Here is a 52,134-nt window from a genome sequence, read left to right as displayed (position 1 = left end):
CCGCCGGCGCCCTGCCCACCCTGCACGACCGCTACGGCCTGTCCACCGACGCCATCGTCGCCAAGGTCAAGAGCGAGCTGGACGGCGCCGGCCGGCCCGGGCGGCCCGGCCGCGCAGCGTGGCCGGCCGACCCCGCGCCGGCCACCGTCTGACCCCGCACCGCCACCCCGACACCCCCCAGGAGAAGACATGTCCGTCCACGGCAAGACCGCCCTCGTCACCGGCGCCGGTTCCACGCGCGGCATCGGCCGGGCCACGGCCCACACCCTGGCCGCCGCCGGTTGGGACATCGCGATCCTCGACCTCGACGAGGCCAGCGCGAAGGAGGCCGCACACGAGATCGTGGAGCGGCACGGCGTGCAGGCCGTCGGCCTCGGCTGCGACGTCACCGACGAGGCCTCCGTCGACAACGCGCTCGCCGTCCTCGGCGAGTCCCTTCCTCCCGTCGGCGCGCTCGTCAACAACGCCGGCATCACCTCCCCCACCCCGTTCGTCGAGGTCACCGGGGAGGAGTGGGACCGCATCTTCGCGGTGAACGTCCGCGGCGCCTTCAACGTCACCCGCCGGATCGCCCCGGGCATGGCCGAGCGCGGCTTCGGGCGCATCGTGTTCCTGGCGTCGGTGTCGGCCGAGCGGGGCGGCGGCGTGTTCGGCGGTGTTGCCTACTCCGCGGCCAAGGCGGCCCAGCTCGGCTTCACCCGCGCGCTGGCCCGCGAGCTGGGTCCCGACGGCGTGACGGTCAACGCCGTCGCCCCGGGGCTGATCGACACCGACATCACCGGCGGGGCGCTCGAGGGGGAGCGCAAGGCGGCGCTCGTCGCCGGGATCCCCGTGGGACGCAACGGCACCGTCCACGACGTCGCCGACCTGATCACCTACCTGTGCCGGGAGGAGTCCGGGTACATCACGGGGGTCACCTACGACGTCAACGGCGGCTCGCACATCCACTGACCGGTCTGATCGGTGTGACCGGTCCGGGCGGGCCTCACGGTTCGATGAGGCCCGCCCGGATCGCGTACCGCGTGAGCTGGGTGCGGTCCCGCAGCTCCAGCTTCTGCAGGACGTTGGCCCGGTGACGCTCCACGGTCTTCACGCTGATCACCAGCAGCGCGGCGATGTCCTTGGACGACCGGCCCTCCGCGATCAGCTTGACGACCTCCTCCTCCCGCGGGGTGAGGACGTTGCCGGGCAGGCGTTCGCCGCGCCGCGCGCGCTGCAGGTGCTCCCGCATGAGGGCGGTGAGCGCGTCGGGGTAGATGAACGGCTCGCCCCGCATCACCGCCCGGCACGCCTCGACGAGGTCCCGGTCGGCCACGGACTTCAGCACGTAGCCGCAGGCGCCGGCCTTCAGCGCCTCGAAGAAGTACTGGTCGTTGTCGTACATCGACAGCAGCAGGATGCGCGGCGACGGCGAGCGCCGGGACATCTCGCGGGCGGCCTGCAGACCGGTCAGCCCCGGCATGGCGACGTCCAGCACCGCGAGGTCGACGTCGATCACCCGGGACAGGGCGAGCGCCTCCCGCCCGTCGCCGGCCTCGGCCACCACGGTCAGGTCCGGCTCGTTCTCCAGGATCAGCCGCACCCCCCGGCGGACCAGCGCGTGGTCGTCGGCCAGCAGGACCCGGGTGACCCCGGCCGGTCTCATGCCCGACCCCCTGTACGGGCACCGGGACGAAGAGGAGGAGCTCGGTCCCGCCGTCGGCGTGGGTGCCCACGGTGAGGGTGGCACCCACCAGCATCGCCCGCTCGCGCATCCCGCGGATCCCCGCCCCCTCCGGCGATCCGCGGCCGAGCCCCCGGCCGTCGTCGGTGATCCGCAGCAGGACGGCGTCGCCCGGCAGCGTCGCGGAGAGCTCCACGACGACCCGGCCGGCGCCCGCGTGCCGGGCCACGTTGGTCAGCGCCTCCTGCGCGACCCGGTAGACGACCAGCTCCGCCTGCGCGCCGAGCGGGGGCAGGTCCGAGCTGAACCGCCGGCACACCTCGGCGCCGGTGAACCGGGCGTGCTCGGTCACCAGCGAGGTCAGCGCGCTGACCAGGCCGAGGTCGTCCAGCACCCCCGGCCGGAGCCGGCGGGCCACCTGGCGGACCTCGTCGAGGCTGGCCCGCGCGGTCTCCTGGACCAGCAGCACCTCCGGCGCGAGGTCGGCGGGCACCCGGTCGGCCACCCGGCGGAGCCCGAGGAGCACCGCGGTCAGGCTCTGCCCCACCTCGTCGTGCAGCTCCTGGGCGACCCGCTGCCGCTCGCCCTCCTGCGCCGCCAGCGCCAGCGCGCTGCTCGAGCTCCGCTCGGCCTCCAGCCGGGCCAGCATCGCGTTGAAGCTGTGGATGAGGTCGGACACCACCCCGTTGCCGGCCTCGGGCAGCCGCTGGCCCGGCTGCAGCAGGTCCACACCCTCCATCAGGTGCCGCAGGCGGTCCAGCGGGGCGAGCGTGGCCCGCAGCAGGGCACCGTTGGCGAACAGGATCACGGCCAGCCCGACGGCCAGGACGACGGCCTCGGTGGCGAGCACCGGGGTCGAGACGGTCGCCGGGGAGGCGGCGAGCACCGCCGTCCCGGCGGCGAAGACCACCCCGTTGATCAGGCACACCCGCCAGAACAGGGACCGGCCCCGGCCCCGGCCCACGGGCACCTCGGGTGCTTCGCTCATGGTCGCCGTCCCCACCGCCCGACCACTCCACCGGTGGCCGCTCAGCACCGAGACTCGGCCATCGGAGCGCGCGGGCCAAGGGGCCGGGCCAGAGATGGGGGGCAGCCCCCATCCCCGCCCGCAGCCGGGCCGGAGTGGGTGCTGCCACGGATACCGCAGCCGGGGTCGCGGCGGCGAGGATCGCTCCCATCCACTCCGCAGCGCCCGGGAGGAGGCGGCGTGCACCCTGGCGCGGACGCCCTGCTCGTCCTCGGCGGCGCGTTCCTCGTCTGCGGCCTCCTCGCCCGGACCGGCGTCCCCATCGGGTTGCCGACCATCCCGCTGTTCATGCTCGCCGGTGTCCTCCTGGGGCCGCACACCCCGGGGTTCGACCTCGTCGCCGACCCCGCCGAGCTCGAGCTCGTCGGCCGGCTGGGCCTCGTCTTCCTGCTGTTCTACCTCGGGCTGGAGTTCTCCCTCGACCAGCTGGCGTCCGGCGGCCGCCGGCTGGGCGCCGCGGCCGGCCTGTACCTCACGCTGAACATCGGCGCCGGGATCGCGCTGGGGCTGGGCCTCGGGTGGGGCGTGTCCGAGGCGTTCGTGTTCGCCGGCATCGTCGGCATCTCCTCCTCGGCGATCGTCACCAAGCTGCTCGTGGAGAACCGGCGGCTGGGGAACCCGGAGACCCGGGTCATCCTCGGCATCGTCGTGATCGAGGACCTGTTCCTCGCCCTGTACCTGGCGTTGCTGCAGCCGGCCCTGGGCGGGGCGACCGGGCCGCTGGAGGCCGGCGTCGGCATCGCCACGGCGTTCGCGTTCCTGCTGGTGCTGTCGGTCGTGGCCCGCCGCGGCACCCGCTGGGTGAGCCGGCTGGTGGGGACGAAGGACGAGGAGATCGTCGTCGTCCTGGCGCTCGGGCTCGCGATCAGCACCGCCGGTCTCGGCGAACGGCTCGGGGTGTCCGACGCGATCGGTGCCTTCATGATCGGCCTGATCCTCGCCGCGACGCCGACCGCCGCCCGCCTGCGCTCGCTGACCCATCCGCTCCGCGACGGGTTCGGCGCCATCTTCTTCTTCCACTTCGGGCTCACCATCGACATCGGCGACGTCGTCCCGGTGCTCCCGCAGGTCCTGCTCGCCGCCGCGACCACCGTCCTGGTCTGCGTCACCGCCGGGGTCCTCGCCGCCCGGCTGCACGGGTTCGGCCGGACGGAGGCGGCGAACATCGGGCTGACCGTCCTCACCCGCGGCGAGTTCTCGCTGGTCCTGGCCTCACTGGCGGTCGGCGCAGGGCTCGACCCGCGGATCGGCGTGTTCGCCGCCGGCTACGTGCTGGTGCTCGCCGTCCTGGGACCGGCCGCGGTCTCGGTCTCCGCCCGGCTGGCCCGGTTCCTCCCGCGCCGGTTGCTGCCGGCCACGGCCGGGCGGCCGGAGCGGCGCGGCGCAGTCCCCCTCGACATGGACGTCGGCACCTCGTCGTTGCACGAGCTCGGCACCGCGCTGCTGCACGTCAGGGTGCTGCCCGGCTCCAGGCTGCACGGTGTCTACATGAACGACCTGCGCCTACCGGAGGGGGCGACGCCGGGGCTGCTCGCCCGCGACGGCGCCACCTTCGCCGTCGCACCGAACACCCGGCTGCAGACCCACGACGTGCTGCTCGTCTTCACCGACCCGGCGCAGCAACCGGCCACCGAGAAGCGGATCCTCGCCGTGCACCGCAGCGGGCGGCTCGCCGCCTGGCTCGGGGACACCGGCAGCTGAGCCGCCGGGTGTCAGCCGCCGAAGGGGAGTCCGCGCCGGTCGCGGTCGCGGCCGCCGTCGTTGAACCGGCCACCCAGGGTCTGGGCCAGGAGCACCGCGCCCCACGGCCCGATCACCCAGATCGGCCAGAAGTACTGCCAGCCCGCGACGAGGGACGTGACCAGCCAGATCGTCAGCACGATGACGCCGGTGCCCGCCCAGCTGGCCCACGCGGCCCGGACGCCGTTGCTCCCGGCCCAGTGGCCGACACCCCACGCACCCCAGCCGGCGTGCCCGGGCAGGTGCGCGGAGGAGGAGCCGGCAGGCGCGGGTGCCGGCGCCGCGGCCGGGCGCTCGAGCGGGGGCAGGTCCTTCGTGAGGGGGTCGAGCTCGCCGTAGGTGCGGGCGGTGTAGGCGCGGGCCAGCCGGTCGTCGTACTCCTCGACGGTCAGCCGCCCCGCGGACAGGTGCTTCCCCAGCAGCTCGGCGACCCGCGCCCGGTCGGCATCGGCGGCGCGGAGGTGCGGGGCGTGGGATGCGGGGTCGGGCATCGCGTTCTCCTCGGGTCCGGTGTGATCAAGTCTCGGGTGGCAGGGACCCCGAGGTCCACTGACGTCTGTCACGACTTCCGGTTCCACGTGGAACCGTCCGCCCGCTGTGGTGAGCTGTCCCGAACGCCCGCGAGGAGGACCGCATGCCGCTCGACCCCGAGCCCGCCCCGTCCGACGACGACGTGACGGCCGGCCCGTGGCCGCCCACCGCGCCGCGGGACGCCCGGGTGCGCGCCGGCGCCGCCGAGCTCGCCGTCGACCTGCGCGGCGGTGCGCTGCGCCGGCTGCTGGTCGGGGACTGGGACGTGCTGGACGGCTATCCAGCCGGGACCGTGCCGGCCGGGCGCCGCGGCGGCGTGCTGGTGCCGTGGCCGAACCGGCTGCGCGGCGGGCAATGGTCCTGGCAGGCGCGGGACCTGCAGCTGGACGTGGTCAGCCCCGGTTCCCCTAACGCGGTGCACGGGCTGCTGACCGCCCAGCCCTGGACGGTGCTCACCCAGCAGGACGACGCGGTCTCGGTCGGCACGGTGCTGGAGCCGCGGTCGGGCTATCCGTTCCGGCTCGCGGTCGCGGTCGACCACGCGCTCGCCCCGGACCGGCTCACGGTGACCGTGCGGGTGCGCAACGCCGGGGACGCCGACGCCCCCTTCGGCGTCGGCATGCACCCCTACCTGCACGTCGGCGCCCCGGCGGAGGGCGGCCTGGCCGACGCGGAGCTCACCGTGCCGGCCCGGCGGGCGCTCGACGTCGAGGACGGGCTGCCCACCGGGAGCACCCGGCCCTTCGACGGGGCCGTCGGCCGGATCGGGGACCGGCAGCTCGACGACCCCGTCACCGACCTGGTGCGCGACGACGACGGCTGGGCCCGGGTGCGGCTGCGCGGGCCGGCAGGGGAGCTGGAGCTCGCCGTCGACCGGTCGTGGCCCTGGCTGCAGGTCTACTCCGGCGACACGCTGCCGGCCGGGCAGCGCCGCCGCAGCCTCGCCGTGGAGCCGATGACCTGCCCGCCCAACGCGCTGGCCGACGGCGTGGACCTCGTCGTCCTGCCGCCCGGGGGCACCTGGTCGGGCACCTGGACGCTGCGCTGGACCCCGGCGGCACCGTGAGCCTGCAGGTCGTGGAGGTGTGGCGCTTCCCGGTGAAATCGCTGCTGGGGGAGCGCCTCGACACCGCGGAGGTCGGCCCCCAGGGCGTCGCCGGAGACCGCGCCTGGGCCTTGTTCGACGTCGCGACCGGCCTGGGCCTGACCGCCCGGCGGGTGCCGGAGCTGCTGTTCGCCGCCGGCCGGCTGCGCGCCGGCGGCGGGGTCGAGGTGGTGCTGCCCGACGGCACGGTCACCGACGACGACGACGTCCTGTCCGGCTGGGCCGGGCGGCCGGTGACCCTCCGCGCGGCCGCGGACATGACCGGACCGCGCCGGTACGAGAGCCCGCAGGACGCCGAGGACGAGGAGCGCGGGCGCTGGAACCCCTTCTCCGGAGCCGACGGTGCCTTCCACGACAACGCCGACGCGCGGGTCACCCTGGTGTCCACGGAGACCCTCGGCTCCTGGGACCGCCGGCGCTTCCGGGCCAACGTGGTGCTCGCCGGCGGCGGCGAGGACGACCTGGTCGGCAGCCGGGTGCGGCTGGGCGGGGCGGAGCTCGACGTCGTCCGGTCCGTGCCGCGGTGCGTGATGACGACCCGGCCGCAGGCCGGCGGGATCGCTCGCGACACCGGGGTGCTGAAGACCATCCACCGGGAGCTCGGCGGAGCGCTCGCCGTGGGGGCGCTGGTCACCCGTCCCGGCCGGATCGAGGTGGGCGATGCGCTGGTCCGGCTCTGAGCGGGGCAGGATCGCGCCGTGCGCACCGTCGAGCTCCGTCCCGGGGACGAGTCCATCCGGCTGGGCCAGCTGTTGAAGCTGGTGGACGCCGTCCCCTCGGGCGCCCAGGTCAAGGACGTCCTCACCGCCGGCGACGTGCGGGTGAACGGCGAGCCGGAGGACCGGCGCGGCCGGCAGCTGCGCCGGGGTGACGTCGTGTCGGTGACCGGCCAGGAGGACGTGCGCATCGACTGAGCGTGAGCGGTGACTGCTCGTGCGTCACCCTATTTCGGCGTGTCCAAAGATTGACAGGAACGTCACAGGAGACAGGTGAATGCCGTGGGATCCGGGGCATGGGCGGTGCAGCCCCCGGGCGGTGGTGGTCGTGCGGACCCGCCGCCCGGGGCTGCAGCCTCTACCCCGGCTCCGCCGCGCTGAACCGCCGCGCTCCAGCCCGGAGGCGCTCGGCTCAGGCCGGGATGCGCAGGTCGGCGACCAGCGCCCGGTGATCCGAGCCCGGCAGCTGCACCACCCGAAGCTCGGCCACCCCCACCCGCGGGTCGACCAGCACGTGGTCCAGGGTCAGCCGCGGCTGCGGGAACCGGACCGGTGCCCAGGTGGCCCGCAGCCCCTGTCCCGCCGCACGCCCGGCGTCCACCCAGCCACGCCGCACCAGGCGGCGGAAGGCGGCGTGGTCGGCGGCGGCGTTGAAGTCACCGGCCAGCACCCGGACCACGTCCCCGCCGGGCGCCGGCAGCCCGGCCAGGTCCTCCTCCCAGGCCCGCACCCCGGCCGCGAACCGCAGCGGCGGGTGGACGTGCACGGCCGTGACCTCGACGTCCGGCCCGCCCGGCAGCGCGAGCAACAGTTGCGGCTGCTCGAAGTGCCCGGGCACCCGGCTCCGTGCGACGACCGGCAACCGGGTCCAGACCGAGCCCCCGGCCCCGAGCTGCGCCGGGTCGGCCGGGAGCAGGGTGTGCTCGGTCGGCAGCAGACCGGGGAGCCCGGCGGCGACCAGACGGTCCCGGCCGTCCCGGGTGACCTCCATCAGCGTCAGCACGTCGGCGTCGCAGCCGGCGACCAGGTCGACCAGCGCAGCGGCGTCCACCCGGGTGTGCAGCGTGTTGAGCGAGACGAGCCGCAGCCGCCGGCCCTCCGCGGGAGTGGGCTGCCGCCGGGCGCGGGCGAGCACCGGGACGGCCAGCGCCGCGGTCGCCCCCGCGGCCAGCGCGGTGGCGGCCGGTGACCGGGCCAGCAGTGCCGTGCCCAGCGGCAGGACGCCGGTGGCCGCTGCGTACGGGGTGAACGTGAGCGCCGGCACCAGCGGGAACCCGCGTTCGGCCCCGGCCAGCCGCAGCGCGGCCCACACCGCCCACGGCACGGGGAACAGCAGCGCCACGCGCTCGGGCACGGGCTGGTGCAGACGCACGCCGTCCATCGTGCCGGGGGCGCCCGCCGCGGCCGAACGCCTTGTCCGCTCCCCGCCTCCCGGTCATCCTCGGGACGCATGGACGTCGTCTGCGTCGGCGGTGGTCCGGCGGGCCTGTTCTTCGCGGTGTGCGCCCGGCGACGGGTCCCGGGGCTGTCGGTCCGGGTCGTGGAACGGAACCGGCCCGGGGCCACGTCGGGCTGGGGTGTCACCTACTCCGACCGGCTGATGGACCTGCTGCACGAGAACGACCCGGTGGCCGCCCGGGAGGTCCGGGCCCGCTCGGTCGCCTGGCACGAGCAGGAGTGGCGGCTGAACGGCTCCTCGGCCTACGTGTCGCACTTCCGGTCCGCCCTCGAGCGCTCCGCCCTGCTCGAGATCCTCACCCGGCGGGCCGTCGAGCTCGGCGCGGAGGTCGAGTTCGGCCAGGAGGTGGACGACGTGTCCGCGCTGCGGGGCGCGGACCTCGTCGTCGCGGCCGACGGCGTGGGCAGCCGGGTGCGACGGCAGTTCGGCGAGCACTTCGGGACGTCGACGGTGACCGGGCGCAACCGCTACCTGTGGCTGGGCACCGACCGGGTGTTCCCCCGGATGACCTTCCCCTTCGAGCGGACCGACGCCGGCTGGATCTGGATGCACGCCTACCCGTCGAGCCGGACGTCGAGCACCTGCGTGGTCGAGTGCCCACCGGAGACGTGGGAGGGCCTGGGCCTGGACACCATGCCGAGCGACCAGGGGCTGCGGCTGCTGGCGGAGGTCTTCGCGCAGCCGCTGCGCGGGCGGCCGCTCACCGGCCGGTCCGCGCACGGCCCGGGGTCCTGGCAGCGCTTCCAGCACCTGACCAACCGGACCTGGGCCCACGAGAACGTCGTCCTCATGGGCGACGCGGCGCACGCCGCGCACTTCACCTGGGCGTCGGGCACGCGGCTGGGCATGACCGACGCCGCGGCGCTGGCCGAGAGCCTGGCCGCGGAGCGCGACCTCCCCGCGGCGCTGGCGGCCTACGACCGGCGGCGCCGGGAGCGGGCCAACCGCACCGTGGAGTCCGCCCGGCGCCGCTCCGAGCGGTGGGAGCAGCTCGACGGGCAGCTGGAGAGGGACGCGCTGACGTTCGTGTACGGCAAGAGCGGGCGCCGCGACGAGGCCACGCTGCGCCGGCTGCGCCCGGTGTACCGGGTCGGGCAGCTGGGGGCCGTCCGGGCCGCCGGCCGCCGGGCCCGCGCGGCCTACCGCTGGTACCGGAACCGCGGGCGCTGGGCGAGCGAGGACGGGTCGCCGGTGGTGCGCGCCGGGGACCGGGTGCGGTCGGGCTGAGCGGCCCGGCAGGCCCTCGTCCGGTCGCCGTCGCCGATCTCGGCGAAGATGACCCGGACGGGCCGTCCGCGACGGGTCCGCCAGGGGCTGGTGGTCGCGGCGGCAGAGGAGAGTGGGCACCGATGGCGGTCGAGCACGTGGAGGTAGAGCGGAAGTTCGACGTCGAGGAGTCGTTCGTGCTGCCCGACCTCCGGGACGTCCCCGGAGTCACCGAGGTGTCCCCGCCGGTGGAGCACGTGCTGGAGGCCGCCTACTACGACACGGCCGACCTGCGGCTGGCGCGCGCCCGGGTGACCTTGCGCCGCCGGACCGGCGGGAGCGACGCCGGCTGGCACGTGAAGCTGCCGGCGGCGGCCGGGGCGCGCCGCGAGCTGCACTCGCCGGCCGGGCGGGCCGCCCGCACCCCACCGAAGGCGGTGCTGGAGCCGGTGCTGGGCATCGTGCGGTCCACGCCGGCCGAGCAGGTGGCCGAGCTGCGCACCCGGCGCGAGGTCACCGAGCTGCGGAACGCCGAGGGCCAGGTGCTCGCCGAGATCGCCGATGACCACGTGACGGGGACCGCGCTGTCCGCCGAGCCCGGCGGGGCCGCCGTCGTCACGGCGTGGCGCGAGCTGGAGGTCGAGCTCGTCGACGGCGACGAGGCGCTGCTCGCCGCGGTGGCCGAGGCGGTGGAGGGCGCGGGCGCGCGGCCGGCCGCCTCGCCGTCCAAGCTCGCCCGGGTGCTGGCCGACCGGCTGGCCGACCTGGACGGGGCGGCACCGGAGGCGGCCGCCCCCGAGCCGGCGCCCGGCAAGAAGGGCAGGAAGGGCAGGAAGAAGGCGGCGGACGGCGGGGACCCCGGCCGCCCCGCGGGTGAGGTCCTCCGCGCGGTGCTGCGCGACCAGGTCGCCGCGCTGCAGGACGCCGACCTGATGGTGCGCACCGGCCAGCCCGACGCGGTGCACCAGGTGCGGGTGGCCTGCCGCCGGCTGCGCAGCATCCTGGCCGCCTTCCGCCCGGTGCTCGACCGTGCGCAGACCGACCCGCTCCGGCAGGAGCTCGCCGACGTGGGGGCCGCGCTGTCCGGCGGTCGGGACGCCGAGGTGGCGCTGGGCCACCTGCGCGCCCTCGTCGCCGGGCAGCCGGAGGAGCTCGTGCTCGGCCCGGTGGCCGCGCGACTGCGGCAGGCCGAGATCAAGGAGCTGCAGGCGGCGGAGGGCAAGGCCCGCAAGGTGCTCTCCGGCGCGGCGTACCTCCAGCTGCGCGACGACCTGGACGCGCTCCTGGCCGATCCGCCGCTCACCGCGCACGCCGCGGCCGCGGCCGACGAGGTGGCGCGCGAGGTGCTGGGCCGGACGGCGAAGCGGCTGCGCCGGACCGTCCACGCGGCGATGGACACCGACGACCCGACCGCGTTGCACGAGGTCCGCAAGGCCGCCAAGCGGGTGCGGTACTCCGCGGAGGCGGTGGTCCCGGTGCTGGGGGAGCCGGTGGCCGAGCTGGTCGACGCGCTCAAGGACGTGCAGGACGTGCTCGGCGCCCGGCAGGACACCGTCGTCACCCGCGAGCTGTGCACCCGGATCGGGCGGCAGGCCTTCGGTGCGGGCGAGAACGCCTGGACGTACGGTCGGCTGCACGGCCTGGAGGAGGCCCGGGCGGAACGGGCCGAACAGGACTTCTGGGCCTGCTGGCCGGTGCTGGTCCCCGTGCTGAAGGCCGCCGTCCGGCCGTGAGGCGGTCGTCGCGGGGGGAGGAGCTGTCCTGATCGGCTTCGCGGTCGTCGTGCTGGTCGCGATGCTGCTGTTGCACGGGTACCTGTGGTGGCGGCTGGTGCGCGCGACGACGCGCCCGGGCAGTGTCCGCCGCGGGCTGACCCTGCTCGTCGTCGTCCTGGCGCTGCTGCCCACGCTGGCGGTGACGCTGCGGGGCAGCGTGCCGCTGGCGGCCTACACGCCGCTGGCCTGGGTCGGGTTCAGCTGGCTCGGGCTGGCGTTCTACGCGTTCCTGTCGCTGCTGGTCACCGAGCCGGTCCGGCTCGCAGCCCGGCTGCGCCGCCGCAGCCCGGCGCCGGCACGGCAGGAGGTCCTCGTCCCGTCCGGGCACGACACCCCCGCCCCGGCCCCGGCCGCGGAGACCCCGGAGCTCCCGCGGCGGCTGTTCCTGGCCCGCACCCTGGCCGCCGGGGCCGGCGCCGTGGCGCTGGGGACGGCGGGCACCGGCGCGGTGCTCGCCAACTCGGCGCCCGTCGTCCGCCGGGTGCCCGTGCGGATCCCGCGGCTGGACCCCGCGCTGGCCGGCCTGCGGATCGTCACGTTCTCCGACGGGCACCTGTCGGCCACCTACGGCGGGCGCCGGTTCGAGCGGGTCGTGGAGACGATCAACGCGCAGCGCCCCGACGTCGTGGCGATCGTCGGCGACCTGGTCGACGGCGAGGTCGACGAGCTGCGCGAGGACGTGGCCCCGCTCGCGGACCTGGTCAGCGAGCAGGGCGTCTACTTCGTGACCGGCAACCACGAGTACTTCGCCGACACCACGGCCTGGCTGCGTCACCTGCCCACGCTGGGCGTGCAGGTGCTGCGCAACGAGCGGGTGGAGGTCCGCCGCGGGGCGGCCGCGTTCGACCTGGCCGGCATCGACGACCGGACGGCGGTGATGTCGGGACTGCCCGGGCACGGCGCGGACCTCGACGCCGCGCTCGACGGCCGGGACGACGCGCGCCCGGTCGTGCTGATGGCCCACCAGCCGGTGCAGGTGGCGCAGGCCCGCGCGACGGGGGTGGACCTGCAGCTGTCCGGCCACACGCACGGCGGTCAGCTGTGGCCCTTCGACTACGGGGTCCTGCTCGACCAGCCCGCCGTGGAGGGCTGGTCGATGCAGGGGGAGACGCAGCTCTACATCACCGCGGGGGCGGGCTACTGGGGTCCGCCGATGCGGGTGGGCGCCCGCCCCGAGGTGACGGTGATCGAGCTGCACCCCGGGCAGCCGGTGGACCCCGGCCGGTGAGGGCGTCGACCGTCAGCCGGTGAAGGCCGCGGTCTCCTCGAGCCGGTCCGTGGGCACGGTCTTCAGCTGGGCGACCGCGTCGGCGAGCGGGAACAGCGTGATCCCGGTCCCGCGCAGGGCGACCATCTGCCCGAACTGCTCCTCGTGGGCGGCGATCGTGGCGTGCAGCCCGAAGCGGGTGGCCAGCACCCGGTCGAAGGAGGTCGGGGTCCCACCGCGCTGCACGTGGCCGAGCACCGTCGTCCGCACCTCCTTGCCGGTGCGCCGCTCGATCTCCTCCCCGAGCTGCTGCGCCACCCCGGTGAACCGCCGGTGGCCGAACTCGTCGACCCCGCCGTCGCGCAGCGGCATCGTCCCCGGCAGCGGCGTCGCGCCCTCGCTGACCACCCCGATCACGTGCCGGTGGCCGCGGTCGAACCGGGCGGTGACCAGCCGGCACACCTCGTCGATGTCGAACGGCTCCTCGGGGGTGATCGTCAGGTGCGCGCCGGCCGCGAGTCCGGCGTTGAGCGCGATCCAGCCGGCGTGCCGGCCCATCACCTCGACGAGCAGCACCCGCTGGTGCGACTCGGCGGTGGTGTGCAGCCGGTCGATCATGTCGGTGGCGATGCTGACCGCGGTGTCGAAGCCGAAGGTCAGGTCGGTGCCGTCGATGTCGTTGTCGATGGTCTTGGGCACCCCGACGACGGGCACGCCCTCCGAGGACAGCCAGGCTGCGGCGGTGAGCGTGCCCTCCCCGCCGATCGGGATCAGCACGTCCACGCCGTGCCCCTCGAGCACCTCGCGCATCCGGCCGAGACCGTCCCGCAGCCGCTGCGGAGCCACCCGGGCCGAGCCCAGGACCGTGCCGCCGCGGGTGAGCAGGCCGTTGACCAGCGGCCGGTCCAGCTTCATCGCGTCGTCCTCGAGCAGCCCGCGCCACCCGTTCCGGAAGCCGATGACGTCGCTGCCGTACTGCTTCTCCGCGGTCCGGACCACCGCCCGCAGGACGGCGTTGAGGCCGGGGCAGTCGCCGCCGCCGGTCAGGACCCCGATGCGCACCTGTGCTCCTCCGGACGAGGGGGATGATCGCGAGCACCGTACGTCATGACGTCTAGACGTCTCCTCGTGCAGTACTTTTCTCGGCGTGGCGAGTCTTGAGGCCGGACCCAAGTACCTCGCGGTCCGCGAGGCGCTCCGCCGCCGTGCCTCCGCCCTGCCGGAGCACACGCTGCTCCCGCCCGAGCCGGTGCTGTGCGCCGAGTACGGCGTCAGCCGGATCACCCTGCGCCGCGCGGTCGACGGGCTGGTGGCCGACGGGCACCTGGTGCGCGAGCAGGGGCGCGGCACCTTCGTGAGCCGGCCGGGCATCCGGCACGAGTACCGGGAGAGCTTCGTCCATCGCATCGCCGGGTTCCACTCGGTGATGACCGAGCAGGGTGCCCAGGTCGGCACCACGGTGCTCGCCCAGCGCATCGTGCCGGCCGCGCCGGCCATCGCCGCCGAGCTGTCGCTGGGCGCGGCCGAGGACGTGGTCGAGCTCGTCCGGCTGCGCAGCGTCGACGGGGCGCCGAACCACGTCGTCCGCAGCTTCCTGCCGGCCGACCGGTACCCGACGGCGGCCGTTCAGGACTTCGGGCACGGCTCGCTGTACGAGTTCCTGCGCCGGGAGTACCAGGCCGACCTCGCGCACGCCCGGATCGTCGTGGACGTCGGGACGGCGGCCGCCGACGAGGCCGAGTTGCTGGCGGTCGTCGCCGGCTCGCCGCTGCTGGTGGTCCGCACCACCGTCCGTGACACGAGCGGCCACCCGCTCGTGCACAGCTTCTCCCGGCTCCGCCCGGACGTCAGCCAGGTCGAGTTCGAGGTGTCGGTCGGCGGGCGCTGACCCGCCCGGTCCGGCGTTCCCGCCGTCCGGCCCGGGTAGGGCCGGCGCATGACCGTCAGCTTCTTCGCGCTCTACCGCACCCCGGACGACCCGGCCGCCTTTGACGAGAAGTACTTCGGGACCCACGTCCCGCTGGTCGAGAAGACCCCCGGCCTCGTGGAGAACCGCGTCCACCGGGTGCGGCGCCAGGTGGTCGGCAAGCCGAGCTACCACCTGCTCGCCGAGCTGGTCTTCGAGTCGAAGGAGGCGATGAAGGCCGCGTTCGACTCGCCGGAGTGGGCGGCCAGCGGCGCGAACCTGCAGGAGTGGGGCGGCATGGACCTGGTGACCATGTTCACCGCCGAGCCTCACGGACCCGGCACCGGCACCGGCACCGGCTCGGGCTGATCAGGCCGACAGCTCGAGCGGTGTGGCCTGCAGCCGCAGCCGCTGTGCGCGCAGCAGCACCCGGTCGACGGCGTGCTCGACGTGCCGGGCCAGCCCGGTGACCGCCGCGCGGACCGACTCGTCCAGCGGTCGTTCCTGGTCCCAGCCGACCATGAGGGCCCCGGTCGAGGAGTGCTGGCCGAGGACGAGCGGCACGGCCAGCCCGGCGGCGACGCCCCCGGCGGGGAGGCGGGCCAGCGCGGTGAACAGGCGCCCGCCCTCCTCCCGGCTGGGCACGGTCACCAGCCGCCGGTCGTGCGCCGCCGCGCCCATCGGGTGCTCGTTGCCGAGGCAGACCGTCGCCACCGGGCCCGCGGACGGCGGCGCCCCGGTGACCGCCGCCCACACCCGCAGGTCGGTGCTGCCGGCTTCGGCCAGGCCGAGCAGGGTGGCCGTGGCCCCCAGCGGTGACCGGACCAGGCGGTCGACGGTGCGCAGCACCTCGGCGAAGGTCTCGACCGGCAGCAGCGCCTGGCTGAGCCGGGCGACCAGGCGGGCCCGGTCGGCCTCCGCCTCCGCGGCCAGCAGCGCGACGCGGGACGCCTCGGCCGCCGCGGCCGCCGAGGCGTCCGCGCGCCGGGTGGCGGCCCGCGCCTCCTCCTCGGCCAGCTCGACGGCGCGCAGCTGCAGCAGCCGGGAGCACTCCCCGGCGAGCCGGTTCAGCACGGTCAGCTCCCGCGCCGTCCAGGTGCGCGGCCGCACGTCGATGACGCAGAGGACACCGATCGGGTGCCCGTGCGCGTCCACCAGGGGCGCGCCGGTGTAGGCGACCACGTTGAGCGCCTGCACGGCCTCCCTGTCCGGAGCGGCCGGGGAGGTGCGGATGTCCCGGATCACGAGTGGGTTGCCGGTGCGCACCACCGGCAGGCTCAACGACTCGCTCAACGGCGTGGAGCGCCGGCTGTTCCAGGGTTCCGGCAGACCGAACGCGCCCGGGAAGACCTGCCCGCCCTTGGACACCAGCACGACGAAGGCGCGCGGGGCGCACATCTGCTCGGCGAGGGCGGCCGCCAGCCGGTCGAACACCGGGTCCGGGCGGGCGGGCAGTACCGACCACGTGGGCAGGTCGTACAGCTCCTCTCCCGTGGTGACCACCCCCCGTCGTCCTCGTGCCCGCCGCTTCGCGGCGGGGCGCTCACCCCTTCGTGGCCCCCTGATGCTGTCAGACTCCAGGATCGGCTGTCCGGGTCCGATGGGGGACGACGTGCACCTGAATTCCCAGGCGGCGGCCGCGGCCGTCCGCGCAGTGCTCGCCGACGGCGCCGTGACCTGCCTGTTCCAGCCGATCGTGGACCTGGACGACGGGCGGGTCGTCGCCTACGAGGCGCTCGCGCGGGGCCCCGAGGGGCCGCTGCGGGCTCCCGACGCGCTCTTCGCCGCCGCGCGCGCCGCGGGCTGCCTCCCCGAGCTGGACCAGGCCTGCCGGTCGGCGGCGCTGCGCGGCGCGGTCGCCGCCGGCCTGCTCGCGCCGCTGACCGTGTTCGTCAACGTGGAGCCCGACGCGCTGGACGAGGCGCCGCTCGCCGCCCTCTTCCCGGGCGTCGACGAGCTGCCCGGCGACCTGCGCGTGGTCCTGGAGATCACCGAGCGGGCGCTCGCCGCCCGCCCCGCGGAGCTGCTGCGCACCGTGGCCCGGGTGCGTGAGCGCGGGTGGGCCGTCGCCCTGGACGACGTCGGCGCGGAGCAGCTGTCGCTGGCCTTCATGCCGCTGCTGCGCCCGGACGTGGTGAAGCTGGACCTGCGGCTGGTGCAGGAGCGCCCGGGCCCGGCGATCGCCGAGATCATGAACGCGGTGAACGCCTACGCCGAGGCCAGTGGCGCCGCGGTGCTCGCCGAGGGGATCGAGGACGCCACCCACCTGACCATGGCCCGCGCGCTGGGCGCGACCCTGGGGCAGGGCTGGCTGTTCGGCCGGCCGGGGCCGGGCGCCGTCCGCGGGCAGCGGACCGGGTCCCTGCGGCTGCCCACCGCGCAGCCGGCCGACGGCGCCGCCGGGGAGGTCTCCCCGTTCGCGTGCCTGCCGGAGACCGTCGTCGTCCGGGAGGCGCCCAAGACGCTGCTCATCGAGCTGAGCAAGCAGCTGGAGCGGCAGGCGATGCGGCTGGGGGAGACCTGCGTGGTCGCGGCCGCGTTCCAGGAGGCACGGCACGTCACGCCGTCCACCCGGCAGCGGTACCGCGACCTGGTGGAGCGGGTCGGCTTCGTCTGCGCGCTGGGGGAGGGTCTGCCGGTCGAGCCGCTGCCCGGCCTGCGCGGCGCGGACCTGGCGCCCGGGGACCCGGTCCGGGGCGAGTGGGACATCGTGGTGCTCAGCCCGCACTTCAGTGCGGCGCTGCTCGCGCGCGACCTCGGCGACGACGGCCCGGACCTGGAGCGACGGTTCGCCTTTGCGCTGACCTACGGGCGGGGCACCGTGGTGCGGGCCGCCCGGGCCCTGATGTCCCGGGTCGCGCCGTCCGGGGACGCCGCCCTCCCCACCGCCGCCCTGCCCACCGCTCCGCTGCCGGCGGCCACCCGGCTGCTCACCGGCGGCGGCAGCCCCGGTGACGCGGTGCTCGCGCGGGCCCTGGCGGCGGTCGACACCGGGGTGACGGTCGTCGACGTGCGGCTGCCCGACCAGCCGCTGGTGTACGTCAACCCGGCGTTCGAGCAGCTGACCGGGTTCCCGGCCGCGGAGACGCTCGGCCGGAACTGCCGCTTCCTGCAGTGCCCGGACACCGACCCCGCCGCGGTGGCGCGGCTGCGCGCGGCGGTCACGGCCGGCGAGGAGGTCCGCGAGGTGCTGCTCAACCGGCGGGCCGACGGCAGCACCTGGTGGAACGAGTGCCACCTGACCCCGGTGACCGACGGCACGGGCACGGTGGTGCAGTACATCGGCATCCAGACCGACGTGACCGAGCGGGTGGACGCCGAGCGGGCGCTGGCCGCCGAGCGGGACCGCCGGCTCCGTTCCGAGGCGCGGCTGGCCGAGCTCGACGCGCTGCTGACCGTGCCCGGGAACGGTCACACGTCCGTGGACTCGCCGGCGGCCAGGCGCGTGTAGGGCGTCGGCTGGCCCGGCCCCCGCTCGCCGAGCAGGCCGGCGACCCCGGCCAGGCCAGGGTCGTTGAGCAGGCCGTCGTGCACGGCGTAGGCCCGCTCGGCGCGCACCGCGCGCAGGTGGTCGATCAGCTCGCCGGTCTTCGACCAGGGGGCGTGCGCGGGGAGCAGCAGGGTGGGGACGGCGACCTCCGGCACGGTGAGCGCGTCACCGGGGTGGAACACCTGCCCGGCGACCAGGAAGCCGACGTTGCGGACCCGCGGGAGGTCCGGGTGGATCACCGCGTGCCACTCACCGTGCACCGAGACGTCGAGGCCGGCGGCGGTGAAGGCGTCGCCGGGGCCGACCACGTGCACCCGGCTCCCCGCGCCCTCCAGCTGCCCGGCGACCGAGGCGTTGGTCCACACCTCGAGGCCGGGGTCGGCATCGAGGGCCCGCCGCGTGCGGTCGGCCTGGAAGTGGTCCCAGTGCTCGTGGGTGACCAGCAGGGCGGTGGCGCCCCGCCAGGCGTCCTCGGCGGTGAACGCGCCGGGGTCGATCAGCAGGCGCTGGTCGCCATCGGACAGGACGACGCAGGCGTGACCGTGCTTGGTGAGCTGCACCGGGCCTCCTGGGCTGGGTGGACGGAGCAGGAGCACGGTGCCATGCCCGGCCGGCGGGACCCGGACCGGCTACCGGCACCCCCTTCGGGTGGGGCGCGGCGTCCCGGCTCAGGCCGGCCCGCCGGGATGCCGACTTCGAGGGCATGGTCATCTCACTCACCTTCGTCGCCGCCCGCAGCCGCGCTCACGGTCCGACCGCGGCGCTCTGGCACGCCGTGGAGGTGCACCGGGCCCCCGACGACCTGGACGGCGCCTGCGAGCTCACCGTCTGCGGCACCCTGGCCCGGGTCACGACCGAGCGGGTCTGGCCGGTCGCCGGCACCGACGTCTGCCCGGCCTGCCTCACCCAGACCCGCTGACGACCTCCGCCTGAGGGGACGATGTGCGCCCCCGGCGCACTCCTCGAGGTAGAACGCGCCACCCCCGCACATCGCGCCGCACTCTGGTGCGACGCGGACAGCGCTGGTCAGCGGCCGGTGAAGTGGGCGGGGCGCTTGGCCAGGAAGGCCTCGACCGCCTCGCGGTGGTCCTCGGTCTGCCCCAGCTCGAGCTGCAGCCGCGCCTCCAGGGCGAGCGACTGCTCCAGCGGGTCGGTGGCCGCGGTCGCGAGCACCGTCTTGATCGCCCGGTAGGCGAGCGTCGGTCCCGCCGCGAGCCGGACGGCCAGCGCCTGCGCCGCCGACACGACCAGCTCCGGGTCGACCACCGAGTGGACCAGCCCCCACTCGGCGGCCCGCTCGGCGGTGAACGGCTCGGGGAGCAGCAGCAGCTCCGCGGCCCGGGACCCACCCACGCAGCGCACCAGCCGGGACGCCAGCCCCGAGTCGCTGGACAGCCCGATGCCGGCGAAGGCGGTGGTGAACTTCGCCCCGGCGGCCGCGATCCGCAGGTCCCCGGCGAGCGCGAGGCCGAGCCCGGCGCCGGCGCACGCGCCGTTGATCGCCACGACCACCGGCACCCGCAGCGCGGACACCGCGAGCACCAGCGGGTTGTACTCGGCCTCCACCACCGACAGGGCGCCCTCGGCGGGGCCGCTCCCGCTGCGCAGCGTCTCGACGTGCTCGGCCAGGTCCTGCCCGACGCAGAACGCCCGGCCGGTGCCGGTGAGCAGGACCGCGCGCACCGCGTCGTCCGCGGCGACCTCCTCCACCAGCCCGCGCAGCTCGGTCCGCTGCCGGGAGGTGAGTCCCGGCCGCTGCAGGGTCAGCGTGGCGACGCCGTCGGCATCGGTGCGGGTGACCGTCGGATCGGACATCGTCGTCCTCCTCAGCTCGGCAGGTGCTCGGGGTCATTCTGCCGACGGCGACGGTGCTCAGGCCCCTGGGCGCGAGCACCCGCTCGGACCTGGGCTCGACGGTCTTCGCCGAGATGTACAGCCCTGGGCCAGCTCTGCCCGCAGCCGGGCGGACTGGTGGGGCCGCGCGCTGTTCAGCTGATCACCGGGCCCGGACCAGCAGCGGCGGGGAGACCTCCCTCACGGCACCCCGGGCGTCCGAGAGCGTGCCCGAGCACAGCCCGATGCCGTCCTCGGCGAGCACGGTGCGGGCGTCCGGGTGCACCCACTCGCCGACCGCCTCACGCACCAGGGTGGCGGTCAGCCCCGTGGGGATCGACAGCCACGTGTCGATGGGCCCGCTGCGCCGGTCCGGCCGCCGCGGCCGCCAGGTGGGCGAGCAGCGCGGACGGCGGACCGCCGTGCTGGGCGCTGCGGTCCCACGGGCTCTCCGTCGCCCGGGTGGGCTCGAAGCGGCCCTCGCCCAGCGGCAGGCAGCAGGCCTCCGCGGTTCCGTCACGCGCGCACTCCCGTCCGTGGCCGTCCGCCGCCGTCCTCCCGCATCCTGCCGCCCACCCCGGGCTTGCCGCACCGGCCCCGCACCAGCCAGGCTGCCGGGCATGGCTACCGGAACCGGGGGAGAGCAGTGAGCGATCGGCTGAAGGTCGTGCTCGCCCCCGACTCGCTCAAGGGCACCCTCACCGCGACCGCCGCGGCCGACGCGCTCGCCGCGGGCTGGCGTCGCCGCCGCCCCGACGACGAGCTGGTCACGCTGCCGCTCGCCGACGGGGGCGAGGGGACGCTCGAGGCGCTGGGCCACGACCTGCCCGACGAGTGCTGGCACACCGAGGGTGTCAGCGGCCCCGACGGCCGCCCGGTGCAGGCGCGCTGGCTGCTGCTCCCCGACGGGACGGCGGTGGTCGAGATGGCCCAGGCGGCGGGCCTGCCGCTGCTGGAGCGCCCGGATCCGCTGCACGCGACCACCCGCGGCCTCGGCGAGCTGCTGGCCGCGGTGGTCGCCGACCCCGGGGTCCAGCAGGTGATGCTCACCCTCGGCGGGTCGGCCACCACCGACGGCGGCACCGGCGCGCTCGCCGCGCTCGGTGCCCGGTTCCTCGACGCCGACGGCGCCGACCTCCCTCCGGGCGGCGGCGCGCTGGCCCGGCTGGCCACCGTCGACCTCAGCGGGCTGACCCCGCCCCCGCCCGGCGGGGTGCGGTGCCTGGTCGACGTCACCGCCCCGCTGCTCGGCCCGCTGGGCGCGGCCGGGCAGTTCGGCCCGCAGAAGGGCGCCACGCCCGACCAGGTGGCGGAGCTGGACGCCGCGCTGGCCCACCTCGCGGACCTGCTCGGCGGCGACCGGGACGCACCCGGCTCCGGCGCGGCCGGCGGCACGGCCTACGGCTTCGCGGTGGCCTGGGGTGCGGAGTTCGTCAGCGGGGCGACCGCGGTCGCCGAGGCCGCCGGACTGGACGACGCCCTGCGCGACGCCGCGGTGGTGGTCACCGGCGAGGGCCAGTTCGACGCGCAGTCCCTGCGGGGGAAGGTGGTCGGCAGCCTGGTCGAGCGGGCCCGCGCGGCCGGGGTCCCGGTCGCCGTGGTCGCCGGGCGGGTGGACGCCGGCGACGACCTCCCGGTCGCCCGGGCCGTGTCGTTGACCGAGCTGGCGGGCTCTCCGGAGGCGTCGATGGCCGAGCCGGCGCGCTGGCTGACCGAGGCCGGCGAGCTGCTCGCCCGGGAGTGGCCGGTACCACGGGGCTGACGGGAACGGTCCGTCACGTCCTCGCGTTCCATGCCGTGCCCGAACCCATGTGTACGACCGCCTGGGTGGGGCATGCCTTCTCCTGGTGCGTCCGGCCCGCCGGCGCCGGCCGGGTCGGGCCGGGCACCGGACGAGGCAGTGGGACGAGGGGGACGCGCACGTGGTGGAGCCCGCGAGGAGCACCCTCGGGAACCGCTACGGACTGCGCTCCCTGCTCGCCACCGGCGGCATGGGCCAGGTGTGGCGGGCCGACGACGAGCTGCTCGGCCGGCCGGTCGCGATCAAGGTGCTGCGCAGCGAGTACACCGGCGACGAGCTCTTCCTCGCCCGCTTCCGCGCCGAGGCGCACCACGCGGCCGCGCTGGGCCACCCCAACATCGCCGCGGTGTACGACTACGGCGAGGAACCGGCCATCGACGGTTCCGGCGAGCACCTGGCGTACCTGGTGATGGAGCTCGTCGAGGGCGAGCCGCTCTCCGCCGTCCTGGCCCGGGCCGGTGCCCTGTCACCGGACCGGGTGCTCGACGTCCTCCGCCAGACGGCCGCCGCGCTCGGCGCCGCGCACGACGCCGGCGTCGTCCACCGGGACGTCAAGCCGGGGAACGTCCTGGTCCGCCCGGACGGCACCGTCAAGATCACCGACTTCGGCATCGCCTGGTCCGCGGGGAGCGTGCCGCTCACCCAGACCGGCCAGGTGATCGGCACCGCGTCCTACCTGTCCCCGGAGCAGGCGGCGGGCGCGCACGCGACCCCCGCCAGCGACGTGTACGCGCTGGGGATGGTCGGCTACGAGCTGCTCACCGGCCGCCGCGCCTTCGACGGTGACAACTCCGTGGCGATCGCCCTGCGCCACCTGCGTGACCAGCCCGAGCCGCTGCCGGAGACGCTGCCCGCCGGCGTCCGGACCCTCATCGAGCGGGCGCTGGTCAAGGACCCGGCGCAGCGCTACCCCGACGGCAACGCCGTCGTCGCCGCGATCGACCAGCTGCGTGCCGGGCATCCGCTCCCCCCGGTGCAGCGCACCGACACGCAGAGCTTCTGGCTGCTCCCCGAGGCGGCGGTGTACGCGAGCGGCAGCGCGCCGGCCACCTCGCCCGGCACCACGGCGACCGGTGCGGACCGGACGGGCGGCCGGATCGGCCGGCTGCTCGTGCCGCTGATCGCCCTCCTGGTCGGCGCGGGGCTCGCCGTGCTGGTGCTGCAGTCCTTCGCGCCCGGGGACCCGGGCACCGCGGCGGCCGCGGCCGAGGTGACGGGGCCGACGGTGACCGCGGAGCCCGCGGTGGTCGACCTCGACCCCGCCGACTACGTCGGCCGGCCGGTGGACGCGGTCCGGATCCAGCTGGAGGCGCTCGGCGTGGTCGTGCAGACCCAGCCGGTGGAGACCCGGGCCACCGACCCCGGTCTGGTCGTCGACGTCGCGCCGCTCGCCCACCGGCTGGAGGCGGGCGACACGGTGCTGGTGAGCTTCGCGGCCGTCCCCGCGGCGAGCGGGTCGGGGAACAGCGCGCCGCGGGCCCCGGTCGAGCAGGTGAGCCGAGCGGCCGCCGTCCCCACCACGTCCGCGCCGGCCGCCGAGCCCCCGGCGCCCACCCCGCCGCCGACTCCCACCCCGGAGCCCACCGAGTCCGCGCCCCCCAGCGGCAGCGAGGACGCCGGTGACCCGGAGGGCACCGAAGGCCCCGACGGCTCCGCGGAGGGCGGCGACGTCGACGCCGGCTCCGAGGACGGCTCCGACCCGACGGACGACGGCTCGGACGACGGCTCGGACGACGGCTCGGACCAGGGCAACGGCAACGGGAACGGGAACGGGAACGGCAACGGCAACGGGGGCCGGAAGGGCTGACCGGCCCGGCCGGTCAGCGCCGGGTCGCCCCGTTCCGGGCCCGGACACCGCCGGGGCCGACCGACCGGGCGCCCAGCACGAGGCAGACGACCGCGGCGGCCAGCGACAGCCGGCCCGGTGAGCCCGCCGGCTGGGTGAGCCCGCCGCCGACGAGGGCACCGGCCGCGCCGACCACGGCGGCGGCGACGGTCACCCGGTCCCCCCCCGTCCGCAGCCCGACGACGGCCAGCGCCGCCCCCAGGGCGACCGCGACCCTGGCGGGCAGGTCCGCGCCGATCAGCTCACCGGCCCACGGCAGCCCGAGCGAGGCGCCGGCGAGCAGCGCGGCCGTGGTGAGCCACGCCCGTCCGCGCTGCACCCCGGTCACTCGGTGCGGCCGGGCGAGAGCCAGACGGCGACCCCGGCCGCGGCGGCCGCAGCGGTGAGCCAGAACCCGCGGTCGCTGGCGACCAGCGGCAGCCCGATCAGCACCCAGAAGGTGGCCACGCCCGCGGCGCCGACCGCCCCGACCCGCCACGCGGTGCGCGGGGACGGCCGTCCGGCGAGCCGGGCCACCGCCGGGACCAGCGCGACCAGGGCGGCGACCGTCGCGAAGGCCGACCAGGTGGGGACGACGTCCCACAGCGACTCGCTGCCGAACCCGAGGACCAGCCCGACCTCGAGCATCGCCAGCCCGGCCACCCCCAGCCCCAGCGCGGCCAGCACGCTCCCACTGCGCCCGGCCGAGCGCCCGGCCGAGCGCACGGTGTCGAACGCCGAGTGCCGGGCGGCGGGTGCCGCGGTGTGCCCGGCGGCGTGGTGCGGGGCCGGACCGGGCCCGGGGGCGGGCGACGGCGGCACGGGGGGCGGACCGGCCGGGTTCACCCCGAACGGGCTCCCCGGCGTGGTCATCGGGCCGGGGACCGGCGGCGGGCCGCTGGGTGCGGCCGGCGGCTGAGCGGTTCCGGCCGGGACGGCGTGGCTGCCGGCGGGCTCCTCCGGTGCGCCGCCGAACCCGGGCACGAAGTGCGCCGGTCCGGCGGCGGAGTGCTCCTGCGCAGGGGCCGCCGGGGGCTCGGCCGGAGCGGACGTGGGGCGCTGGCTGGGCGGCAGCAGGATCGACTGGGTGCGCGGGTCGTCGTCCTCCGGGGTGTGCGGCGGCTGCTGCGGCTCTGGGATCGGCGGATGAGGCTGGCTCATCGGTCCTCCTCACGGGACGGGCGGCGATGGGCACCCGCAGCGCACGGGGCATCGGGCTCGATCGTCGAGAGCCGCGGACCACCGTACTGGCGCGGTCGGGGGCGTCCGGGGAGCCGACGCCGACACCACCGTCCTGCCGGACCGCGGCGGTCCCCCTAGGGTCGGCGCGTGGCAGCGCGCGCGGGGATCGTGGTCACCGGGACCGAGGTGCTCACCGGCCGGGTGGCCGACCGGAACGGGCCGTGGCTGGCCGAGGCGCTGCTCGCCCGCGGCGTCGACGTCGGTCAGGTCGTCGTGGTCGGCGACCGGCCCGAGGACCTGCGGTCCGCGCTGGCGTTCCTCGTCGGCCGCGGGGTGGACCTGGTGATCACCACCGGCGGGCTCGGCCCCACCGCCGACGACCTGACCGCAGCCGTGGTGGGGGACTTCCAGGGGCGCCCGTCGTCGGTGGACCCGGCGCTGGAGCAGCGGATCGCCGCCGTCGTCGCCCGGCTCACCGCCCTCCGGGGCTGGCAGACCGCGCCGGAGGCCAACGCCGCCGGGATCGCGAAGCAGGCCCAGGTGCCCGCCGGGGCCACGGTGCTGGAGCCGGTCGGGACCGCGCCGGGCCTGGTCGTCCCGGTCGCCGACGGGCGCACCGGCCCGCCGGTGGTGGTGCTGCCCGGCCCGCCGGCCGAGCTGCAGGGCATGTGGCCGGCCGCGCTGGAGGCCGAGCCGGTGCGCCGCGCGCTGGCCGGCGCGACCGAGCTGCGGCAGCGGACGCTGCGGCTGTGGGGCCCGCCCGAGTCGGAGCTGGCGGTGACCCTGCGCCGGGTCGAGGACCAGCTGGCCGGGCTGGAGGTCACCACCTGCCTCCGGGACGGCGAGCTGGAGATCGTGACCCGCTACGCCCCGGACGCCGAGGGCGCCTACGCGCGGCTGACGGCGGCCATCTCCACCGACTTCGGGGAGACGCTGTACAGCGACGGGCCGTCGGTCGACGAGCTCGTCGCGGCCGCGCTCGACGACCGCGGCTGGACCGTGGCGGTGGGGGAGTCGTGCACCGGCGGGCTGCTCACCGCCCGGCTCACCGCACCGGCCGGGTCGTCCGGACGGGTGCTCGGCGGCGTCGCCGCGTACGCGAACAGCGCGAAGGAGCAGCTGCTCGCCGTTCCCGCGGAGACGCTGGCGGCCGGCGGTGCGGTCAGCCCCGAGGTCGCCACGGCGCTGGCCGAGGGCGCCCGGCGGCGGTTCGGCGCCGACGTGGGGATGGGGGTCACCGGGATCGCCGGTCCCGGCGGCGGATCGCTGGACAAGCCGGTGGGGACGGTGCACCTGGCGGTGGTCGGGCCCGACGGCGCGGTCGCCAAGTCCGCCGCCGTCCGCGGCAGCCGGGAGGCGGTGCGGCAGCGCTCGACGACCCTCGCCGTCCACCTGCTGCGCCAGCTCCTGCTCGGCGGCCCGCCGGCCTGAGTCACCCCCGGGCGACGATCCGGCTGCGGTGTTCGGCCGGGAGGCCGGAGCGGATGGCCCAGATGCCGGCGGCCCCGGTCGACGGCGACGTGCCGGTGGCGTTCCACGTGGAACCGTGCGGGGCACTGCCGGTGGGGTGACGACGCTGACGCTGCACGCCACCGGCCCGGTCGACCCCGCCGAGGCCTGGGACCGCTACGCGAACCCCGCCCGCTGGTCGAGCTGGGCGCCGCAGATCACCGGGGTGGAGACCGACGCGCTGCGGATCGCCCCGGGCGTGACCGGGCGGGTGCGCGGTCCGGTCGGGGTGTCCCTGCCCTTCGTCGTCGACGAGGTCGACGACGCGGGCCGGCGCTGGCACTGGACGGTCGAGCTGGGTCCGATCCGGCTCCACCTGCTGCACTGGGTCTCCGCCGGCCCGGACGGCGGGACGACGACGGGACTCCGGATCCGCGGACCCCTCCCGCTGGTCACCGGCTACGTCCCCGCCGCGCTGCTCGCGCTGCACGGCCTGGTCCGCCGCTCCTGACCCCGGACCGGCACCCCGGTCTCGTACCGTGCGGCTATGAGCGTCACGCACGCGGTGACCAACCAGGTGCCCCCGCTGATCGGGTACGACCCGATCGGCGGTGACGCCGCGCTCGCGGAGGCCTGCGCCCGGCACGCCGACGCCGCGACCCTCGCCTCCCTCACCGACCTCGGGGCCCTGGCCGGCAGCGAGCAGGCGCAGGAGTGGGGCCGGCTGGCCAACGAGAACCCGCCCCGGCTGCGCACCCACGACCGGTACGGGAACCGGGTCGACGAGGTGGAGTTCCACCCCGCCTGGCACGAGCTGATGCGGACGGCGGTCGAGCACGGCCTGGCCGGGGCGCCCTGGGTCGATCCCGGCCCGCACGCGCACGTCCGCCGGGCGGTCGGCTACCTGGGCTGGACGCAGGTCGAGGCCGGCCACGGCTGCCCGGTGACGATGACCTACGCCGCCGTCCCCGCGCTGCGCGCCGCCCCCGACCTCGCCGCCGAGCTGGAGCCGGGGCTCACCAGCCGCACCTACCGGTTCGGTCTGACCGATCCGTGGACCAAGCCGGGGCTGGTCGCCGGGATGGGGATGACCGAGAAGCAGGGCGGCTCCGACGTCCGGGCCAACACCACCCGGGCCGCCGAGAACGGCGACGGCAGCTGGTCGCTGACCGGGCACAAGTGGTTCACCTCCGCCCCGATGAGCGACCTCTTCCTGGTCCTGGCGCGGACCGGGGACGGCCTGTCCTGCTTCCTGGTGCCCCGGGTGCTGCCCGGTGGCGAGCGCAACGTCTTCCGCCTGCAGCGGCTCAAGGACAAGCTCGGCGACCGGTCCAACGCCTCCAGCGAGGTCGAGTTCGACGGGACGACGGGCTGGCTGGTCGGCGGCCCGGGCCGCGGCGTCCCGACGATCATCGAGATGGTCGCCACCACCCGGCTGGACTGCGTGCTGGGCTCCGCGGCGACGATCCGGGCGGCGCTGACCCAGGCCGTGCACCACGCCCGGCACCGGTCCGCCTTCGGCGCGCTGCTGGTCGACCAGCCGTTGATGCAGAACGTGCTGGCCGACCTGGCGCTGGAGAGCGAGGCGGCAACGGCGCTGGGCGTGCGGCTGGCCGCGGCCCAGGACGCCGGCGAGCGGGACCTCCTGCGGCTGGCCGGCGGGGTGGCCAAGTTCTGGGTCTGCAAGCGCACCCCCACGGTCGTGGCCGAGGCGCTGGAGGTGCTCGGCGGGAACGGCTACGTCGAGGAGTCCGGGATGCCGCGGCTCTACCGCCAGGCCCCGCTGAACTCGATCTGGGAGGGGTCGGGGAACGTCATCGCCCTCGACGTCCTCCGCTCGCTGGGCAGCGGCTCCGCCGCGCTGGCCGCGGTCACCGCCGAGCTGGACACCGCCCGCGGCGCCGACCCGCGCTTCGACGCGGCGCTCGCGGCGCTCGCCGCCGAACTGGGCGACACCGAGCAGCTGCCGCTGCGGGCCCGCCGGATCGCCGGACGCCTGGCGCTGTGCCTGCAGGGATCCCTGCTGCTGCGGTACGCCCCGCCGGCGGTCGCCGACGCGTTCTGCGCGACCCGGCTGGGCGGGGACTGGGACGCCGTGCTCGGCACCCTGCCGGCCGGGCTGCCGGTGGGTGCCCTGGTCCGGCGGGCGGCGGTGTCGCCCGGGTGAGCGAGCTCGCGAGCTCACCCAGGGGCGCAGCAGCGCCGCGAACGCGGCCGACGAGCGCCAGCGAGGAGGACTCGTGAGTGAGGACGGGCGGGTCCGCAGGCGCCGCCGGGCCACCTCGCCGGCGGGTGCGCCGCCCCCGGCGGCGACCCCGGACCGGCACACTGATCCGGTGACCGACAGCTACGAGGTGGGGACCGTGTCCGCGGACGGCCGGTTCGACGTCGATCGGCCGGCGCTGGACCTGCTGGTCTGGGACGCGCCGAACATCGACATGACGCTGGCGACGGTGATCGGGACGCGGCCCACCGCGGCCTCCCGGCCCCGGTTCGACGCGATCGCCGCGTGGTTCGTCGACGGTGCCAACGACCCCACGGCCCCCGAGCCGCCGGACGTGGAGGCCTGCGTCTTCGCCAACGTCCCGCCGCAGCACGTCGCCTCGCTGCAGCGCTGGGTGGAGGCGCTGCGCAGCTTCGGGTACGCCGTGTTCGCCCGGCCCAAGCTGCAGCCGGACGACGACATCGACCAGTCGATGCTCGACCACATCAGCATGCGGGCGCACGACAACCGGCTGCGCCGCCTGGTCGTCTTCTCCGGCGACGGGCGGAACTTCGCCGAGCCGCTGGAGGACCTCGCCCGGGCCGGCACCGAGGTCGTCGTCGTCGCCTTCAGCGAGGTCGCCGGGTACGCGATCAGCTCCGAGCTGCTGGAGTTCATCGACATCGAGGACGTGCCGGGCGCCTTCGCCGCCCCGCTGGACCGGGTCCGGCTCGACGCGCTGCCGGCGGACGGCGCGTGGCTGCGGCCGACGAAGAGCCTGCGGGACGCCGCGAACCTCTTCGCGGCCCGCCGCAGCGCCTAGCGACGGGCGAGCCGCCGCACCCCCGGGGTGTAGGGCAGGGAGTAGTGCGCGAAGACGCTGGGCTCCTGCTCGGCGGTGAGCTCGCCGTCGGTGTCGATCGACGGCGCGTTCTTCGCGAGGTCCTTGCTCACGGTGACCCGCACGTGGTCCGGCGAGACGGTCGCCCCGGTGAGCGGAACGAACGTGAGCTTGTGCCGGCCGATGATCCCGGTGGTGACGGCGGCGAAGGCGGGCTGGTCGGTGGTGGTGTCCACGTAGACCGACTCCAGGGTGCCGATCTTGGATCCCTCCGGGTCGACGACGTTCATCGTGCGCCAATCGCGGATGTTCTCGGCCGGGAACACACGGACCTCCTCTGGTCGTGGACAGCTGACCGTGTCTGCCCTCCCCGGGGGACGCTCAACCGCCGCCGGTCCCCGGGCCCGCTGCGCCAGGAACTGGTCGTGATGGTCGGGCTGCAGGGGTCGGGCAAGTCGACGTGGGTGGCCGAGCACCTGGCGGGCACGCACGTCGTCGTCAGCAAGGACCAGTGGCCCAACGCGCGCCGACGGGAGGCCCGGCAGCGACGGGTCGTGGCCGAGGCGCTGGCCGAGGGGGCGAGCGTCGTCGTCGACAACACCAACCCCTCGCCGGCCGATCGGGCCCCGTTCGTGGAGCTGGCCCGGGCCGCGGGCGTGCCCGCGCGGGCGGTGCACCTCGACGTCCCGCTCGGGACGTGCCTGGCCCGCAACGACGCGCGCACCGGCCGGGCCCGGGTGCCCCCGGTCGGGGTGTTCAGCACGCGGGCGCGGCTGACGCCGCCGAGCACCGCCGAGGGCTTCGCCGAGGTGCTGGTCGTCCGGGACTGAGACCGCACCCGGCGCTGTCGTCAGGAGGTGCCGGCCGGGCCCTCGGAGCTGCGCGGGTGCGGCACCGCCGTGGCTCCGAGGCCGGAGGGCAGCCGGGCCCACACCCGCTTGCGGCCGGGGTCGCTGCACCAGCCGAAGTCGACCGACAGCTGCGCCACCATCGGCAGGCCCATCCCGCCGAAGGCGGGGTCGCGGTCGATCTCCGGCCGCGGGGGCGCGTCGGGCGAGCCGTCGGTCAGCACGACGACCCAGCCGCTGGGGATCGCGGTGATCATCGCCTCCACCGCGCCGCCGCCGTGGCGCAGCGCGTTGGACGCCAGCTCCTCGAAGACCAGGAGCAGGCCCTCCCGGGCGTCCTCGGTCGAGCGGGCCGCCAGTGAGGGGTGGGCGAGCCGCGCCCGCAGGTCCATCCGCACCCGGCTCGCGTCGTGCACGGTGGGCAGCTCCCAGCGCCACACGTCGCCGTTCTCGGAGGGGACGGGAGCCGACGGCCAGACCAGTCCGCTCATGTTCGCCCTCCCCCCGGCCGGATGCTCCGCCGGAGACCATGGTGGCCGACGCCCTCGGGGCGCGCACCACGGGGTCCGGTCGCCGGTCCCGGGGGACCGGGCCGGCGCGCGCTCAGCAGATCGGTTCGGAGCCGGGCATCCCGTGGACGTCGAGGTGCTGCAGCAGCCCGGTGAACTCCAGTGGGCCGGTGACGATCCGGCTCGTGGCGATCACTCGGACGTGCTTGTCCGCTGACTCCGGGTGCTGGCTGACCCACACCAGGGCGGTGACGCCGGCGTGCACCGGGATCGTCGGCACCGCCGGTCCCGTTCCGGAACGGGACCGTCGAGGGCATCCCCCGTCGCGGGGGACGCAGCACGGTCGGTCACCGTTCATCCCACCAGACCCGTGCGACACGCCGGCGCGTCGCCCCGTCCACCCGGGTGACCGACCGGTCATCGCCGGACTGAACTGGGCTTTTGCCCCGACCGAGTCGACAAGTGACCGGCCGGGAGTGCGGTCACCGTCCCTCACGGGGGGTCAGGGCAACGGTTCGGTCACGCGGCCGGGCGGAGGGGCTCCGGAAGCGGGTCCGCGGGCGCCGTCGTCCCTAGATTCTTCCTTGTCCGCGGTCCCTTCCCCGACTGCGGCACTACCTGAGGAGGCAAGCGATGGACGACGCACGATCGGTCGCCACGGTCGCTCCTGCCCTCCGGCACGGGACCGCCCGGGTCCCGGCGGCACCGGCGAGCGTGCGGCCGACGCCGCGCCGCCCCGCCGGTGGCCGGCCCTCCGCGGGCGGTGGCCACGTGTCAGCGCGACCGGCGCCCGATGAGCACCCGGGCGGGCTCCGGGGTCTGCTCCGGCGCTCCGGCAACTGGGGCGCCGGCACCGACGGCGAGTGGCTGGCCTGGGGCGGCACGCCCCGGACCGTGCACAGCCTGGGCGGCGGCCCGTCCGCCGCGCCACGTCCGGCCCCGGCCCGGCGCCCCGCGGCATCGCGGGCGGTCCCGCCCTGCCCGGCCCCGACCCGGGTGGACCAGGCGCTGGAGGCGGCCCTGGCGTCCGCCACGGACCTGACGGTGGACCTGCTCGCCTCCCCCGCGCCCTGGCGGCGCACCTCCCCCGCCGCCCGGCTGGCCGGCCGCGTGCTCGACCCGCTGCGCGCGGTGGCGCACCGCGCGGCCCGCTGGGGCAGCGGCGAGCACGGCACCCGGCTCGCCTGGAACCGGCCGGTGCCCCCGACGGTCCACCGGCTGACCCTTCCGGTGCAGTCCTCGCCGGTGCTGCGGCACCGGGCACCCGAGGGCGACCCGCCGGTGCCGATGCGTGAGTCGCCGAGCACGCCGACGACCACCGCGCCGCCGCGCGGCTCCGCTCGACCCAGCGCGACCCGGCCACGGCTCCTTAGTCTGGCTACGTGTTCACCACGCGGCCGGAGCTCGCCGGCACCTTCGGGATGGTCGCCTCGACGCACTGGCTCGCCAGCGCAGCGGGCATGGCGACCCTCGAGGCCGGTGGCAACGCGTTCGATGCTGCGGTCGCTGCAGGGTTCACCCTGCAGGTCGTCGAGCCGCACCTCAACGGTCCGGGCGGCGAGGTCCCGGTCCTCTTCGCCCGAAGCCCGCGGGCAGCCACCGGTGCGGGGGTCCCCGTCGTCCTCTCCGGTCAGGGCGTGGCCCCGGCCGGTGCGACGACCCAGGCGTTCGCCGACCTCGGGCTCCGGCTCATCCCCGGGACGGGTCTGCTGGCCGCCACCGTGCCCGGCGCCTTCGGCGCCTGGCTGACGCTCCTGCGCGACCACGGCACCATGCCGCTGGACGCCGTCCTCCGCTTCGCCATCGAGTACGCCGAGCACGGCCACCCGCTCCTCCCGCGGGTCGCCGCGACCGTCGCCTCGGTCTCCGAGCATCTCCACACGTACTGGCCGACCTCGGCCGCCACCTGGCTCGCCGCCGACGGAGCTCCCCCCGCAGCCGGCCGCCTGTTCCGCAACCCGGTCCTCGCCTCGACCTACCGCCGACTGCTCGACGCAGCGCGCGGTCCCTCCCGAGAGGCGCAGATCGACGCGGCACTCGCGGCCTGGTACACGGGGTTCGTCGCCGAGGCGATCGACGAGTTCTCCCGTCATCCGCTCATGGACGACTCCGGTCGTCCGCACCGCGGCTTCCTGACGGGTGAGGACCTGGCCGGCTGGCGCCCGACGTACGAGCCGCCGGTCACTCTGGACTGGCGCGGGTGGACGCTCGCGAAGGCCGGGCCGTGGTCCCAGGGCCCGGCGTTGCTCCAGGCGCTGGCGATGGTGGACGGCGTCCTGCCGGCAGGCTCCCGCGGTCGGTCCGCCTCCGCTGCTCCCGACGCCGAGTTGGTCCACGCCGGCGTCGAGGCGGTGAAGCTGGCGATGGCCGACCGGGAGGCCTGGTACGGGGACGACGCGAGCGTGCCGGTGGACGACCTGCTGTCGGCCGCCTACACCAGCGAACGGCGGGCGCTCATCGGCGACCGGGCCAGCACCGTGCTGCGGCCCGGCTCCCCCGGTGGGCGCCCGCCGCGCTTGCCCGCCTTCGTCACCGACACCTCCGGGCGGGAACGCCCCTCCGGCGCGACGATCGCCGGCGTCGGCGAGCCCACCGTGGACACACGCGGCACCACCCGCGGGGACACCTGCCACGTGGACGTCGTCGACCGCTGGGGCAACATCGTCTCGGCCACCCCGTCCGGCGGCTGGCTGCAGAGCTCCCCGGTCGTCCCCGCCCTGGGATTCCCGCTCGGCACGCGTGCGCAGATGTTCTGGCTGGAGCCCGGGCTCCCCAACTCCCTGGTGCCGGGCAAGCGCCCGCGGACCACGCTCTCCCCGTCGCTGGCCCTGCGCGGCGGCGTCCCCACCCTGGCCTTCGGCACCCCGGGCGGTGACCAGCAGGACCAGTGGCAGCTGTGCTTCTGGCTCGCCCACACGCTCGGCGGCCTGGACCTGCAGGCGGCGATCGACGCGCCGGCCTGGCACACGACGAGCTTCCCGTCGTCGTTCTTCCCGCGGGACACGACCCCGGGCGAGGTGGTCGTGGAGTCGCGCGTCGGCGACGGCGTCATCGGCGAGCTGCGCCGGCGCGGGCACACGGTGGTCGTCGCCGATGCGTGGTCGCTGGGCCGGCTGTCGGCGGTGTCCGTCGACCCGGAGACCGGAGTGCTGCGGGCCGCCGCCAACCCGCGGGGCATGCAGGGCTACGCCGTCGGTCGCTGAGCGCCGCCCCTGGGGCAGAAGTGGCCACTTCTCCCCCCGGGGGTGGGGTCAGCCGGGCGCCTCCTCCTCGGCCAGCTCCTGCGGGACGACGGCGGCCAGGGCCCGCCGGATCCCTACCACGATGCTGCTGGCGACGAACAGGTCGTCCGCGTTCCTGGCCCGGGCCGTGCGCAGCGCGTCGGCCAGCACGTGCAGGGCCGCGTAGGCCTGGCGCGTCACGTCGGGACCGGCGGTCGGACCCTCCACCGAGCGCAGCACCGCGGCGAGCGCGGCCAGGGCGGTGGCGGCGGGCGGGCGCAGCTCCGGTCCCCGCGCCACCCGGGCAGCCGTGGCGACCTCGGTCTCCGAGATCAGCCCGGTCAGGTCCTCGATCAGCAAAGCCAGGCGCTCCAGCGCCCGCGCCTGGGCGTACTGCCGGTCGGCGTCCTGCTGGTACCGCCGGGCGCGGCGGTTGCCCCGGCGGGCCTCGGCGGTCTCCTGCACCGCCGACCGCATCTGGCCCAGCAGCGGGTCGATGACGTGCGTCCGGCGCCGCCACTCGTCCTCGGTCGGCGGGGGCGCCTGCTGCAGGCCGTCGGCGAGGTCGTCCAGCTGCGCGGCGAGGGCGTCCCGCAGCCGGGCCAGCCGCACCTGCGCCGAGGTCAGCGGCAGCGGGGGGAACGCCGCGGTCACCGCCACCCCGACCAGTGCGCCCAGCGCGGTGAGCCCGGCGTAGCCGAGCAGGTAGCCCACCGGGTCGCGGTCGCCGAGGATCAGCACGAACAGCGCCGTGGTCGGCACCCAGCTGCGGGCACTGCCGAGCCGTTGCCAGCCGGCCAGCAGCACGCCGGCCGCCACGACGACGGCGATGCCCACCAGGTGGGACGGCGCCAGGGCGTCCACGGCCAGCGCGATCCCGGCGCCGGCCACGATGGCGGCGACGGTCTGCGCCGCCTCCCGGGCCGAGCCGGCCAGCGTGGTGGTCGTCGCCAGCAGCGCCCCGAGCGGGGCGTAGTAGGGGTACTGGCCGGCCGGGCCGGGTACCGCCCGGGCCACGGCCCAGGCGAGGGCGGCCGCCACGGCCGCCTTCCCCGCCAGGCCGAGCCGGGGATGCCGGGCCCACGTCCGCTGCAGCGGCCCGGCCCGGCTGCGGAGTCGGTCGAGGGCCTCCATCGGCACATCCTCCCTCCGGCCCCGGGGCCCGGAGGGGACGTCGGCGGGATCCGCGCCACCAGGCATGATCGGAGCACAGCACGCGGAGTGGCAGCCGGCCCCCGCGCCGGCGGAGGGGACCGCGACGATGCCGCTGCACGACCCCTCCCGGGTGGCCGCCGGCCGTCGCCCCGGCCCGGCGGTGGGCAGCCCTGGCCTGCAGCGGCTCACCGACCTGGCCGCCACGCTGCTGCACATGCCGTCGGCCGGTGTGGCGCTGACCGCCGAGGTGCAGACGATCGCCGGCGCCTCCGGTCGCCCGGCGTGGCGGGTGGGCGAGCAGCGGCCGCTGGCCGAGACGCTGGCCGGCACGGTGGTGGTGGCGCGTGCCCCCCAGGCCTACCGCGACGTCCGCACCGATCCGCGGGTGTCCGGCCTGGCCGCGCTCCGCGCCGGCGAGGTCGCCGCCTACCTGGGTGTGCCGCTGTTCGACGCCGCCGGCGGGGACGTCGTCGGTGTGCTGGCCGCGTTCGGGCCCGAGCCGCACGAGTGGTCCGATGCCGACGTCGTCCTGCTCGAGCGGCTGGCCGGCCCGGTCGTGACCGAGCTGGAGCTGACCGCGGTCACCGCCGAGCTGGAGGCCGGCCGGCTCCGCTGGGACCTGGCCATCGACGCGGCCGGCATCGGCAGCTTCGACTGGGACCTGGTCACCGGCCGGCTGAGCTGGGACGACCGGCTGATGGCGATGTTCGGCCACGACCGCGCGTCGTTCACCGGCTCGATCGACGAGTTCCTCGCGCGTACCCACCCGGACGACGTCGACCGGGTCCGGTCCGCGCTGCAGACCGCGGTCGACACCTGCGGGTTGTACGACGCCGAGTTCCGCGCCGTGCTCCCCTCCGGGGCGACGCGCTGGATCCGCGGGCGCGGCCGGGCGCTCGCGGACGAGCGCGGGGTCGCCGTCCGGCTGGTGGGCGCCGCGCACGACACCACGGTGGAGCGGCAGGCCGACGCCCGGGTGGCCCGGGTGCTGGAGTCGATGTCCGCGGCGTTCTTCTCCCTGGGCCGGGACTGGACCTTCACCTACGTCAACGGCGAGGCCGAGCGGCTGCTGGGCCGGCCGCGCGAGGAGCTGATCGGCGGCGACATCTGGGAGCTCTTCCCGGCCGCCGTCGGCAACGACTTCGAGGTGCACTACCGGGGCGCCGTGGAGTCGGGGCGGATGACGACGTTCCAGGCCTACTACCCCCCGCCGCTGGACAGCTGGTACGAGGTGCGGGCGTGGCCGGACCCGGACGGGCTGTCGGTCTACTTCCTCGACGTCTCCCAGCGCCGCCGGGCCGAGGAGGTCGCGCGCCGGCGGGAGCAGCGGCTGTCACTGACCACCCGGGTCTCCGACGTCCTCTCAGCCGCGCTCGTCGAGCGCCGCGGAGCCCGGGCGGCGGTACAGGAGCTGGCCCGCGCCGTCGTCCCCGAACTGGGGGACTGGGTGATCGCCAGCCTCGTCGAGGAGGACGGCCGGCTGCACGACGTCGCCAGCTGGCACCACGAGCCGGAGCTGCGGCCCACGGTGGCGCGGTACGCCGAGCTGCGTCTGGCGGCCCTCGACAACACCGCCCCGCTCGTGCAGGCCATCTCCTCCAGTGGCATCCAGGTGGTGCCCGACGTCGCCGCCGCCGTCGGCCACGGCCTGCCGGCGGGGGAGGTGCGCGACGTCTACTGGCAGCTGGACCCCGGGACGGCGGTGACCCTGGCGTTGCGCGCCCGCGGCCGCGTGCTGGGCGCCATGAGCGTGTACCGCGCCCGGGGTCGCCAGCCCATGGACGCCTGGGGCCAGGAGACGCTGAGCGAGCTCGCCGACCGGGCGGCACTGGCCCTGGACGGCGCGGCGCTGCACGAGCAGGAACGCCGGATGGCGGAGGACCTGCAGCGCAGCATGCTGACCGCCCCGCCCGAGCCGGACCACGCCGAGATCGCCGTCCGCTACGTCCCGGCCGGCCGCGCCGCCCAGGTGGGCGGCGACTGGTACGACGCCTTCCTGCAGCCCAGCGGCGCGACGGTGGTCGCGATCGGCGACGTGGTCGGCCACGACACCGTCGCGGCGGCCGCGATGGGTCAGCTGCGCAGCCTGCTCCGCGGGATCGCCTACAGCACCGGCGGCGGGCCGGCGGACGTCCTCGCCGACCTGGACCGGGCGATCGCGGGCCTGCAGGTGCACACGCTGGCCACCGCGGCGGTGGCCCGGTTCGAGCAGACCCCGGAGGAGCGGGGGCGCGGGGAGACCCGGCTGCGGTGGTCCAGCGCCGGGCACCCGCCGCTGATGGTGCTCGACCTGGACGGCCGGGTCGAGGTGCTGGCCAACGAGCGGGCCGACCTGATGCTCGGCGTGCACCCCACCGCCCCCCGCAAGGAGCAGGTGGCGTCGCTGCGGCGCGGGGCGACCGTGCTGCTCTACACCGACGGGCTCGTGGAGGGGCCGGGCCTGCTGCTCGACGACGGGGTGGCGCGCCTGCGGGACCTGGTCGGGGAGCTGGGGGAGCTGCCGCTGGCCGAGCTGTGCGACCAGCTGCTGGCGCGGATGCGGCCCGGCGGGTCGGAGGACGACGTCGCGCTGGTGGCCGTCCGGCTGCACCCCGAGGACCGTCCGCGTCCTCCGGAGGCCGGGCCGCAGGACGTGCCGCCGCGGCCGTAGGCCGCGGGTTCAGCTCCGCGGCAGGAGCGCCCAGACGGCCTTCTGGCCGTCGGAGACGTGCCAGCCGTGGTCCTGCGCCATCTCGGCGATCAGGTAGAGCCCGAGGCCGCCCTGGCTGGGGTCGCGGCCCACCGCGGGCTGCGGCGGCCGGGACGCGGCCGCGTCCCGGACCTCGATCAGCCAGGCCTCGGGGGTGGGCCGCACCTGCGCGTGCACCTGGCCGCCGCCGTGGCGCAGCGCGTTGGAGGCCATCTCGTCGAAGGCGAGGACGACGGCCTCGTCGAGCTCGGCGGCGGTGTGCCCGCTGGCAGCAGCGGCCAGGCCCCGACGGAGGTCCTGGCGGACCCGGGGGAGCTCGGCGACGGAGCTCAACTCCCAGTTCCAGCCGTCGCCGGCAGGTGGCGGCGGGGACGAGGGCCACGAGGATCCGGCCGGCTCGCCTGCCACACGTTCTCCTCGCGCTCGTGCCGAAGTCGACCCAACGGCGACCCCCTGTCTTGGCTCGGTGGGTCGCCGTCAAACCTCCCCCGGGATGTGAGTCCCACCTCATCCTGCCGCAGGTCCCGGACCGGGCCTGCGGCAGGGAGGGTCAGCCCGGGCCGGCGTCGAGCGCGGCGAGGTGGTCGCGCACCGACGCCGGGTCGGCCATGACGGCGCCCATGACCGCGATGCCGGCGGCGCCCGCGGCCAGGCACGCGCCGACGTCCTCGGGCCGGACCCCGCCCAGCGCGTACGCCGGCGGGGCCGCCGCGACCAGCGCGGCCAGACCGACGGGGCCGAGCGCCGGGCCGTAGCCGGGCTTGGAGGGGGTGGGGAACACGGGGGAGACGAACACCCAGTCGCAGCCCTCCGCGGCGGCCTGCGCCACCTCCGCCCGGTCGTGGCAGGACCGGCCGACCAGCGCCGGGCGGGGCGAGGGGAACGGGTCGCGCGCCGCCAGGTGGACGGCGTCCGCCGTCCCGGCCGGATCGGCGCCGGCGACGACCAGCACCCCGCCGACCGGCTCGAGCACCTCCCGCAGCTCTGCGGCCAGCCGCGCGCGCTCGGCGGCGGGCAGGTCCTTCTCCCGCAGCACCACCGCCCGGGCCCCGCCCGCGACCGCCGCGGCCACCGTGCCGGTCAGGGACCCGGCGCAGCGGGTGCGGTCGGTGAGCACGAGCAGCCGGGGCAGCGCGCTCACAGCTCGGGCAGGCCGGCCATCGGGGTGGAGGCCTCCGCGTGCCACCGGCGCGGGATCCGCCCGGCGGTGCGGGCCAGCCGCCCGGCCTCGACCGCCTGGCGCATGGCCAGCGCCATCCGCTCCGGATCGCGGGCCCGGGTGACCGCCGAGGCCAGCAGGACGGCGTCGCAGCCGAGCTCCATCGCCAGCGCGGCGTCCGAGGCGGTGCCGATCCCGGCGTCCAGCACGACCGGGACGTCGACCGCCTCCCGCAGCAGCGCGATCGAGTGCGGGTTGCGGATGCCCAGACCGCTGCCGATCGGCGAGCCGAGGGGCATCACCGCGGCGCAGCCGGTGTCGGCCAGCCGCCGGCCGAGCACCGGGTCGTCGGTCGTGTAGGCGAGCACGGTGAACCCCTCGGCGACCAGCTGCTCGGCGGCGTCGAGCAGCTCGACCGCGTCCGGCAGCAGGGTGTGCTCGTCGCCGATGACCTCCAGCTTCACCCAGTCGGTGCCGAACGCCTCGCGGGCCAGCCGGGCGGTCAGCACGGCCTCCCGGGCGGTCCGGCAGCCGGCGGTGTTGGGCAGCAGCCGCACGCCGCAGCGGTCGAGCACCTCGAGCATCGCGCCGTTGGTGGAGGCCTCCACCCGGCGCAGCGCGACGGTCACCAGCGCGGTGCCCGACGCGCGCACCGCGCGGTCGAGGACCTCCAGGCTCGGGACGCCGCCGGTGCCCAGCAGCAGCCGGGAGGGGAACGTCTCCCCGGCGATGGTGAGCGGGTCGCCGGCCTCCTGCAGGCCCCCTTGCAGGGGCCCGCCGCGAGCTTGCGAGCGGTGGGGGGCAAGGGGGTCCTTCACCATCGGTCATCCTCCTGCGGTCGGGGCGAGCACCTCGACGACGTCCCCGGGCTGCAGGGACGTCGACGGCCAGCTGCTGCGCGGGACGACGTCGCCGTTGCGGGCGACGGCGACCCGGTCGTGCCCGCCGCTGCGCGCGGCGACCAGGTCGGCGACGGTGGCGCCGGCGGCCAGGTCGGTCGCCGCGCCGTTGACGGTGACGGGAACGGTCATCGGTGGGGGAACCTCTCGACGGTGAAGGGGGCGGCGAGCTCGGGGAGCACGCCGGTGCTGAGCAGCTCGGCGACCACGTCGCCGGTCACCGGGGTGAGCAGCACGCCGTTGCGGTGGTGGCCGGTGGCCAGCACCAGGCCGGGGAGCGAGGAGGGCCCCAGCACCGGGGCGTTGTCCGGTGTGCCCGGGCGCCAGCGGGCCAGCGTCTCGGTGAGCTCCAGCTCGCTGATCGCGGGCACCACCTCGATGGCGTCGTGCAGCAGGTCGTGCACGCCGCCCGCGGTCACGGTCGCGTCGAAGCCGCGGTCCTCGACGGTCGCCCCGACGATGAGCCGGTCGCCGCCGTAGGGCACCAGGTAGACGTGCCGGCCGCGGACCAGCGCCCGCACGGTGCCCTCGAGCAGCCCCGTCGCGCCGGCCATGCGCAGGATCTGGCCCTTCACCGGGCGCACCGGCAGCGGCGGGACGCCGGGCAGCGTCGCGCTTCGGGCGCCCAGGGCCAGGACGACGCTGCCCGCGCGAACCCGCGCGCCGTCGTCCAGCCGCAGGCCCGCTGCCCGGCCGCCGTCGACCAGCAGCCCGGCCACCCGCTGCCGCACCACCCGGACCCCGGCCGCGGTGGCGGCGGCCAGCAGCGCGCGGTGCAGCCCCCGGGCGTCGACGGAGTGGTCGCCGTCCACCGCGAGGCCTCCGCGGACCCGCGGGGTCAGCGAGGGCTCGCGGCGGCGGGCGGCCCGCGGGGTCAGCCGCTCGGCGGCCAGCCCCAGTTCCCGCTGGAAGCCGTGCAGGGCGTCCAGCTGGCGGACGTCGTCCTCGTCGAACCCGACGACGAGGGTGCCGGCGGTGCGCAGGCCGACGGGCAGCCCGGTCGCCTGCTCCAGCTCCGCGGCGAAGGCCGGGTACCGCCGCAGCGAGGCGGCGCACAGCCGCAGCAGCGCCTCCTCGCCGTAGGACGCCTCGGTGACCGGCGCGAGCATCCCGGCGGCGGCCGCGGACGCCCCGCTGCCCGGCGCGTCGTCCACGACGGTCACCGCGAGGCCGCGCTGGGCCGCCCGCCAGGCCACCGCCAGACCGACCAGCCCGCCACCGGCGACGGCGACGTCGCCGGACACCCGGCCGCCGGTCACCCGGCGGCCCTCAGGGCGCGCAGCAGCTCCCGGGTGGCCGCGCCGGGGTCGGGCGCCGCGGACACCGCGCCGACCACGGCCACCCCGGCGGCGCCGGCGGCCAGCAGGTCGGCGACCCGGGCGGCGGTCACCCCGCCGATCGCGATGACCGGCACGTCGACCGCCGTCGCCACCGCGCGCACCCCGGCCGGGCCGAGCGCGTCGGGGAGCCCGGTCTTCGTGGTGGTCGGCCACGCCGGGCCGACCCCGAGGTAGTCGGCGCCCTCCGCGACGAGCAGCCGCGCCCGCTCGGGGTCGCGCGCGGTGCCGCCGAGCAGGTGGCCGGGGCCGGCCACCCGGCGGGCCGCGGCCAGCGGCAGGTCGTCGGCGCCCAGGTGGGTGCCGTCGGCGCCGGCCGCCAGCGCGACGTCGACCCGGTCGTTGACCAGGCAGGTGGCCCCGGCGGGGGCGCAGACCTCGACCACCGCCCGGGCGAACGCGTACAGCTGCCGGTCGGTGCTGCCCTTGGCGCGGACCTGCACCACCGGCGCCCCGGCGGCGACCGCGGCCTGGACGGCGGCGAGCGCGGTCGGCCCGCCGCGCGCGTCGGTGAGCACGTGCAGCGGGCCGAGCGGGCGGCTCACCGGCGTCGCCCCCGCGCCGCCGCGGGCGCCAGCACCGCCGCGGTCAGCAGCACCGCGACGGCCAGGCTGACCAGCGACGCGGACCAGCCGTTGGCCGGGTCGATGCCGAGGTCGGTCTGCCGTGCGGTCCACCAGGCGGTCCAGCCGGCTCCCGGGCCGGTGAGGTAGGTGGGCAGGGTCAGCTGGTAGGCGACGAAGCCGGCCGCCCACGGGAGCAGCAGCGCCGGCCGGGCGGGCGCGCTGTCGGAGGTGTCCCAGGCGCCGCGCGGCAGCAGCCAGTACGCCACCACGAACACCCCGGCCAGCGGCACGAACACCGCGCCGATCAGGAAGAGGAACGGCTCGTAGGCGGCGATGTCGAAGGTCAGCGCCAGCACGGTCGCCGCAGTGCCGACGGCCAGCGCCAGCAGCCGGCGGTCGGCCCGGACCACGACGTTCTGGGCGGACACCGCGGTCGAGTACAGGTTGGCGAAGGCCTCGTCGAGCTCGACGACCACCAGCACCAGCACGGCCAGCGCGCCCAGCGGAACGGCGAGCAGCGCGTCGACGACGTCCAGGCCGGAGCTGCCGTAGGCGGCCAGCGCCAGCACGCCGAGGGTGAACATGACGACGGTGGCGAGGCCGTAGCCGACGCCCGCCCCGACGCCCGCGATCCGGGCGCTGCGGGCGTGCCGGGTGTAGTCGGCGGCCAGCGGCAGCCAGGAGATCGGCAGCGCGATGACGATGTCGGTCGCCGTCCAGAACGACGTCGCCCCGCCGCCGCTGATCGGCGGCAGCGGTTCGGCCAGGACCTGGACGAACAGGTAGGCCAGCGCGGCCAGCGCCGCCCAGACGGCGTACCGGGCCAGCACCCGGACGACGCCGAGCGGGCGCAGGGCCATGGCGGTGGCCAGCACGCCGGCGGCGAGCGCGAACGGCCACCGGGGCGCGTCGAGCACCCGGGAGGCGGCCTCGGCGATGATCACGATCTCGAACGTGGCCCAGCCGACGCACTGGACCAGGTTCAGCGCGGTCGGCAGGTAGGAGCTGCGCCGGCCGAGCAGCCCGCGCAGCAGCACCATGGCGGGCACCTGCTCGCGGGCGCCGGCCGCCGCGGCCAGTCCCAGCAGGGTTCCGCCGATGAGCGCCCCGACGACGATCGCGGTGAGGGACGTGCCCAGCGAGCCGTCGGGAAGGACGACGAAGACGGCGGCGACCGGCAGCAGCAGGCTGATGCCGAGGTTGCCCCACAGGCCGAGTGAGTCGCGCAGGCCCAGGGTGCGCGGCGGGCGTTCGGCCAGGGTGAGCGGGGCGTCCCCCCGGGCAGCGGACGGACGGGCGGACGAACGGGTGGACGTGCTCACGAGACGCTCCCTACGCCGGCATTACCCGGTCAGGTTCCAGCGGTCGGCGGCGCCTCAGCCGCCCTCTCAGCCCGGTCTGCCCGAGCTCCCGCACATGGCACCGGCCATGACGGGGGTCACCTTAGCGACCTCGTAGAGTCCAGCGGCGTGCCGGTCGCCGATCTCCCCGCCTGCCGTCCCGACGCCTGGCGCGACGCCACCGACCACCCGTTCCTGCGCGGTGTGCGCGACGGCGGCGTGCCGACGGCGGCGTTCGACACCTGGCTGGTGCAGGACGCCCGGTTCGTCGCCGACCTGCTGCGGTTCCAGGCCAGGCTGCTCGCCCGGGCGCCGCGGCCGGCGCAGGCCGTGCTCGCCGGCGGGGCGGTCGCGCTGGTCGAGGAGCTGGCCTGGTTCGAGGAGCTGGCCGCCGGCCGCGGGCTGGACCTGACCGCCCCGGCGCGGCCGGCCACCCGCGCCTACGCCGCGCTGCTGGAACGGCTCGAGGAGGCCGACGTCCCGACCGCGCTGACCGCGCTGTGGACGATCGAGCGCACCTACCTGGACGCCTGGTCCGGCGCGCTGCCCGGCGCGCCGGCCTACCGGGAGTTCGTCGAGCACTGGACCGTCCCGGGCTTCGCGGGGTACGTGGCCGGGCTGGCGGCCGCGGCCGACGCGCTGCCCGCCGCCGACCCGGAGGCGGTGTTCGACGAGGTCGTCGCCGCCGAGGTCGCGTTCTGGGACATGGCGCTGGCGGCGGCATGAGCCTGTCCGGGGAGCTGTGGACGGCGAACGGCGACCTGGCCGCGGCCGCGCTGGCCCATCCGTTCGTGCAGGGCATTGCCGACGGCTCGCTGCCGCGCGAGCGGTTCGCCGGCTACGTGGCCCAGGACGCCTTCTTCCTGGAGGCGTTCGCCCGCGGGTACGCGCTAGGCGTCGTCCACAGCCGGGACCGGGCCACCCTCGACGCGTTCGCCGACCTGCTGGCCGGGGTGCGCGAGGAGCTGCGGCTGCACGCGGCGTACGCCGGGCGGTGGGGGATCGACCTGGTCGGGGTGGAGCCGCTGCCCGCGACGTCGGCCTACACCGACTTCCTGCTGGCCACCGCCGCGCTCGGGGGCCCGGAGCTGGCCTGCGCCGCGATGACGCCCTGCATGCGGCTGTACGCGCACCTCGGGCAGGCGCTCGCCGGGCAGGCTCGCGGCGACTACACGGAGTGGGTCGACACCTACGCCGACCCCGGGTTCGAGGAGCTCGCCCGCACGCTCGAGGCGCTGCTCGACACCGCCCCGGACTCCCCGGCGCTGCGGCGGGCCTACCGGCGGGCGATGCAGCTGGAGGTCGGCTTCTTCGACGCCGCGTGGCGCGGGGCCTGAGAGACGTCGATCGGCCCCTCCGGGCACCCGTGTCCGCCCGTCCGGGTCGACTTGATGGAATGCGCGTGGACGTGACGGTCGTCGGCCGCCACGGAATGAGCGACGTGACGAGGAGAACGCAGTGGCACAGCAGAGGACGGCGATCGTGACCGGGGCAGCGCGCGGCATCGGCGCGGCCATCGCCCGGCGGCTCGGCTCGGAAGGCATGCAGGTCGCGGTGCTCGACCTCGACGAGGCTGCGTGCGCCGGCACCGTCGAGGCGATCACCGGTGCGGGCGGCGAGGCGCTCGCGGTGGCGGCGGACGTCGCCGACGAGGCCTCGGCGACCGCCGCGGTGGAGCGGGTCGCCGAGGAGCTCGGCGCCCCGACCGTGCTGGTCAACAACGCCGGGATCATCCGCGACAACCTGCTGTTCAAGATGAGCGTCGACGACTGGGACGCCGTGATGGGCGTGCACCTGCGGGGCTCCTTCCTGATGACCCGCGCGGCGCAGCAGCACATGGTCGCGGCCGAGTGGGGCCGGATCGTCAACCTGTCGAGCACCTCCGCGCTGGGCAACCGCGGCCAGGTCAACTACTCCGCCGCCAAGGCCGGCATGCAGGGCTTCACCAAGACCCTCGCCATCGAGCTGGGCCGCTTCAACGTCACGGCCAACGCCATCGCGCCCGGGTTCATCGAGACCGAGATGACCGCGGCGACCGCCCAGCGGATGGGGATGACGTTCGAGCAGTTCAGGGAGATGGCGGCCAAGCAGATCCCGGTGGCCCGCATCGGACGCCCCGACGACGTCGCGCACACCGCGTCGTTCCTGTGCAGCGAGGGCGCCAGTTTCGTGTCCGGTCAGGTGATCTACGTCGCGGGCGGCCCGCGGGACTGATCCCCGGCCGGAAGGTGACCGAGTCGCCAAGTCACCTTCCGAATGCGGTCGCTCACTTATCGTGGTAGGCGCCGCGCGTCACTGGGCTGGTTGCCACGCGCCGCGCCCTACGTTCCGTCCGTGATGACCAGGTGGCCCACCCGCCGGCCGGAGCGCCGGCCGACCCCGCCGGGCCCTGCCGCGGCGCGGGTCCGGTCGGCTCGGAGCCGGCTCGCGGCGTGGGTCACGGTGCTGACGGCGGCGGCCGTGCTGCCGGTCGGCCTGGCCACGGTCGTCGCACCCCCCGCCGCGGCTGCGACTGCGGCGACCGACTTCACCATGCCCGCGGGGGGTGTGGCCCGGATCGCGCTCACGCCGGACGGCAGCGCCTACAACACCAACGCCAACGCCAACACGGTGTCCCGGGTCACCGACGACGGTGTGGTGACCGATGTCGTCGCGTCGGTCGGGAGCATGCCCATGGGCATCGTCGCGACGGCGGACGGCACGGTCTACTCGGCTCAGTACCTCGGCAAGACCATCGCCAAGATCGACCCGGACGGGCATGTCACACCCGCGTGGGTGTCCCTGCCGTACAACGGCTACTCCCTGGCGATCGACCCGGACGGCAACCTGTACACAGCCAACCCCGGCGGGCAGAACGTCAGCAAGGTGGCCCCCGACGGCACCGTCACGGCGAATTGGGGACCGGTGGGGGCCCAGGCGGTCTTCCTCGCCGTCGATCCGCTGGGTGGGGTCGTCACCGCGAACAGCAACGGCAGCCTCACCCGCCTGGACGCCAGCGGCGCGGCGACGGTCCTGCGCGGCGCGACGGGTGCGATGTCGGTCGGGGTTGCGGCGGGTCCCGACGGGACGGCGTACGTCGTCGACCCCAACGGAACGATCACCCGCATCTCACACGCCGGGGTGGTCAGCCCCGCATGGGCGACGGTCCCGAGGGCCCCGGGCGGCATCGCGGTGGACGGGGACGGCGATGTCTACGTCAGCCTCGCCTCGCCCGGCGCCATCGCCAAGATCTCTCCGGACGGCACGGTCAACGCGTCGTGGGCTCTGCTCACCCCCACCCTCCAGCCCGGTTGGGTGGCCGTCAACGCGGCGGGCACCCGACTCTGGACCGCCGGACTGAACACCATCGGGATCACCCGGGTGGTCGAGTACCTCCCGCCCGCTGCGGTGGGCTCCCTGGCCGTGACCGGGCAGGACGCGGCGTTGGCCGTGTCGTTCACGGCGCCGGCCAGCGACGGCGGGTCGGTGGTGACCGGCTACGAGGTGAGCACCGACGGTGGGACGACCTGGGCAGCGGTGTCGCCCACGACCGCCGGCGGCCGGCTGACCGCGGTCCTCACCGCCACGTCGGCCGGGAACGCCCTGGTCAACGGCACCACCTACGACGTCGTGGTCCGTGCGCTGAACGCCGCGGGCACCGGCGCCGCATCGGCCACGGTGGCGGCGACCCCGGCGACCACCCCCGGCGCGGTGGGCGCCCTGGCGGTGACCGGGCGGGACGCGGCGCTGGAGCTGGTCTTCGATGCCCCGGTCAGCACCGGCGGGTCGCCGGTGACCGGCTACCAGGTCAGCACCGACGGCGGGACGACCTGGGCGGCGGTGACCACGGCGGTCGCCGGCGGCCGACTGACGGCGACCGTCTCGACGGCGTCGGACGGCAGTGCGCTGGTCAACGGCGTCAGCTACGACGTCGTGGTCCGTGCGCTGAACGCCGCGGGCACCGGCGCCGCATCGGCCACGGTGGCGGCGACCCCGGCGACCACCCCCGGCGCGGTGGGCGCCCTGGCGGTGACCGGGCGGGACGCGGCGCTGGAGCTGGTCTTCGATGCCCCGGCGAGCGACGGTGGGTCGGTGGTGACCGGCTACCAGGTGAGCACCGACGGTGGGACGACCTGGGCAGCGGTGTCGCCCACGACCGCCGGCGGCCGGCTGACCGTGACGCTGTCGACGGGGTCGGCCGGCGGCGCGCTGGTGAACGGCACGAGTTACGACGTGGTCGTGCGGGCGGTGAACGCGCTGGGGGCCGGTGCCGTGTCGGGGACGGTGGCGGCGGCGCCGGTGGCGCCGCCGGTGACCCCGCCCGGTCCGCCGACCGCGGTGGCGGTGGTGCCCGGGGACGGGCAGGCCGCGGTGTCCTGGGCGCCGCCCGCGGTGGACGGTGGCGCGCCGGTGTCGGAGTACACGGTGGTGGCCAGCCCCGAGGTGGGCGGGTCGGGACTGGCGGCCGGGGTGGGCGTGGCGCGGGTCGGGGTGGCCGGGGGGACCGGGCCGCGGGTGATGCGCGCGATGGCCGTGGCCGTGGCGGTGGCGCCCGGTGACCGGAGCTGCACCACCAGCGGGACCTCGTGCACGGTGACCGGGTTGACCAACGGGATGAGCTACCGGTTCGCGGTGACGGCCACGAACAGCGCCGGCACCTCGGCGCCGACCGCCTTCGCCGCGGCCGTGGTGCCGCTGGCCGCCGCGGGCGGCCCGGCGGGTGGGCCGGCACCTGCGGTGCCCGCGGCCGAGCCGCCGGCTCCCACCCCCGCACCCACGACCGCGGTGCCCGCGGCTCCGCCGGCGACCGGCACCGCAGCCACGACGCCCGCGGGGCCGAGGGCCGCAGCGGCGGCGACCGGCACCGGCGGGGCGACGGCGCAGCGCCCGGCCGGTGAACCGGCGGCCGGCCGTCCTACCGAGAGCCTGGCCTACACCGGGTTCCCCGTGCTCGTCGCCCTCCTGGTGGGGGCTCTCCTGCTCGCCGGTGGCGGACTCGCTCTCGCCGCCGGCCGGCGCAGGTCCGCGTCCCCGGCCGCGGACTGACGGGGAGGGGGTGCGGTCGTGAGCTCTCGTTGGCGCGGGGTCCTGCCCGGTCGCCGCCGGCTGGCGACCCGGATCGCGGTGCTGACCGCGGCGACCGTGCTGCCGGTCGGCCTGGCCACCGTCGTCGCGCCGCCCGCAGCGGCCGCGACGACGGTCACGGAGGTGCCGCTGGCAGCCGGCCTGCCGGAGCGGCTGGCACTGGCCCCGGACGGCACCGTCTACATCAGCCACTGGTACGACAACGCCGTGTCCCGGATCACCGACGCGGGGACCGCGACCGGCTCGCCGGTGGCGGTGCCCGGTGGGCCGGGCGGCATCGTCGTCGCACCGGGTGGCACGGTCTACAGCGCCCAGTGGGGGGTCGGGGGCAACACGATCGCCAGGATCGCGCCGGACGGCACGGCCGACCCCGCCTGGGTGAGCGTCCCCGGGGGTCCGCTGGACCTGACCGTCGACGCGGCGGGCAACCTGTACACGGCCAACTACGGCGCCCGGACGGTCTCCAAGGTGACCCCCGACGGCATCGTCACCAGTGCGTGGGCGACCGTGACGACGCGGCCGTACCAGATCGTCACGCACCCGGTGGGTGGGGTGCTCCTGACGAGCTACGACGGCACCGTGACCGGCATCGACGCCGATGGGGTGCCCACCGTGGTCCGCGGCGCGACCGGGACGTTCGCGTCGGGGGTGGCGTACGCCCCGGACGGCACCGCCTATCTCGCCGACCTCAACGGCGTGATCAGCCGCATCTCTGCCAGCGGCGTCCTGACGACCGGATGGGTGACCGTCGCCGGGAGGCCCGGCGGCATCGCCGTCGACGGGGACGGCGACGTCTACGTCAGCCTCTACGACACCGACACCATCGCGAAGATCGCGCCTGACGGGACGGTGACCTCGCCCTGGGCCACGATGGCCGCGGGGTTCGCGCCCGGCTGGCTGGCCGTCACCCCGGACGCCTCCCGGCTCTGGACGACCTCGTTCTCCAGGAATGCGGTCGCCCGGGTGGCCGAGTTCTTCCCGCCGGCCGCCGTGGAGGCCCCGACCGTGACCGGACGGGACGGGGCGTTGGAGGTGTCCTTCGCGGCGCCGGCCAGTGACGGTGGGTCGGCGGTGACCGGCTACCAGGTGAGCACCGACGGGGGCACGACGTGGGCCGCGCTGGCGACGGCGACGGCCGGGGCCCGGCTCACGGCCACGGTCGGAACGGGGTCGGACGGCGGAGCGCTGGTCAACGGCACGAGCTACGACGTCGTCGTCCGTGCCCGGAACGCGGCGGGCACCGGCGCCGCGTCGGCGACGGTGGCCGCGACCCCGCGGACCACGCCAGGGCCCGTCGCCGGCCTGCTCGTGAGCGGGCAGGACCGCGCGCTGGACCTGTCCTTCGACCCGCCGGCGAGCGACGGTGGGTCGGCGGTGACCGGCTACCGGGTGAGCACCGACGGGGGCACGACCTGGGCCGCGCTGGTGACGGCGCCGGCCGGGAGCCGGCTCACGGCCACGGTCGCGACGGGGTCGGACGGCGGTGCGCTGGTCAACGACACGAGCTACGACGTCGTCGTCCGCGCGGTCAACGCCGCGGGGCCCGGCACGGCCTCGGCGATGGTGGCCGCGGCTCCGGTCGCCCCGCCGGCGACCCCACCGGGTCCGCCGACCGACGTCGCGGTGGTGCCCGGGGACGGGCAGGCCGCGGTGTCCTGGGCGCCGCCCGCGGTGGACGGTGGCGCGCCGGTGTCGCAGTACACCGTGGTGGCCAGCCCCGAGGTGGGCGGGTCGGCGCTGGCGGCCGGGGTGGCCGCGGTCCGGATCGGGGTGGCCGCGAGCACCGGGGCGCGGGTGATGCGCGCCATGAGCGCGGCTGCTGCCGCCGGTGACCGGGGCTGCACCACCAGCGGGACCTCGTGCACGGTGACCGGGTTGACCAACGGCGTCAGCTACCGGTTCGCGGTGACCGCGACGAACAGCGCCGGCACCTCGGCGCCGACCGCCTTCGCCGCGGCCGTGGTGCCGCTGGCCGCCCCGGCCGGCCCCGCGGGACCGGCCGCGCCGCCCGCGCCCCCGACGGAGCCGCCGGCGACGACAGGAGCACCCACCGCGACGGAGCGTCCTGCCACCACCCAGGCACCGGCGACGGCAGGGCCGGGGACGACCGCGCCGGCGGCCACACCCGGTGCAGCGTGGGCGAACGCCCCCGGCCCGGCGGCCGCCCGCCCCGCCGAGAGCCTCGCCCGCACCGGCTTCTCGGCTGTCCCCGTGCTGCTGCTCGGCGCGCTGCTGCTCGCCGCCGGCGTCCTGGCCCTCGTCGTCGGCCGGCGCCGGTCGGGCGCGGTCCCGGGCTGATCCTCAGGAGGCCGCGCGGCGCTCCCGGCCGCCGTGCAGTCCCCGCCGGGCCATGCTGGCGGTGAGCGCCGTCCAGGCGCGGACCGGCACCAGCCGGGCCAGCTTCATGAGCAGCATCATCGGCACCGGGAAGACGATCTCCGCCTTGTCCCGGGCGATGCCGTCGGCGATCGTCCGGGCGGCCTGGTCCACCTCGATCCGGAACGGCATCGGGAACAGGTTCCGGTCGGTCATCTGGGTGCGGACGAAGCCGGGGTTCACCAGCTGCACGTCGACCCCCCGCGGCGCGAGGGACCCGCGGAGGCTCTCCAGCAGATTGATCAGCGCCGCCTTGCCGGCGTTGTAGGCCTCCGCCCCCGGCATGCCGCGGTAACCGGCGACCGACGCCACCCCGACGACCCGCCCGCGCCCCTCCGCCAGCATCCGGGGGACGACGGCCTCCATCGAGTGCACCGCCCCGAGCACGTTGACCTGCAGGTGCTCGGCGAACAGGGCGGAGTCCCAGGGTTCCACGTGGAACCGCGACCACGTCCCGGCGTTGAGGACGGCGACGTCCAGCCCGCCGAGCGCCTCCCGCACCCGCTCGCCGGCCGCGACCGTGGCAGCGCGGTCGGTGACGTCGACCGGCACGGCCACCATCCGGTCCCCGGCGACCCCGGCCAGCTGCTCGGCGTTGCGGGCACTGATCGCCACCCGGGCGCCGCGGTCGGCCAGCTCCCGGGCCAGCGCCGCCCCGATGCCGGTCGACGCGCCGGTGACCCAGATCCGCGCTCCGGAGATCTCCATGCCCAGAGCGTGGCCGATCCGACCGGGCGGCCCGGCACGGGGGGTGGGGGTCAGCCGGTCGCCGGTCCGTAGGTGAGGTGGGCGACGCCGTTGCTCAGCCCCTCCGCGCCGAGCAGCGACAGCGGCGTCTGCGGCGCGCCGTCGGCGAACAGCCGGATCCCGGTCCCGACGGCGAGCGGGTAGACGTAGAGGTGCAGCTCGTCGACCAGGCCGTCGGCGAGCAGCGCCCGCACCAGGGTGGCGCTGCCGCTGACGTACAGGTCGCCGTCCGTCTCCTCCTTGAGCGTCCGGATCCGGTCGGCGTCGTAGGCACCCAGGACCGTCGAGTTCGCCCACACGGACTCGGCGTCGGTGAGCGTGGAGGTGACCACGTACTTGCGGGTGTCGTTGAAGAAGGGGGCGCCCTCGTCGTCTTCCACCGTCCGGGTGGACCACGCCGGCGCGAACATCTCGAAGGTGGTGCGGCCGAGCAGGATGCCGGACGACGACGCCGTCAGCGTGCCGATGGACGCGGCCAGGTCGTCCGGGAAGCCGTACTCCATCGTCCACATCGGGGCGTCGACCACCCCGTCGACGGTGGTGAACTCGTGGACCTTGATCGCGCCCATGCGCCTGCCCTTCAGTGGACCGGGGAGACCCGGTCGGAGGTGGTGTCGTCGAGAAGACCTCGATCGGTCGCGATTCTCACCGGTGCAGTCCGGCCCGTGGTGGAGGCGAAGCCCAGCCAGGTGTGCCGGTTGCCGGCCCAGCACCAGCCGACCTTGGGCGCGTGGCGCCGCTCCCGGCCGTCCCGGCCGGTGCCGTTGCTGAGCCAGAGCGCGGGGGTGCGGGTGTCGAGCCGCCCGTCGGGACGGCGCAGCCGCGAGCCGATCGTCATGAAGCAGTGGTTGCGGTCCAGCGCGGCCGGCTGCTGGAGCAGCCAATGCAGCCCCTCGGTCAGCGTGAGCGGACTGCGGCCGGCTGCGGTGAGGGCCGGCAGCGCCTCGTCCGGGCTCCAGTTGGCCATCGCGTCCCCCCGGTCGGGGGCGTGGACGACGTAGACCGGCGCGTCGGGGAGCGCGGCCTCCGGGATGGGCGAGAAGGCGTCGACGTCGGTCATGTCCGCGACGACGAACCCCGGCCTGCCCTCGCGCACGACGAACCCGGTGAGCCGGGAGGCGGGCAGGCAGCTGGGGTGGACGGCGAGCAGGCCGCCGTCGGGACCGGTGCCGGCGGCGGCGCGCAGGTCCGCGTCGGGAACGCCGCGGATCGAGAGGGCAGCGAGGCGCTCGGCCTGGTCGGACAGCGAGGGGAGTGCGGGCAGG

The 52,134-nt window shown here is 76.5% G+C and carries 50 protein-coding genes, 1 pseudogene and 1 riboswitch (1 of these 52 only partly in view); of the genes and pseudogenes, 26 read left to right on the top strand and 25 right to left on the bottom strand.

All coding sequences use genetic code 11. The features are described 5' to 3' along the window. Positions 1-189 precede the first annotated feature (189 nt). Positions 190-951 carry an SDR family NAD(P)-dependent oxidoreductase gene (locus tag HK417_RS16150; RefSeq protein ID WP_222268260.1) on the top strand — a complete coding sequence of 254 codons (762 nt, stop codon included), beginning with the start codon at positions 190-192 and terminating at the stop codon, positions 949-951. 34 nt (positions 952-985) lie between these two features. On the opposite strand, the gene HK417_RS16145 is transcribed toward HK417_RS16150, so the two are convergent. Together HK417_RS16145 and HK417_RS26955 are read right to left on the bottom strand one after the other, a co-directional pair. After that, on the bottom strand, positions 986-1,645 hold the full coding sequence (locus HK417_RS16145; RefSeq protein WP_222268258.1) for a response regulator: 660 nt from the start codon (positions 1,643-1,645) through the stop codon (positions 986-988). A 79-nt stretch (positions 1,646-1,724) separates the two neighbouring features. Beyond that, positions 1,725-2,312: pseudogene (locus HK417_RS26955) on the bottom strand (sensor histidine kinase); the annotation flags it as partial. A gap of 558 nt (positions 2,313-2,870) precedes the next feature. On the opposite strand from HK417_RS26955, the gene HK417_RS16135 reads away from it, so the two are divergent. After that, positions 2,871-4,391, top strand: coding sequence for a cation:proton antiporter (locus HK417_RS16135; RefSeq protein ID WP_222268256.1), 1,521 nt, complete (start codon positions 2,871-2,873; stop codon positions 4,389-4,391). 11 nt (positions 4,392-4,402) lie between these two features. Here the strand turns inward: HK417_RS16135 and HK417_RS16130 are convergent, their stop codons facing one another. Next, positions 4,403-4,921: a DUF1707 SHOCT-like domain-containing protein gene (locus HK417_RS16130; protein WP_222268254.1), complete on the bottom strand. Its 519-nt coding sequence runs from the start codon at positions 4,919-4,921 to the stop codon at positions 4,403-4,405. Positions 4,922-5,064: 143 nt separating this feature from the next. Between HK417_RS16130 and HK417_RS16125 the strand changes: the two genes are divergently transcribed. Genes HK417_RS16125 through HK417_RS16115 form a run of 3 tightly spaced genes read left to right on the top strand, consistent with a single transcriptional unit; the run spans position 5,065 to position 6,980 of the window. Further along, positions 5,065-6,027, top strand: a complete 963-nt coding sequence (locus HK417_RS16125) for an aldose epimerase family protein (protein WP_222268252.1) — start codon at positions 5,065-5,067, stop codon at positions 6,025-6,027. Continuing rightward, the gene (locus HK417_RS16120; RefSeq protein WP_308123635.1) at positions 6,024-6,746 is read left to right on the top strand and encodes an MOSC domain-containing protein; all 723 of its coding nucleotides are present in this window, start codon (positions 6,024-6,026) and stop codon (positions 6,744-6,746) included. Before HK417_RS16125 ends, HK417_RS16120 begins: the two co-directional genes overlap by 4 nt. Positions 6,747-6,764: 18 nt before the next feature. After that, on the top strand, positions 6,765-6,980 hold the full coding sequence (locus HK417_RS16115) for an RNA-binding S4 domain-containing protein (RefSeq protein ID WP_222268250.1): 216 nt from the start codon (positions 6,765-6,767) through the stop codon (positions 6,978-6,980). Between the two features lie 214 nt (positions 6,981-7,194). Here HK417_RS16115 and HK417_RS16110 read toward each other — a convergent pair whose 3' ends face one another. Continuing rightward, positions 7,195-8,154, bottom strand: coding sequence for an endonuclease/exonuclease/phosphatase family protein (locus tag HK417_RS16110; RefSeq protein WP_308123634.1), 960 nt, complete (start codon positions 8,152-8,154; stop codon positions 7,195-7,197). Between the two features lie 78 nt (positions 8,155-8,232). Here HK417_RS16110 and HK417_RS16105 point away from each other — a divergent pair, with 78 nt between their 5' ends. The 3 genes from HK417_RS16105 to HK417_RS16095 all read left to right on the top strand — a co-directional run bounded on the left by HK417_RS16105 (position 8,233) and on the right by HK417_RS16095 (position 12,450). Continuing rightward, the gene (locus HK417_RS16105) at positions 8,233-9,468 is read left to right on the top strand and encodes an FAD-dependent monooxygenase (RefSeq protein WP_222268246.1); all 1,236 of its coding nucleotides are present in this window, start codon (positions 8,233-8,235) and stop codon (positions 9,466-9,468) included. A gap of 122 nt (positions 9,469-9,590) precedes the next feature. Further along, complete coding sequence (locus HK417_RS16100) at positions 9,591-11,180, top strand: CYTH and CHAD domain-containing protein (protein ID WP_222268244.1); 1,590 nt, start codon at positions 9,591-9,593, stop codon at positions 11,178-11,180. A 49-nt stretch (positions 11,181-11,229) separates the two neighbouring features. Further along, positions 11,230-12,450 carry a metallophosphoesterase gene (locus HK417_RS16095; RefSeq protein WP_308123633.1) on the top strand — a complete coding sequence of 407 codons (1,221 nt, stop codon included), beginning with the start codon at positions 11,230-11,232 and terminating at the stop codon, positions 12,448-12,450. A 12-nt stretch (positions 12,451-12,462) separates the two neighbouring features. Here the strand turns inward: HK417_RS16095 and HK417_RS16090 are convergent, their stop codons facing one another. Continuing rightward, positions 12,463-13,491 carry an ATP-dependent 6-phosphofructokinase gene (locus HK417_RS16090; protein WP_222268242.1) on the bottom strand — a complete coding sequence of 343 codons (1,029 nt, stop codon included), beginning with the start codon at positions 13,489-13,491 and terminating at the stop codon, positions 12,463-12,465. Between the two features lie 85 nt (positions 13,492-13,576). Here HK417_RS16090 and HK417_RS26530 point away from each other — a divergent pair, with 85 nt between their 5' ends. Together HK417_RS26530 and HK417_RS16080 are read left to right on the top strand one after the other, a co-directional pair. Next, positions 13,577-14,317: a GntR family transcriptional regulator gene (locus HK417_RS26530; protein ID WP_222268240.1), complete on the top strand. Its 741-nt coding sequence runs from the start codon at positions 13,577-13,579 to the stop codon at positions 14,315-14,317. A 48-nt stretch (positions 14,318-14,365) separates the two neighbouring features. Then, positions 14,366-14,704, top strand: a complete 339-nt coding sequence (locus HK417_RS16080; protein WP_222268238.1) for an EthD family reductase — start codon at positions 14,366-14,368, stop codon at positions 14,702-14,704. On the opposite strand, the gene HK417_RS16075 is transcribed toward HK417_RS16080, so the two are convergent. After that, positions 14,705-15,838 carry a GAF domain-containing protein gene (locus HK417_RS16075; protein WP_222268236.1) on the bottom strand — a complete coding sequence of 378 codons (1,134 nt, stop codon included), beginning with the start codon at positions 15,836-15,838 and terminating at the stop codon, positions 14,705-14,707. Positions 15,839-15,947: 109 nt separating this feature from the next. Here HK417_RS16075 and HK417_RS16070 point away from each other — a divergent pair, with 109 nt between their 5' ends. Continuing rightward, entirely contained in the window at positions 15,948-17,786 is a 1,839-nt protein-coding gene (locus HK417_RS16070) for a sensor domain-containing phosphodiesterase (protein WP_308123632.1), read from the top strand. Here the strand turns inward: HK417_RS16070 and HK417_RS16065 are convergent. Further along, positions 17,747-18,385 carry an MBL fold metallo-hydrolase gene (locus tag HK417_RS16065; protein ID WP_222268233.1) on the bottom strand — a complete coding sequence of 213 codons (639 nt, stop codon included), beginning with the start codon at positions 18,383-18,385 and terminating at the stop codon, positions 17,747-17,749. The genes HK417_RS16070 and HK417_RS16065 overlap by 40 nt on opposite strands. 143 nt (positions 18,386-18,528) lie before the next feature. Here HK417_RS16065 and HK417_RS16060 point away from each other — a divergent pair, with 143 nt between their 5' ends. Next, positions 18,529-18,744, top strand: coding sequence for a hypothetical protein (locus tag HK417_RS16060; RefSeq protein ID WP_222268231.1), 216 nt, complete (start codon positions 18,529-18,531; stop codon positions 18,742-18,744). Positions 18,745-18,851: 107 nt separating this feature from the next. Here the strand turns inward: HK417_RS16060 and HK417_RS16055 are convergent, their stop codons facing one another. Both HK417_RS16055 and HK417_RS25510 read right to left on the bottom strand, forming a co-directional pair. Further along, a complete protein-coding gene (locus tag HK417_RS16055) occupies positions 18,852-19,640 on the bottom strand; it encodes an enoyl-CoA hydratase-related protein (protein ID WP_222268226.1) in 789 nt (262 codons plus the stop codon). Between the two features lie 181 nt (positions 19,641-19,821). Continuing rightward, complete coding sequence (locus tag HK417_RS25510; protein ID WP_261326929.1) at positions 19,822-19,968, bottom strand: hypothetical protein; 147 nt, start codon at positions 19,966-19,968, stop codon at positions 19,822-19,824. A gap of 336 nt (positions 19,969-20,304) precedes the next feature. Between HK417_RS25510 and HK417_RS16045 the strand changes: the two genes are divergently transcribed. Continuing rightward, the gene (locus HK417_RS16045; RefSeq protein WP_308123631.1) at positions 20,305-21,420 is read left to right on the top strand and encodes a glycerate kinase; all 1,116 of its coding nucleotides are present in this window, start codon (positions 20,305-20,307) and stop codon (positions 21,418-21,420) included. 160 nt (positions 21,421-21,580) lie between these two features. Further along, the gene (locus HK417_RS16040; RefSeq protein ID WP_222268224.1) at positions 21,581-23,266 is read left to right on the top strand and encodes a serine/threonine-protein kinase; all 1,686 of its coding nucleotides are present in this window, start codon (positions 21,581-21,583) and stop codon (positions 23,264-23,266) included. Between the two features lie 13 nt (positions 23,267-23,279). Here the strand turns inward: HK417_RS16040 and HK417_RS16035 are convergent, their stop codons facing one another. Both HK417_RS16035 and HK417_RS16030 read right to left on the bottom strand, forming a co-directional pair. Further along, positions 23,280-23,624 carry a hypothetical protein gene (locus HK417_RS16035; protein WP_222268222.1) on the bottom strand — a complete coding sequence of 115 codons (345 nt, stop codon included), beginning with the start codon at positions 23,622-23,624 and terminating at the stop codon, positions 23,280-23,282. Between the two features lie 5 nt (positions 23,625-23,629). Next, positions 23,630-24,445, bottom strand: coding sequence for a hypothetical protein (locus tag HK417_RS16030; RefSeq protein ID WP_222268220.1), 816 nt, complete (start codon positions 24,443-24,445; stop codon positions 23,630-23,632). A gap of 168 nt (positions 24,446-24,613) precedes the next feature. On the opposite strand from HK417_RS16030, the gene HK417_RS16025 reads away from it, so the two are divergent. The 4 genes from HK417_RS16025 to HK417_RS16010 all read left to right on the top strand — a co-directional run bounded on the left by HK417_RS16025 (position 24,614) and on the right by HK417_RS16010 (position 28,941). Next, positions 24,614-25,897 (top strand): competence/damage-inducible protein A, encoded by a 1,284-nt coding sequence (locus HK417_RS16025; RefSeq protein ID WP_222268218.1) that lies wholly within the window; start codon positions 24,614-24,616, stop codon positions 25,895-25,897. Between the two features lie 115 nt (positions 25,898-26,012). Then, a complete protein-coding gene (locus tag HK417_RS16020; protein WP_308123630.1) occupies positions 26,013-26,426 on the top strand; it encodes an SRPBCC family protein in 414 nt (137 codons plus the stop codon). A gap of 36 nt (positions 26,427-26,462) precedes the next feature. Further along, positions 26,463-28,082, top strand: coding sequence for an acyl-CoA dehydrogenase family protein (locus HK417_RS16015; protein WP_222268216.1), 1,620 nt, complete (start codon positions 26,463-26,465; stop codon positions 28,080-28,082). Positions 28,083-28,155: 73 nt separating this feature from the next. After that, positions 28,156-28,941 (top strand): NYN domain-containing protein, encoded by a 786-nt coding sequence (locus HK417_RS16010; protein ID WP_308123628.1) that lies wholly within the window; start codon positions 28,156-28,158, stop codon positions 28,939-28,941. Here the strand turns inward: HK417_RS16010 and HK417_RS16005 are convergent. Further along, positions 28,938-29,285, bottom strand: a complete 348-nt coding sequence (locus tag HK417_RS16005; protein WP_222268214.1) for a PRC-barrel domain-containing protein — start codon at positions 29,283-29,285, stop codon at positions 28,938-28,940. The two genes, HK417_RS16010 and HK417_RS16005, sit on opposite strands and share 4 nt — an antisense overlap. 102 nt (positions 29,286-29,387) lie before the next feature. On the opposite strand from HK417_RS16005, the gene HK417_RS16000 reads away from it, so the two are divergent. Beyond that, complete coding sequence (locus HK417_RS16000; RefSeq protein WP_222268284.1) at positions 29,388-29,789, top strand: ATP-binding protein; 402 nt, start codon at positions 29,388-29,390, stop codon at positions 29,787-29,789. Positions 29,790-29,809: 20 nt separating this feature from the next. Here the strand turns inward: HK417_RS16000 and HK417_RS15995 are convergent, their stop codons facing one another. Together HK417_RS15995 and HK417_RS15990 are read right to left on the bottom strand one after the other, a co-directional pair. Next, positions 29,810-30,298: an ATP-binding protein gene (locus tag HK417_RS15995; RefSeq protein WP_222268212.1), complete on the bottom strand. Its 489-nt coding sequence runs from the start codon at positions 30,296-30,298 to the stop codon at positions 29,810-29,812. Between the two features lie 112 nt (positions 30,299-30,410). Then, positions 30,411-30,596: a hypothetical protein gene (locus HK417_RS15990; RefSeq protein ID WP_222268211.1), complete on the bottom strand. Its 186-nt coding sequence runs from the start codon at positions 30,594-30,596 to the stop codon at positions 30,411-30,413. A 1,102-nt stretch (positions 30,597-31,698) separates the two neighbouring features. Here HK417_RS15990 and HK417_RS15985 point away from each other — a divergent pair. Beyond that, on the top strand, positions 31,699-33,519 hold the full coding sequence (locus HK417_RS15985) for a gamma-glutamyltransferase family protein (protein ID WP_222268209.1): 1,821 nt from the start codon (positions 31,699-31,701) through the stop codon (positions 33,517-33,519). A 48-nt stretch (positions 33,520-33,567) separates the two neighbouring features. On the opposite strand, the gene HK417_RS15980 is transcribed toward HK417_RS15985, so the two are convergent. Further along, the gene (locus HK417_RS15980) at positions 33,568-34,671 is read right to left on the bottom strand and encodes a hypothetical protein (RefSeq protein ID WP_222268207.1); all 1,104 of its coding nucleotides are present in this window, start codon (positions 34,669-34,671) and stop codon (positions 33,568-33,570) included. A 64-nt stretch (positions 34,672-34,735) separates the two neighbouring features. Here HK417_RS15980 and HK417_RS15975 point away from each other — a divergent pair, with 64 nt between their 5' ends. Next, positions 34,736-37,342, top strand: coding sequence for a SpoIIE family protein phosphatase (locus HK417_RS15975; protein WP_261326927.1), 2,607 nt, complete (start codon positions 34,736-34,738; stop codon positions 37,340-37,342). Positions 37,343-37,351: 9 nt separating this feature from the next. On the opposite strand, the gene HK417_RS15970 is transcribed toward HK417_RS15975, so the two are convergent. From HK417_RS15970 to HK417_RS15940, 7 genes are all read right to left on the bottom strand, one after another. Then, the gene (locus HK417_RS15970) at positions 37,352-37,789 is read right to left on the bottom strand and encodes an ATP-binding protein (RefSeq protein ID WP_222268206.1); all 438 of its coding nucleotides are present in this window, start codon (positions 37,787-37,789) and stop codon (positions 37,352-37,354) included. Between the two features lie 142 nt (positions 37,790-37,931). Then, a complete protein-coding gene (locus HK417_RS15965) occupies positions 37,932-38,522 on the bottom strand; it encodes a thiamine phosphate synthase (protein ID WP_222268205.1) in 591 nt (196 codons plus the stop codon). Beyond that, the gene (locus HK417_RS15960; RefSeq protein ID WP_222268204.1) at positions 38,519-39,361 is read right to left on the bottom strand and encodes a thiazole synthase; all 843 of its coding nucleotides are present in this window, start codon (positions 39,359-39,361) and stop codon (positions 38,519-38,521) included. The genes HK417_RS15965 and HK417_RS15960 overlap by 4 nt, the downstream gene beginning before the upstream one ends. A 3-nt stretch (positions 39,362-39,364) precedes the next feature. Next, positions 39,365-39,571 (bottom strand): sulfur carrier protein ThiS, encoded by a 207-nt coding sequence (thiS, locus tag HK417_RS15955; protein WP_222268202.1) that lies wholly within the window; start codon positions 39,569-39,571, stop codon positions 39,365-39,367. Further along, a complete protein-coding gene (thiO, locus tag HK417_RS15950) occupies positions 39,568-40,698 on the bottom strand; it encodes a glycine oxidase ThiO (protein ID WP_308123627.1) in 1,131 nt (376 codons plus the stop codon). The genes thiS and thiO overlap by 4 nt, the downstream gene beginning before the upstream one ends. Then, positions 40,695-41,321 (bottom strand): thiamine phosphate synthase, encoded by a 627-nt coding sequence (gene thiE, locus HK417_RS15945; protein ID WP_222268200.1) that lies wholly within the window; start codon positions 41,319-41,321, stop codon positions 40,695-40,697. Before thiE ends, thiO begins: the two co-directional genes overlap by 4 nt. Next, on the bottom strand, positions 41,318-42,664 hold the full coding sequence (locus HK417_RS15940) for a purine-cytosine permease family protein (RefSeq protein ID WP_222268198.1): 1,347 nt from the start codon (positions 42,662-42,664) through the stop codon (positions 41,318-41,320). The genes thiE and HK417_RS15940 overlap by 4 nt, the downstream gene beginning before the upstream one ends. Further along, positions 42,655-42,766, bottom strand: a riboswitch (TPP riboswitch). Its footprint overlaps the gene before it by 10 nt. Before the next feature lie 45 nt (positions 42,767-42,811). Between HK417_RS15940 and HK417_RS15935 the strand changes: the two genes are divergently transcribed. The 5 genes from HK417_RS15935 (at position 42,812) to HK417_RS26525 (ending at position 50,044) form a co-directional block, all read left to right on the top strand. Beyond that, a complete protein-coding gene (locus tag HK417_RS15935) occupies positions 42,812-43,408 on the top strand; it encodes a TenA family transcriptional regulator (RefSeq protein ID WP_222268196.1) in 597 nt (198 codons plus the stop codon). Further along, positions 43,405-44,019 (top strand): TenA family protein, encoded by a 615-nt coding sequence (locus HK417_RS15930; RefSeq protein ID WP_222268194.1) that lies wholly within the window; start codon positions 43,405-43,407, stop codon positions 44,017-44,019. Before HK417_RS15935 ends, HK417_RS15930 begins: the two co-directional genes overlap by 4 nt. A 121-nt stretch (positions 44,020-44,140) precedes the next feature. After that, positions 44,141-44,896, top strand: a complete 756-nt coding sequence (gene fabG / locus HK417_RS15925) for a 3-oxoacyl-ACP reductase FabG (RefSeq protein ID WP_222268192.1) — start codon at positions 44,141-44,143, stop codon at positions 44,894-44,896. 123 nt (positions 44,897-45,019) lie between these two features. After that, a complete protein-coding gene (locus HK417_RS15920) occupies positions 45,020-47,707 on the top strand; it encodes a fibronectin type III domain-containing protein (RefSeq protein WP_222268190.1) in 2,688 nt (895 codons plus the stop codon). 18 nt (positions 47,708-47,725) lie between these two features. Then, complete coding sequence (locus HK417_RS26525) at positions 47,726-50,044, top strand: fibronectin type III domain-containing protein (protein ID WP_222268188.1); 2,319 nt, start codon at positions 47,726-47,728, stop codon at positions 50,042-50,044. A gap of 3 nt (positions 50,045-50,047) precedes the next feature. Here the strand turns inward: HK417_RS26525 and HK417_RS15910 are convergent, their stop codons facing one another. The 3 genes in view from HK417_RS15910 to HK417_RS15900 are tightly spaced (at most 50 nt apart) and all read right to left on the bottom strand, a layout consistent with a single transcriptional unit that may run on beyond the window. Beyond that, positions 50,048-50,830 (bottom strand): SDR family NAD(P)-dependent oxidoreductase, encoded by a 783-nt coding sequence (locus HK417_RS15910; RefSeq protein WP_222268187.1) that lies wholly within the window; start codon positions 50,828-50,830, stop codon positions 50,048-50,050. 50 nt (positions 50,831-50,880) lie between these two features. Continuing rightward, positions 50,881-51,438: a dihydrofolate reductase family protein gene (locus HK417_RS15905; protein ID WP_222268185.1), complete on the bottom strand. Its 558-nt coding sequence runs from the start codon at positions 51,436-51,438 to the stop codon at positions 50,881-50,883. Between the two features lie 11 nt (positions 51,439-51,449). Next, positions 51,450-52,134, bottom strand: the 3' portion of a protein-coding gene (locus tag HK417_RS15900; protein WP_222268183.1) for a DUF5701 family protein. It continues 8 nt past the right edge of the window; the window shows 685 of its 693 coding nt (coding positions 9-693); the start codon falls outside the window, past its right edge — the gene reads right to left on this strand; its stop codon occupies positions 51,450-51,452.

Source organism: Modestobacter marinus, from assembly GCF_019799945.1.
In the GTDB taxonomy this organism is placed as follows: domain Bacteria; phylum Actinomycetota; class Actinomycetes; order Mycobacteriales; family Geodermatophilaceae; genus Modestobacter; species Modestobacter marinus_B.
The sequence above is the reverse complement of the archived record's forward strand: the minus strand, read 5'-3'. Positions and strand labels throughout refer to the sequence as shown.

Bases quoted from the DNA above. Each gene is read 5' to 3' on its own strand.
- HK417_RS16150 (WP_222268260.1), top strand. From the start codon at position 190: ATGTCCGTCCACGGCAAGACCGCCCTCGTCACCGGCGCCGGTTCCACG.
- HK417_RS16145 (WP_222268258.1), bottom strand. From the start codon at position 1,645: ATGAGACCGGCCGGGGTCACCCGGGTCCTGCTGGCCGACGACCACGCG.
- HK417_RS16130 (WP_222268254.1), bottom strand. From the start codon at position 4,921: ATGCCCGACCCCGCATCCCACGCCCCGCACCTCCGCGCCGCCGATGCC.
- HK417_RS16125 (WP_222268252.1), top strand. From the start codon at position 5,065: ATGCCGCTCGACCCCGAGCCCGCCCCGTCCGACGACGACGTGACGGCC.
- HK417_RS16105 (WP_222268246.1), top strand. From the start codon at position 8,233: ATGGACGTCGTCTGCGTCGGCGGTGGTCCGGCGGGCCTGTTCTTCGCG.
- HK417_RS16100 (WP_222268244.1), top strand. From the start codon at position 9,591: ATGGCGGTCGAGCACGTGGAGGTAGAGCGGAAGTTCGACGTCGAGGAG.
- HK417_RS16080 (WP_222268238.1), top strand. From the start codon at position 14,366: ATGACCGTCAGCTTCTTCGCGCTCTACCGCACCCCGGACGACCCGGCC.
- HK417_RS16060 (WP_222268231.1), top strand. From the start codon at position 18,529: ATGGTCATCTCACTCACCTTCGTCGCCGCCCGCAGCCGCGCTCACGGT.
- HK417_RS16055 (WP_222268226.1), bottom strand. From the start codon at position 19,640: ATGTCCGATCCGACGGTCACCCGCACCGATGCCGACGGCGTCGCCACG.
- HK417_RS16030 (WP_222268220.1), bottom strand. From the start codon at position 24,445: ATGAGCCAGCCTCATCCGCCGATCCCAGAGCCGCAGCAGCCGCCGCAC.
- HK417_RS16015 (WP_222268216.1), top strand. From the start codon at position 26,463: ATGAGCGTCACGCACGCGGTGACCAACCAGGTGCCCCCGCTGATCGGG.
- HK417_RS16000 (WP_222268284.1), top strand. From the start codon at position 29,388: ATGGTCGGGCTGCAGGGGTCGGGCAAGTCGACGTGGGTGGCCGAGCAC.
- HK417_RS15995 (WP_222268212.1), bottom strand. From the start codon at position 30,298: ATGAGCGGACTGGTCTGGCCGTCGGCTCCCGTCCCCTCCGAGAACGGC.
- HK417_RS15980 (WP_222268207.1), bottom strand. From the start codon at position 34,671: ATGGAGGCCCTCGACCGACTCCGCAGCCGGGCCGGGCCGCTGCAGCGG.
- HK417_RS15975 (WP_261326927.1), top strand. From the start codon at position 34,736: ATGATCGGAGCACAGCACGCGGAGTGGCAGCCGGCCCCCGCGCCGGCG.
- HK417_RS15960 (WP_222268204.1), bottom strand. From the start codon at position 39,361: ATGGTGAAGGACCCCCTTGCCCCCCACCGCTCGCAAGCTCGCGGCGGG.
- thiS (WP_222268202.1), bottom strand. From the start codon at position 39,571: ATGACCGTTCCCGTCACCGTCAACGGCGCGGCGACCGACCTGGCCGCC.
- HK417_RS15930 (WP_222268194.1), top strand. From the start codon at position 43,405: ATGAGCCTGTCCGGGGAGCTGTGGACGGCGAACGGCGACCTGGCCGCG.
- HK417_RS15920 (WP_222268190.1), top strand. From the start codon at position 45,020: ATGACCAGGTGGCCCACCCGCCGGCCGGAGCGCCGGCCGACCCCGCCG.
- HK417_RS15910 (WP_222268187.1), bottom strand. From the start codon at position 50,830: ATGGAGATCTCCGGAGCGCGGATCTGGGTCACCGGCGCGTCGACCGGC.
- HK417_RS15905 (WP_222268185.1), bottom strand. From the start codon at position 51,438: ATGGGCGCGATCAAGGTCCACGAGTTCACCACCGTCGACGGGGTGGTC.